The organism is Actinoplanes subtropicus (assembly GCF_000721705.1).
GTDB lineage: Bacteria > Actinomycetota > Actinomycetes > Mycobacteriales > Micromonosporaceae > Actinoplanes > Actinoplanes subtropicus.
The window spans coordinates 1-57,671 of sequence record NZ_JOJL01000002.1 but is presented as its reverse complement, the minus strand read 5'-3'; the positions used below and the strand labels follow the sequence as shown (position 1 = coordinate 57,671).

Here is a 57,671-nt window from a genome sequence, read left to right as displayed (position 1 = left end):
CGCAGTCTTTCGTCACCGCCGTCCGTTCCCGGGCCGCGGAGGACGGAGGACTTGATGAGCCGAATATTCACGGCGGTGGCGCTCGGCGTGCTCGCCACGGCCGGGGCGGTCGTCCCGGCCGCGACCGCGGACGGGGCGGTCACCGGCTGCACGGCAGCACAGAGCGCGATCTACACCCCGCCGGCCACGGTGACCGGGACGCCGGGCACCGTGCTGGCCTGCCGGCCGGTGAGCCTGACGCAGGTGCCGGGCGGCATCGCGATGAGCGCGTGGCAGGTCCAATACGTCTCGACGGATCTGCGCGGCCAGCCGGTCGCCGTGTCCGGGACGGTCGCCGTGCCCACCGCGCCGTGGACCGGCGCCGGCCGCCGGCCGGTGGTCTCGTTCCACTTCGGCACGCTCGGGCTCGGGCCGCAGTGCGCATTCTCGAAGCAGTTGGCCGGCGCGTACCAGGACGAGTACGAGGGCGACCAGGTCGCCGCGATCCTGAAGGCCGGCTGGGCGGTGGTGGCCACCGACGACGTCGGCTACCTGACCGGCCAGACGCACACGTACATGGTCGGCGCGAACGCGGCGCACGCCATGCTGGACGGGGTGCGGGCGGCGTTCCGGCTGCCCGGATCGGGGCTCAGCAGCACCGCGAAGGTGGGGCTCTGGGGCTACTCGCAGGGCGGCGCGGCGACGCTGTGGTCGGCGCAACTGGCCGCCTCGTACGCCCCGGAGCTGTCGATCGCCGGCGCCGCCGCCGGTGGCGTGCCCGGGGACCTGCGCGCGGTGGCCGCCGCCTCGAACGGCGGCGCGTTCGCCGGGTTCACGGTGGACGCCACGATCGGGCTGCACATCGCCTATCCGAGCCTGCCGTTCGACTCGCTGCTGAACGACTCCGGCAAGCAGCTGGTGGCCAACCTGAAGACGCTCTGCCTGACCGGCACGATAGCGGCCGGGGCCGGGGCGAAGACGGAGAACATGACCGTCGGCGGGCTCACCCTCGACCAGCTCATGCAGATCTGGGGCGGCGCCGTGGACGCGCAGAAACTCGGCGTGGGGCTGGGTACCGCGTACCCCATCGGGTTTCCGGTTTTGCAGTATCACGGGCTGCTCGACGAGGTGATCCCGACCTCGGTGGAGGATGCCGTGCACGCCGCCTATTGCCAGGGCGGGGTGACCACCCAGCAGAACCTGTACGCGGCCGACCATCTGCTCGCCGACAACCAGGCGATCGGCGACGTGGTGTCCTGGCTGACCGACCGGTTCGCCGGCAGGTCCACGACGGGCAACTGCTGATGCGGGCCCGGGCCCTCGGCGCGATCCTCGTCGCGGCGATCGCGGTGGTGCTGGGCGGCACTCCCGCGCACGCCGCCGCGCCCGCGGTCGTGGCCGAGCACTGGCTCGACTCGCGCGAGGTGGATCTCACCGTCCACTCCCCCGCCAACGACAAGGACTACCCGGTCCGGCTGCTGGTGCCGGCCGGGTGGTCCCGGACCGCCGCCCGCACCTGGCCGGTCCTCTACCTGCTGCACGGCGGCAACGACAACTACACCTCCTGGACCCGGGAGACCGACATCGAGGCGCTGAGCGCGAACGCCCCGATGCTGATCGTGATGCCGGACGCCGGCCTGGACGCCAACTACGCCGACTGGTACAACACGGGCGGCGGGCCCAACGCGGGGCGGTGGGAGACGTTCCACCTCACCGAGCTGTGGCAGGTGCTGCAGGACGGCTACCGGGCGGGTGCCGACCGGAGCATCGCCGGCATCTCCTCGGGCGGGACCGGGGCGATCACGTACGCGGAACGCCACCCCGGCATGTTCAAGTTCGCGGCGGCGTACAGCGCGCCGCTCAACCTGTTCGACCCGGTGATGCAGCCGGTGCTGATGAACAACACGGCGCAGAACGGGGACGACCCGTTCGCGGTCTGGGGCTCGCCGATCTTCCAGTTCGCCAACTGGGTGCAGCACAACCCGCTCAGCCTCGCCACCAAGCTGCGCGGCACGGGTCTCTACTTCTCCAGCGGCACCACCGGGCTGCCCGGCGACCTCGACCCGAACGGATCGTGGAGCCTGTTGCAGCTCGGCGAGGCCTCGATCGGCGCGACCACTTCCCAGATGTCGTCCCGGCTAGCGCAGGCCGGCATCCCCGCCACCGTCCACCTCTACCTGAACGGCACCCACTCCTGGCCGTACTGGCAGCGCGAGCTGCACGCCTCCTGGCCGGCCCTGGCCGCGTCGCTCGGGGCCGGGTAGCGTCCGCGCGGCGATGGCCGCGCCGGCGAGCACCAAAGCGGCCGCGGCGGCCAGCCCCAGCGGGTAGCCGCCGCCGGCCGTGACCACCGCGCCTATCCCGGCCACGCCGAGCACCCCGGAGCCCTCCCGGGCCACCGCGAAGACGCCGGCCGCGATCCCGGCCCGCTCCGGCGGCGCGGCGGCGACCGCCACCGCGGCGAGCGGCACGGTCAGCGCCGAGCCGAAGCCGATCACGGCGAGCGCGCCCAGCAGCACCGGCGTGCTGGTGCTGAACAGGCCGACCACCCCGATCCCGCCGCCCACCAGCAGCAGGCCCGCGGCGATCGTGCGGGCCGCTCCCCGGCCCCGGACCAGCGGCCCGGCCGCCGGCGCGCCGAGGACCACCGCTACGGCCACCGGCAGGAAGACGAGCCCGGCCGCGACCGGCCGGAACCCTCGGACGTCCTGCAGGAAGACCGCGGTGTGGAAATAGACGCCGGTGACGCCGAGCCCCCAGAGCACCTGCACGGCGACCGCGCCGAGGAAGACCCGGCCGCCGGGCGGCCGGCCGAGGCGGGCCGGCGAGCGCTTGGCCGGATCGAGACAGCGGGCGCCGATCGCGAGCGCGGCCAGGCCGACCGGCACGTTCAGCAGGAAGATCCACGGCCAGCTCAGGTGCTGGCTCACCGCGCCGCCGACCACCGGACCGGCGGCCAGGGCGGCGGCGCCGGCGGCGGTCCACACCGCGGCGAGGCGCATCCGCTCCGCCTCGCCGCGGGTGGCCACCACCGCGAGGGTGGCCGGGACCAGCAGGGCCGCCCCGGCGCCCTGCGCGGCCCGGGCGGCGATCAGCGCGGGCAGGTGCCGGGACAGGCCGGCCGCCAGCGACGCGGCGGTGAACAGGGCCAGCCCGCCGAGCAGCACCCGGCGGTCGCCGAGCCGATCGGCCAGGCGTCCGCCGGGGAGCAGCAGGCCCGCGTACGCGAGCATGTAGCCGTTCGCCACCCACTCCAGCCGCGGGAGGGCCGCGCCGAGATCGCGGGCGATCGACGGCGCCGCCACCGTCACCACGGTGTTGTCCAGCATGGTGAGGAACGCGGTGGCGACGACGACGGCGTACAGGCCGCGCTTCACTCAGCTTTGTGGAACAACGCGAGCCGGTCCTCGTCCCGGCGGGCCGGGTCGTCGATGCCCAGGCCCGGTTTCGGGGCGAGGCACAGCACGCCGACCTTGCCGATGTGCTGGTTGAGCTGCACCGCGCGAGTGGCCTCGCCGACCTCGTCGAGCGGGTAGACGCCGGACAGGGTCGGGGTGATCCGGCCGAGCGCGATCAGCCGGTTGACCTCCCAGGCTTCCTGGTAGTTGGCGCCGTGGCTGCCGACGATCCGCTTGAGCCGCATCCACAGGTAGCGGTTGTCGTAGGTGTGCTCGTACCCGCTGCTGGAACCGCAGGTCACGATCGTGCCGCCGGTGCGGGCGAGGTAGACCGACGCGCCGAAGGTCTCCGCGCCGGTGTACTCGAAGACGATGTGCGGGTCCTCGCCGACCGCCCGCCGGATCTGTTTGCCGATCTCCCGCCAGGTGGCCTGTTCCCGCAGCCCGCCGGAGAGCTGGGCGCGGTTGATCACGTGCCGGCAGCCGAGCCGGCGCAGCAGGCCGGCCTTGGCGTCGGAGCCGACCACGGCCACCGGGATGCCGCCGCCGGCCAGCACCAGCTGCACCGCGAAGCCGCCGAGCCCACCCGCGGCGCCCCAGATCAACACCACGTCGCCCTGCTTCATCACCGCGCCGCGCGGGCTCACCAGCATCCGGTACGCGGTGGACGCGCACAACGTCGTGGAGGCCGCCTCCTCCCAGGTCAGATGCGGCGACTTGGGCAGCAGCTGGGTGGCCTTCACGACCGCGAAGTCGGCCAGTCCGCCGAAGTTGGTCTCGAAGCCCCAGGCCCGCTGGTCGCCGGTCATCGCGTCCTGATGGGTGATCGGGTCCTCGCTGTCCACGTAGGCCGGCGCGACCACCACCCGGTCCCCCACCGACCACCGGCGTACGCCCGAACCGACCCGCACCACCACGCCGGCGGCGTCCGAGCCGATCACGTGGTACGGCTGGTCGTGCCGGGCGCCCCAGGCGTTCTGCCGCCCGAACCGCTCGAGGAAGGCGAAGGTGGGCACCGGCTGGAAGGTGGCCGACCAGACCGTGTTGAAGTTGATGCCGGAGGCCAGCACGGCCACCAGCACCTCGTCCGGCGCCAGCTCGGGCACCGGCACCTCACCCACCCGCAGCGACCGGCGGACGTCCCGGTCCTCCTCGCTGCCGAACAGGTCGACGTCCTCGCGGCGCAGGTGCGCGGCGCGCATCCGGTCCGGCACCGGGCAGGCGAGCAACTCCGCCGCGGGCGCGCCGGCCAGGACAGCTTCGGCGAGATCCGACATGCATGACTCCTTTCACAGCAGCCGACGCAGGTCCGCCGCGATCGCCGCGACCGCGGGCGGGTCCAGCAGGTTGAGGTGGTGTCCGTCGACCGGCACGATCCGCAGGCCGGTGCAGCACCGGTCCCAGCCGCGGGCCAGGTCGTCGTGCTCGTAGCGGGGATCGCGGACGGCCCACGGCGTGGGCCGGGTGCAGCGGTAGAGGGTGACCGGACCGCCGTACGGGCCGGGCCGGTAGTCGTCGAGCGCGCGGGTGTCCCAGTGCGAGTCGATCTGGTGGCGCAGCACGGCCGGTGGCAGCCGGTCGGCCAGTCCCGGCCCGGTCAGCTCGGCGAGCACCAGGCGGGTCTGCTCGTCGGGGTCGTGCTCGCGCAGGCGGGCGGGCTCGATCCCGAGCGGCACGTCGTACGTCTCGCGCAGGTAGGTCAGGAACCCGGCGAACCGCTCGGTGAGCAGTTCCGCCGCGCGCTCGGCCGGCATCGGCACCGGGAGGCCCGCGTCGATCAGCGCCAGGGCCGCGACCTCCTCGCCGGCCGCGGCGAGCTGCCGGGCGACCTCGTAGGCGAGCACGCCGCCGAACGACCAGCCGCCGAGCCGGTAGGGCCCGGCCGGCGCGATCCGCCGGATCAGCGCGGCGTGGCGGCCCGCCCGCTCCTCCACCGGGCCGCCGTCGGCGAGCCGTTCCAGGCCGTACACCGGGAAGCCCTCGTCGAGCAGGTCGACCAGGCCGCGGTAGACGAAGGTGCTGCCGCCCGCCGGGTGCAGCAGGAACAGCGGCGGTCCGGTGCCGGTCGCGCGCAGGGTCAGCGTGGGTCCGGCGGCGTCGACCGCCGCCTGCTCGGCGGCCCGGAGGTGCACCGCGAGCGCGCGCGGCGTCGGATCGTCCCGCAGATCCACGCGTACGCCGAACTCGCGGCGGGCCGCCTCGGCGATGCGCTCGATCTCGCCTTCGGGGGCCGGTTGCTCGATGTCGTCGACGGTTCCGAACAGCCGGATCGCGGCCCGCTCGGCAGCATCCCGGGCGCCCAGGGTCTTCTTGGACACCACCCCGGTGATGTCGTCCAACGTGGCACCGCGGACCAGGACGGAGGCCGGGAGGGCGTGCCCGAGTTCGGCCTCGACCAGGCTCTTGATCCGGATCGCGGCCAGCGAGTCGAGCCCCAGATCGGTGAGCGGCACGTCCCCCGGCACCTCGGCCAGGCCGAGCACGGTGCGGACGTGCCCGGCGAGCCGCTCGGTCAGGGTCCCGGCCACCGTAACCGCTGGCTGCTCCACGCCGGCCACGTCGCCGAAGAACGGCAGGCGACGGGCCTCGGGGAAGGCGGCAAGAGCGGCCGCCCGGTCGAAGTGCAGCACTCCGGCGGTGACCGGCCGCCGGGCGGCGAGGGTGGCCAGGGCCGCGATGCCCTCTTCCGCTCCGATCGGGGTCAAACCCGGCAGCCGTACGCCGGTGGCTCCGCCGACCTCCGCCCAGGTTCCCCAGCCGAGCGCCGAAGCGGGGACGCCGTGCGCCCGCTGCCAGCCGGCGAACGCGTCCAGCCAGGCGTTGGCGGTGGCATAGGCGGCCTGGCCGGGCGAGCCGAGCAGCGCGGCCGCCGAGGAGAAGGTCAGCCACCAGTCCAGCTCCGGGCCCGCGTCGACGACGGCGGTGTGCAGGCGCCAGGTGCCCTCGACCTTCGGCGCCCAGACCCGGGCCAGGTCGGCCGGGCTCACCTGGGCGGCGAGGCCGTCGTGCAGCACACCGGCCGCGTGCACCACGCCGGCCAGGTCGTCGCCGGCCGCCTCGACCAGGCGCGCGGCGGTGTCGCCCCCGGCCAGGTCGCCGAGCACGACGCGGACGTCCACACCGGAGCGGCGCAGCGCGTCGATCTCGGCGGCCGCGCGCGGGGACGGTCCCGACCGGCCGGCCAGCACGAGCCGGCCCGCGCCGGACCCGGCCAGCCAGCGCGCCACCCGCAGCCCGATCCCGCCGTAGCCGCCGGTGATCAGGTAGGCCGCGCCGCGGCGGACGGGCGGCCCGGACCGCCGCTCCGGGGTGGGGCGGGCGGTCAGGCGGGCGACCCAGCGGCGGCCGTCCCGCCAGGCGATCTCGTCGTCCGCAGGGTCGGCGGCGCGTTCGGCCGCGATGCGCCCGGCCTGGATGTCCGGCGGTTCGGCCGGGTCGAGGTCGAGCCAGGTGGCCCGGGTGAGCGGCTGCTCGAAGGCGAGCGTGCGGACGAGGCCACGAACCCAGGCCAGGTCGGGCTGGCCCGGCTCGCCCGGCGTGACCGCCGCCCCGCCGCGCGTGACGATCCACAGCCGACGATCGCCGGCCGCGGCGAAGACCTCGGCCGCGAACCGCCGGGCCGCGGCGGGATCGGGCAGCGCGCCGGCCTCGGGCGCGATCAGGACCAGGTCGGTGGCGTCCGGTTCGACGGCCGACGGCGGGGCGTCCGTCTCCTCCCACGACACGCCGAGCAGAGCGGTCGTCAGCGCCGGGCGGGCCTCGGGCTCGGGAACGGCCGGCGGCTCGATCCAGTGCCGCTCGCCCCGCCACGGGGGCGCGGGCAGGTCGAGAATCCGGGACGGCAGCGTCGGCGGCGGCCGGTGGCCGTGCGCGCAGAGCGTCGCGAGCGCGCGCGGGAAGGCATCCGGGTCGTCGCGGCGCAGGGTGCCGGTCACCAGCGCGTCCGTCACCCCGGCCGCGGCCAGGGTGGCGCGCAGCGGGCGTACCAGCACCGGATGCGGCGAGATCTCGACGAACATCCCGAAGCCGTCGGCGGCGGCCCGGCGTACGGCATCGGCAAAACGCACCGGAGAGCGCAGGTTGGCCGCCCAGTACCCGGCGTCGAGCGTCGCCGGCGCGGCGGCGACGGTCGAGTAGAACGGCACCCGCGGCGCGCGCGGCCGCAGGTCACGCAGCGCGTCCCGGAGGTCCGGCAGCAGCGGGTCGACCGCGGGCGAGTGCCCGGCGCCCTCGGTGGTCACCGTGCGCACGGCCCGGCCGCGCGCGGCCGCCCGGTCGGCGAGCGCCGCCACCGCGGCCGGCCCGCCGGTCACCACGAGCTGCGCGGGCGCGGCCACCACGGCCACCGACAGTTCGGGCAGGTCGGCGGCGAGCTCGCCGAACTCCTCCTCGGCCAGTTCGGCGACGGCCATCGCGCCCGGCCCGACCCGGGACAGCAGGCGGGCCCGCCGGTTGATCAGCCGGATGCCGTCGGCCGGCGACAGCGCCCCGGCCACGACGGCGGCGGCCACCTCGCCCATCGAATGGCCGATCACCGCGGCCGGCCGCACGTCGTGCTCCCGCCAGAGCGCGGCGAGCGCCACCTGCAGGGCGAACGTGACCGGCTGCGCCCGGGCGACCGGCAGCGGGCCGGCGTCGCACAGGCCCGTGCGCAGGTCGAACCCGCACTCGGCGTGGAAGGCGGGCGCCAGGTCGTCGATCGCGGCGGCGAACGCGGGCTCGTGGTCGAGCAGGTGACGGCCCATGGCGGGCCAGTGCGCACCGTAGCCGGCGAAGACCCAGACGCCCGGTTCGGCCGCGCGGTGGCCGGCGCCGGTGGCGAGCAGCGGATGGGACCGGCCGTCGGCCGCGGCGGCCAGGGCCATGGTGAGCGTCTCCGGGTCGCCGCACACCACGGCGGCGCGGGCCGGGCCGCGCTCGCCCCGGCGGTTCAGCGTGTGGCTCAGCGCGGCCGGGTCGAGATCGGCGCCGGTGGCGAGGCGGGCCGCCTGCGCGCGGACCCGTTCCGGGTCGCGGTCGGTGAGCACGCACACCGCCGGACGGACCGAGCCGGCGGTGTGCGTACGGGCGGGTGCCGCCTCCAGGACCAGGTGGGCGTTGGTGCCGCCGAAGCCGAAGGCGGAGACCCCGGCCCGGGCCGGCCGGGTGCGGACCGGCCAGGCCTGGGCCGTGGTGGCCACGCGCAGCCGCCAGTCGTCCAGCGGGATCCGCGGATTGATCCGATCGGCGTGCAGCGTGGCGGGCACGACGCCGTGGTGCAGGGCCAGGACGGCGGTGATGAAGCCGGCCACGCCGGCCGCGGCCTCCAGGTGCCCGAGGCGTGATTTCACCGAGCCGATCAGCAGCGGTTCGGGCCGGTCCTTCCCGTACGCGGCGGCCAGCGCGCCGGCCTCGATCGGGTCGCCGAGCGGGGTGCCGGTGCCGTGCGCCTCCACGTAGTCCACCTCGCGGGGGTCCACCCCGGCGTCCGCGAGCGCCCGCCGCAGCAGCGCCTCCTGCGCGTGCGGGTTGGGCGCGACCAGGCCGTTCGAGCGGCCGTCCGAGTTCACCGCGCCGCCCAGGAGCACGGCCAGGACCCGGTCGTCGTCGCGTACGGCATCGGCCAGGCGCTTGAGCACCACCACGCCGCCGCCCTCACCCCGGACGATGCCGTCGGCCTCGGCCGAGAACGGCCGGCAGCGCCCGCCCGCCGCGAGGCCGCCGGCCCGGCCGAACGCCACCGTGAGCGCCGGGTCCAGCATCAGGTTGACGCCGCCGGCCAGGGCCAGGTCGGTCTCCCCGGCCCGCAGGTCGCGGGCGGCCAGGTGGATGGCGACCAGCGAGGACGAGCAGGCGGTGTCCACCGCGAGGCTCGGGCCGCGCAGGTCGAGCAGGTAGGAGAGCCGGTTCGCGGCGATGCTCAGCGCGGCGCCGGTGGCGGTCCAGCCCTCCACCGCGGCCAGGTCGGCGGTGGTGCGGTGGGCGTACTCGCCGGCCGAGATGCCGACGTAGACGCCAGACCGGGTGCCGCGCAGCGCGGCCGGGTCGAGCGCGGCGTGCGCCAGCGCCTCCCACGCGACCTCGAGCAGGAGCCGCTGCTGCGGGTCCATCAGCCGGGCCTCGCCGGGCGCGATGCCGAAGAACTCGGCGTCGAAGCGGGCCACCTCGTCGAGGAAGCCGCCGTCGGTCGCGGCGTCGCCGGGCGGGGTGCGGTGCCAGCGCCCGGCCGGGACGGTACGCACGGCGTCCCGGCCCTCCCGCAGCAGGCGCCACAGCTCCTCGGGGCCGTCGGCGCCGCCGGGGAAACGGCAGCCGAGCCCGACCACGGCGATCGGGCCGCCGGCCGCCGGCCGCTCCTCGTCGAGGATCTCCTCGTCCGGGTCGGTGAGGGCCTTCTCGATGGCGCTGATCGTCGGGTGCTCCCACAGCAGGGTGGGCGACACCGGCCGGCCGAGCCGGGCCTCGAGGCGGCCGGCGAGCTCGACCGCGTCCACCGAGGACACGCCCAGCTCGACCAGCGGGGTGTTCCGGTCGGGCTCCACCTGGTAGCGGCGGAACACCCAGTCGGCGATCGCGTCGCCGATCGGCAGCTCGTCACGCATCCTGGGCCGCCATGGTCTTTTCCTCGAGGTAGCGGTTCCGGCAGGCGGTCCGGGAGACCTTGCCGCTGGTGGTACGGGGTATCGCGCCCGGCTCCTCGAGGACCAGGTCGTGCAGGGCGAGGTCGTGCCGCCGCCAGACGGCCTGCCGCACCGCGCGGGTGATCTGGTCGGGGTGCCACTCGCCGGCCGAGCGGGACCGCTCCGCCACCACGACCGCCTTCTCCTGGTCGTCGACGGTGATCGTGAACGCCGCCGCCCGGCCGAGTTCCGGGGCGGCCTCGCCGACGGTCTCCTCGACGTCCTGCGGGTAGTGGTTGCGGCCGGCCACGATCAGCAGGTCCTTGAGCCGGCCGGTCACGAACAACTCACCGTCGAGCAGGGTGCCGAGGTCGCCGGTGTGCAGCCAGCCGCCGATCTCCTCGCGCCGCCAGTAGCGGCGGGCCACATTCGCGCCGCGGACCCGGATCTCGCCGACCCGGCCGTCCGGCAGCGGCTCACCCGTCGCCGGGTCCACGATCGCGACCTCCTGGCCGGCCGGCGGGCCGCAGGAGACCAGCACGGACTGCCCGGCCGGGTCGTCGGCGGGCACCGCCTCGCCGGCCGCCAGGCGGTCCCGGTCGACGGCGAGCGCGCGCGGCGGCCGGTCGATGCCGTGGCCGGCCACGTAGACCGTCGCCTCGGCCAGCCCGTACGCCGGGCAGAGCGCCCGCCGGTCGAGGCCGGCGCCGGACAACCGCTCGGCGAACCGGTCCAGGGTGGCGGCCCGGACCGGCTCGGCTCCGTTGAGCCAGAGGAAGACCCCGCTCAGGTCCAGGCCGTCGAGGTCGGCCGGCTCGAGGCGGCGCAGGCAGTAGTCGTACGCGAAGTTCGGCGCCGCGGTGTACGCGTCCGCCCGCCCGGAGAGCAGCCGCAGCCAGCGCGCCGGTTGCATGAGGAAGGCGACGGGGTCGAACAGCACGGCGTCGGTGCCGGCCCGCAGCGGCACGGCGACGCTGGCCAGCAGGCCCATGTCGTGGAAGAGCGGCAGCCAGTTCACCCCGGTGATCCGCGGACGGCCGCCGGTGAGCGTCCCGACGAGCTGGTCCACGTTGGCGGTGAGATTGCGGTGGGTGATCTCGACGCCGGCCGGCAGCCGAGTCGAGCCGGACGAGTACTGCAGGTAGGCGACGTCGTCCGGTTCGGTGGGGCCGGGCCGCCAGCCGGTGTCCGCGTCGGCCGGCCCGGCGGCTGCCTCGTCGGCGATGATGATCTTGGTGGAGCCGCCGACGAAGGCGCGCACCTCGGCGGCGCAGGCCGCCACGGTGACCACGACGGACGGGTCGCAGTCGGCGAAGGAGGCGGCGAGCCGCTCGGCGTGGCCCGGCAGGCCGGGCGCGAACAGCGGCACGGCGATCGCGCCGGCGTACCAGGAGGCGACCAGGGCCAGCACGTACTCGAGGCCGGAGGGCGCGAGGACGGCGACCCGCTCGCCCGGCACGACGAACCGGCGCAGGCGCTGCGCCAGCCGGATTGACCGCTCGTACAGCTCGCCCCAGGTGCACACCCGCGGGTCACCGTCGGCGCCGAGAAAGTCGACGAAGGTGTACGCGGGCGAGCCGGGTCGGAGCCGGGCGTGGTCGGCGATCCGGTCGAGCAGCGGCGTCATGGGTCCCTCCAGGGTGAGCTGAGGGGACCGTAATGACGGGAGCGGGGGTGGTGGATCGCGCGCGGCTGAGCCTGTTCGGCGGCGATGTTGTCAACCGGGTGACAATGTTACCGGCCGGTTTAAATGTGATGACGTTCGTGGATATAATCCGCGACGCGACCGGTCTCCCACCAGCGATCTTCTCCTGCGAAGGAGCGCCATGGGCACGCCTGAGATGATGACGCCGGTGCCGATCGGCCGGATCCTGCGGCTGGCCGCGGCGAACCTTCGTCATGACATCGACGAGTTGGTCGAGGCCACGATGCTCGCCATCGAGCAAACCATTCCCGAGTACGCGAGGCCCGCCGACGAGACGTACCGGCGCACCATCCGGGCGGGCGTCGAGCAGGCCCTGCGCGGCTTCCTCGGCATCCTCGAGAAGCGCGACGACACCCCGTGGCGGGACGTCTACCGGGCGATCGGCGCGGGCGAGATGCGCGAGGGCCGCAGTCTCGACGCGCTGCAGGCGGCCATCCGGGTCGGCGGCCGAATCGGCCTGCGGCACGTCGTGCAGTTCGCCGAGGCCCAGTCGCTGAGCCCCACCGCCACCGGTTCGTTCGCCGACGCGATCTGGGGCCACGTCGACGCCCTCGCCGAGGCCGCCGCCGCGGGGTACGCGGAGGCCGCCGCGGCCGAGGTCGGCGTGCTGGACCGGCGCCGCCGGCGGCTGCTCGACCTGCTGGTGGCCGACCCGCCGGCCGGCGAGGAGGCGGTCACGGCCGCGGCCCTGGCCGCCCGCTGGCCGATGCCCCGGCAGCTGGCCGCGGTGGCGTTCGAGCCGGCCGCCGTGACCGCGACGCCGCCGATGCTCCCGCCCGACGTGCTCTCCGGCCTGGACCGCGCCGAGCCCACGCTGATCGTCCCCGACCCGCAGAGCCCCGCCCAGATCCGCCTGATCGTCAACGGGCTGCGCCGCTACCGCCTCGCCGTCGGCCCGGCCGTGCCCCCGGCCGCGGCGCCCGACTCGCTGCGCTGGGCCCGCCGGGCCCTCGACCTCGCCGCCCGCGGCATCATCGCCGGCAACGGGCTGATCTGGTGCGAGAACCACCTGGCCGAACTCACCATCTTCCAGGACGAGGCGCTGCTCGACTCGGTCGTCGAACGCCGCCTCCGCCCGCTGGCGGCGATCCGGGAGAACCAGCGCGAACCGCTCGCCGACACGCTGCTCGCCTGGCTGCAGCACAACATGAACGCCAACGCGGTGGCGGCCAGCCTCCACCTGCACCCGCAGACCGTCCGCCGCCGCCTGCGCCAGCTGGACCGCCTCTTCGGCGACCAGCTCCGGGACAGCGACGTACGGTTCGAGCTGGAGATCGCGCTACGCGCCGAGCGCGCCCACCGGCCGCCTCGAACCCGCACGCCCTAGGGCGATCGCGCCCGCGGCGGCGAGGACCGCGCCGCAGCACCAGCGGATCACGGCGCGCAGCCCCCCGGATGGGAGCCGGAAAGGGCCCAGCCGGCCGCGGCGGTCGTCCGAGCCGGCGCGAAAATCGCGGCGATGCCCAGCGCCGTGCCGAGCTGCGCGGCGGTGTTGAGGAGACAGGCACAGCAGCAGGACCGCCGCCGTCCGCCACCGGTTTCCGGTACGGGCCTGACCGGTCACCACGAGCTCGCTCGTTCCCCCGGTTCGCGGAGCCGAACCTTGCGACGGCCCGGCGAGTGTGCCAGTGTGACGCTCACGGACGTCGATGTCTGTGGGAGGTCCGATGTATCCGGTCCGGGCGACCATTCTTGGCGGCTTGTCCGCCGCCCTGACGATCTCCGTGACCCTGGCCCTCGCGCCGGCCGCGAGCGCCGCGCCGCCGGGCCCCGCGAGCCCGGACCCCGCGAGCCCAGCCCCCGCGAGCCCAGCCCCCGCGGTGCTGGCCCTGCGCCAGGCCGCGAGCCAGGACATACCGGCCGCACCCGGCTCGGAACCGGACACGCTGGTCGAGCCGGACGTCGCCGCCGACCCCCGGAATCCCGACGTCGCGGTCGTCGTCGGCCACGACGGGCGATACCCCGACGGCGGCGCGGTCGGCATCACCCACGCCTGGACCCGCGACGGCGGCCGCAGCTGGCGGCACGCGCCGGTCCCCTTCATCACCACGGCCGCCGGCGGCGCGTGGGACCGCGCCTCGGACCCGGTGCTCGCCTTCGGACCCGGCGGCGTCCTCTACCTGTCCACGATCGCGCTCAACAGCAGCGCCACCGACTGCCACAGCGTGGTGCTCGTCTCCCGCTCGTTCGACGGCGGCGCCACCTTCGGGCCGCCCTCGACCGCGCAGGCCACCAACGACTGCAACATCTTCAACGACAAGAACTGGCTGACCGTGGACGACAGCCCCCGCTCGCCGTACCGCGGCCGGGTCTACCAGTTCTGGAGCCTCTTCGTCGGCGACACCGCCCAGCAGGTGGTGCGCTGGTCGGACAACCGGGGACGGACCTGGAGCGACATGGCCGTGGTCACCCCCGACGTCACCGACAGCCAGGGGTCACAGGCGCTCGTGCACCCGGACGGCTCGATCACCGACGTCTACCTGGACTTCACCGGCACCGGGCGCAAGCCGGACCGGGAGCGCGAGGGCGCCGAGGCGCGGGCCGCCGCCCCGGCCGCCGAGCCGGGCGTGCCGCTGCGGGCGCAGACCTCGCACGACGGCGGCCGTACCTGGTCGGCCGCGGTCACGCTGACCACCGACGTGGGCGGCGACGTGCCCGGCGTACGCTGCTGCCTCCCCTCCGCCGTGATCGACCCGGTCACCGGCCGGATGCACGCGGTCTGGCAGTCCACCGACCTGTCGCTGCTGCAGGCCTCCTCGTCGGCCGACGGCGTGCACTGGAGCCCGCCGGTCACCGTCAACCGCGAGCGCACCGCCACCACGCAGGTGGTCAACGCGGACGTCGCCGCGTACCTGGGAAAGGTTCTGGTCTCCTACGGCGTCCGCGACAGCGCCGTGGCCGACGGCCGGTACGTGCAGCAGCAGGCGGCCGTCTCCTACGACGCCGGCCGGTCCTTCCGCGGCCAGGTGCGGCTGGGTCCCGTCTCCGACCTGCAGTACGCCGCGCAGGCCGGCGGCGCCTTCCCGGGTGACTACATCGGAACGGCGGCCTCCCGCGGCCGGTTCTACGCCACCTGGGCGGTCTCCTCGGCGCCACCCGGCGGAGGCACCTACCACCAGGTCCTCTACGCCGCCGCGATCCGGCCGTAAGAAGCCGCCCCCCACGCCGCGAGGTGTTGTGCGAGGATAGCCGCCGCCCATTGACCATCTTCTCGCTTGGCGGAGCTTCATGCGTCTATCGCGCCGTACCCTCGCCGTCGTTTCCGTTGCCGCGGTGGCCACCGCGGGCACCGCGTTCGCGCTGTCCGCGGTGAACGCCGCATCGGCCGACACCACCTCGGATGCCGCCCTGGTCGCCACCCTCGACCAGGTGTTCGGCGATCCGCGGCTGGCCGGGTCGACCACCGGCATGCAGGTGCGGGACGGCGCCACCGGCACGGTGATCTACTCGCACAACGCCGACCAGCGGGTGATCCCGGCGTCCAACGAGAAGCTGATGACCTCGGCGGCGGCGCTGGAGGTGCTCGGCACGGGCTACCAGTTCCACACCGTGGCCCGCTACTCGGGCAAGCGCACCGGCTCGACCGTCACCGGCAACCTCTACCTGCACGGGCAGGGCGACCCGACGATGACGTACGCGCAGTTCGACGCGCTGGCCGCCGCGGTCGCCAAGGGGGGCGTCAAGAAGGTGACCGGCGCCCTGGTCGCCGACGACTCGTGGTTCGACCACGTGCCGCTCGGGCTGGACTGGTCGTGGCAGGACGAGACGTACTTCGACAACGCGCCGATCTCGGCGCTGACCGTGGCCGCCGACACCAACAACGACACCGGCTCCCTCGCGATCGTCGACAAGCCGGGCGCGGCGGCCGGCAAGGCCGGGGTGCTGGCCGTGACGCCGGCCAACTCGGTCGTCACGATCGTCAACAACACCGTCACCGGCGCGGCGGGCTCGGCCGACACGGTCACCGCGACCCGGGCGCACGGCAGCAACACGATCACGGTGACCGGCTCCACCCCGCTCAAGCTCGCCACCGCGCACACCAGCCTGGTCGCGGTGCCCGACCCGACCAAGCTGGCGATCGGCGTGTTCCGCGACGCGCTCAAGCGGCACGGCGTCACGGTCACCGGCGCGACCACGACCGGGGCGACGCCGGCGACCGCCACGACGATCACCGACCACGCCTCGATCACGCTCGGCCAGCTGCTGCCCTCGTTCCTCAAGCTCTCCAACAACGGGCACGCCGAGCTGCTGACCAAGGCGATGGGCCGGGCCCGCACGCCCGGGTCGGCGGGCAGCTGGTCCACCGGGCTCGCCGCTTCCACCGCCGCGCTCAAGCAGCTAGGCGTCGACACCAGCAAAATCACCATGGGCGACGGCTCCGGCCTGAGCCGCCGCGACTGGCTGACCCCCGGCCAGATCGCCGCCCTGCTCAACGCCGCGCAGAAGCGTCCGTGGTTCGCCACCTGGTACGCGGCGCTGCCGATCGCCGGCGACCCCAACCCGATGATCGGCGGCACGCTCCGCAACCGGATGACCGGCACCCCCGCGGCCGAGAACCTGCACGGCAAGACCGGCACGCTGAGCGGCGTCAACGCCCTGTCCGGCTACGTCAAGGACAAATCCGGCCGTACGCTCGTCTTCTCCTCGGTCTCCAACTCCGCCACGGCAAGCGTCGCCGACATCCTGGACCGCGCCGCCGTCGCGCTGGCCAGCTCGGGCCCCGGCCAGTCGTCCACCCTGATGCAGCGCAAACTGAGCAGCGTCGAGATCAGGCCCCACGTGGTCACCCGCAACGGCGAAGAGGTCGAGTGCTCCTGGGTCCCGAACGCGTGCTGACGGCCCTTTGATGACGGCAGGCCATGGCGCCTGCCGTCATCCCCGTCGCCGGTCGTTACTTCGTCGGTTGCGCTCCGCGCCAGAACTGCCGGGGCGCGTAGCCCTCTCGCCGCAGCCAGTGCCCGCTGTGTTGAGCTTCCCCCGCTGTGAAGTTGACTCTCCTGTGGCCTGAGGCTCGATGCTTGGCGGGTGAACGGTGATGATCTGCTCAACATCGGTGCGTTCGCTGCCGCGACCGGCCTGACCGTCCCCGCGCTGCGCCACTACGACGAGATCGGGCTGCTCAAACCGGCTCGAGTCGATCCCGGCACCGGCTACCGGCGCTACCGCCGGGGCCAGCTCGACGACGCTCGCCTGATCTGCGGCCTTCGCGCGGTGGGCGTTCCGATCGACGAGGTGCGCGCGATGGTGGGCCGGCCGGCAGGGCAGGTGCGGTCAGCGTTGGAGGCGCACCGCGATCGGCTGATCGCTCAGGTCCGCGAGGTGTCACAGCGGGTCGCCGCCGTCGACGAATTCATCGAGAAGGGAACCCCGATGCCCGCACCGCTGACCGTGCGCCCCGTGCAGATCCGTATCAAGGTCGCCGAGGTGCGGGCGGCGGCCGGGTTCTACACCGCCGCGTTCGACGTCGTGTTCAACGAGTCGATCTCTTCGCTGCAGTTCGGCACGTACCGCAGCGACGGGTTTTTCCTGATCACGTTGGAGGAGTGTGATCAAGCGGGGTCCGAGCACGGCGGCACGCGGTTCGGGTTGCTCGTCGCGGATCTCAACGCCGCCCACGACCGGGCCATCGACGCCGGCGGTGTCGAGGTGCATCCGCCGGCCGATTTCGCTTGGAAACCCCGTACCTCTTGTGTTCGCGATCCCGACGGGAACGTCATCGACCTGAGCCAGGCATGACTCAGCGAGTCCGCGGACAGATCGTCTCGCTGGTCACATCGCGCCGAGCAGCCTCATCGCTTTCCGGTTGTCGGGTCGCGACCAGAACAACTCGAGCAGATCGGGTGGGAACTCGTCGGCGTGACTCCCGGCCTTGCCGCGACGGAAGAAACCCGCATCGACCGTACGCAGTTCGGCGAAGCCGGGAATTGCGGCGTCCCCGTCCGGCCGGAGGTCCGGCGCGACCACGGCCATGACTCGGTCGGCCGCGGTGACCGGATCGGCGATCAGCTCGGCGTAGGGCAGCACCACTCGGTGCGGTGCCGGCCGTCGCACCCAGCTCAGGACGTTGGCACCCCAGCTTCCGCTGCCACGACCGTCGGCGGCCTCGATCCGCCGCCGCAGTTCGGCCGGGAAACGCGCGGGCTGGTCCTCGCTGAGCATCCGAGCCCACGAAACCAGCGCATCGCGACCGTCCCGAACGAGGCAGACAGCCGCGTCGGCCGGGTGCACCTCACCGCCGTACGGCCGATGGGTCTTGATGAAATGCAGGTCGGAGCCCGCACGCATCTCGGCGAGCGTGCCGGGCCGGTCGGTGTAACCGACCAGGTCTCGGCCCACCCGCTCGGCAACGCCGTCGTGGTCATAGACGACCGAGGTCAACAAGCCGTAGCGGCGGCGAAGAACGATACGCAGGAAGGTATTGCCCGAACGAGGAAACGACGCCACCCAAACCAGCACCCGACCACCGTAGTGAGGCGATGATGGGTCCACCGGCCAGCACCACCGGGTGCATCGCGCCAATTCCGGACGGACGCAGCCACCCAGCCCGTGCACCACGCATCGCAGCTCGTGTGGGCTGGTAAGCCCGCCCCGGCCCGGCTCGAACGGGCTGCCTCCCTCTCCAGCGTCACCGCGGCCGCCCTCCCGGGGTGAGGAGGAACGGCTAGGGCGGGGCCTCGATCATCATCAAGCGTCGGGAAGACCGTCCGATAACGCGGTGGATGCGTTACCAGTGGCTGGAGACAATTCCGGTGCGGCCGCCGAGTGCGTCGCGTAGCTCGGCTAGGTGGCCGTGCGATATCGGTGGCCAGTTGAGGAAGGTCACCGCTGGAGCGCCGACGAGCACGCTGAACCGACCGTTCCAGTCGCCTACTGGAGTCGACCGATAGCACGAGCCGCAGGAGAACGACGGTTCGTGCCCTTCGACCATCCACGCCTCCAACCATTCGGCGTAGGACTCTGTGTAGTCCGCCGGCGCCTCGGCGTCGCAACGCGGGCAGCGTGGCGCTTCGTCGTTCTCGACCGGGTGGTAGGCGTCGCGGTCGACGCTGATGTCGACGCCGTTGTCAGCGGTCTGCAGGAAGCCGTCGAACCAACTCGTGGGCTCGACGACCGTTGCGGCCTCCGGGCCGGGCTTCCAAGTACTGGGCTGCCACAGCTGGTCACGACGATCGTTGGGAACGATCACACCGCGCGTGACCAGAAGGCTCTGCACAGCGCTGGCCGTCCGCTCACGCTCGATAGCGGAAATCTCGTCCAGCCGTACCACCGTCATGCTGTGTTCGCTCACCATCGACCCCCGCCGCAGCGACAGATGCGGATGCTGAATTTCGTTCTCCGATGGGAAGATCACCAGATGGACGCGCGACCACCCGTTCGTGCCTCGCAAAGCGGCCTATTCCTATACACGATCGAGGATCCTCGACACGGAGAGGTCCTTGGCGGTATCGAGTGGGTCGGCGTTGACGAGACGGACCCAGACGAGTTCCCACCGCCGGATGCGCTCGAGATCCGAGCTGCCTGACTCGTCGGAACGGGCTGGACGCGTCCGCGAGCAGCACGTCGAGCGTTCTCTGCCGCAGAACTGTGCAGCGCCGCCGGGTATGCCGGAGTGGGCAGTTCATGTTCGGAGCCGGAGCTGACTTGTGTCGGCGATTCCTTCGACGATGGCTTGCGCGACCGGTGACCGGTCGGTGCCGTCGAGCGCGAAGCCATCGGCGACGTGGATGGCCGGTTGCGCGATCATGCGCGGTTGGGTGCCGCGGTGTGGCCAGGTGGCGGTATGCACGATGAACGGATGACACAGATAGACGTCGCCGGCGGCTCCGGTGGCCTCGGCGGTGGTCCGGCAGAAGGTGGACGGTCGAAGCAGATCGGGTACGTCACCGCCGGGCATGCCGGCATCGCCCCGGGTGGCCAGGACCGCCGCGGCATAGCGATGAGAGCCGAGAAGGAGTCTCGTCGGCGCGTCGTCCGGGCCTACGTCGGAGAAGAGGAACAGGGCGAGCAGACCGCGTGCCCTGGAGAACACGTTGGCCCAGTACTCCGTTCCGCCCCACCAGGAGCCCTCGATGTGCCAGCCCACGTCGCCGGGGTACTGCTCGGACGGAAAGCGCACCGGCACAGTGCCGCCGACGCCGGAACGTGCGGTCCAGCGGCCCGCACCGATGAGTTCGTCGTAGGCGGCATGCAGCGCCGGCCACACGGCGGCGGCGCGGAAGGGTTCACCGTCCGGGGTGTCGATACGGATCGACGGCCGGGTCCAAGTGCTGCGGTCATCGGGCCGTACTCCGTGGGTTGCCAACGCATCCCAAATACTCTGTCGGCACGCGGCGGCCGTGTCCGCGTCGAACGCGCCGCGGAGCACGGCATAGCCGTCGCGGATAAAACCGTTCGTGTCCACGCCGTCATGGTGACTGCGGTGGACCGTGTTGACCACTCGTTTGCACGGCATCGGGCCGCGGAAACCAGTCTCGGGTATTCCGCCGTGGCGGATACTTCGGTCATTGGCTGACCTTGATCCGACGCACTACTTTCGGTAAATCCGGTGCCGCTGTCTCCGCGTGTGGTTGCGTGGCGTAGTCGGCGGATGTTTGTGGCCAATCCCGCCGATGTATGGACGCCGCCGACCGGCCCAGGCGGTGGAACGCCTGCCGGCAGATGTCCGGCCGGCTGACCGGTGCGAGAATCCGAGGAAGAGCTGCCGGAACCCTTCGTTTTCCAGCACGGCCATAGCCGGGCAAGAAGTCCAGGGCCGTACAAAGCCGGGTAGCGAGGCTCGGCCGAGGCCGTCACCAGCGCACCGGCAACTCCTCGAGGCCGCCGACGATGAGGCCCTCGCGGCGGCGCAGCTCGTCCGGGCGAGCCGTGAGCGCGAGGCCGGGTAGCCGGTCGAGTAGCACGCCGAGCACGGTTTGCAGCTCGACTCTCGCGAGCGATTGGCCGAGGCAGGAGTGCGGGCCGGCGCCGAAGGCCAGATGCGGATTGGGCCGGCGGTCCAGGACCATCTCGCCGGCGTCGGCGAACGCGCACGGGTCCCGGTTCGCCGCGCCCAGGCTGGTGATCACGGTGCTGCCCGCCGGGATCGCCCGGTCGCCGACCGGGAACTCCTCGGAGACATAGCGCGGGACGCCGAAGCCCGGGTTGGCGTCGAAGCGGAGCGCTTCGTCGACCGCGCTCGGGATCATCGACCGGTCGGCGAGCAGGCGTTCCCAGCGGGAGCGGTCGGCCAGCAGCATTGCCACCATCTTGCCGATCATGTTGGCGGTGGTCTCGTGGCCGGCCACCAGCAGGCCCTGCGCGGTCGCCACCAGCTCGGCCTCGGTCAGGCGGCCGTCCTGGCTGTCCACCACGGCCGCGAGCTCGCTGAGCAGGTCGTCGCCCGGCGTCTCGTGCTTGACTCGTACGTGGGCCACCATGAACTCCTCGAACTCGCCGGCGGCGGCGTCCAGCTCGTCCTGCTGGTACCGGGTGAGGTTGAGCATGGCGTCGGACCAGTGCGCGAACCGGTCGCGGTAGCCGGCCGGGACGCCTAGCAGATCGCAAATGACGAAGACGGGCAGCGGGAAGCCGAGCCCGGATGTCAAGTCGGCCGGCGGGCCGGCGGCCACCATGGCGTCGATCAGCTCGTTCGCGATCCGCTCGATCTCCGGGCGCATGCCGTTGACCCGCTTGGCGGTGAACGACCGGCTCATCATCCGCCGCCATCGCAGGTGCCCCTCGCCGCTGGTGAACGACACGGAGGCGCCGGGGTCGTTGAACACGCCGCCGCTGTCCGAATCGGCGATCCGCCCGGCATCGGGCTTGTCCAGGTGGTGGGTGAAGCGTGGGTCGGCGAGCAGGCCGCGGACGTCGTCGTACCGGGTGAGTAGGAGGGCCTCGTCTCCGCTGGCCAGCCGGATGCGGGAGACGGGGCACTCGCCCTGCAGTTGCGCCCATTCGGGTGGCGGCTCAAGAGCCGCCGGCTGGGCGAACGGGTAGTTCGGGGCGTCGGTCATCGTTCCTCCAAACCTCACAGTTGCGGCCGGTGCCAGCGCAGCCAGGCGGCCTGGCCGCCGTCGACGAGCAGGTCGGTGCCGGTGATGTAGAGCGAGTCGGGGCCGGTCAGGAAGGCGACCGCCTCGGCGATCTCGCCAGGCGTTCCGGTACGGCCGATGCCGCACGCCCGCAGGGTGCGCATCATGTGCCCGCCGACCGGCGATTCGGCCTCGGCCCGGCTCATCGCGGTGGCGATGACGCCCGGACTGACGGTGTTGATCCGGGCTCCGCGCCCGTTGAAGGCCGGCGCCGCCGCCTGCACGCGCACCTGGTTGACGCGCTTGGCGAGGATGTAGGCGGCGATCGGGTCGGTGACCGCGTTGACCGTGTCGAGGGCGAGCAGGTCGCGGGTGGGCGCGGTGGCGAGTTGCCGCTCCTGCTCGGGGGTGAGGATGGCGTGGTGCCCCGCCACGCTGGCGACGCACACCAGGGCAGTGCCGTGCGTGGCGACCGGTTCGAAGGCGTCGATGACGTGTGCCGTGCCGACGAGGTCGACCCGCATGATCTGCTCGACGGTCGAGGTGGCCCGCGGAGACCCCGGCAGTGTGCACGACGGCAGCGAGGCGGCCTTGTGCCGAGGCGGCCTTGGCCAGATCGGTCACGGCGACAGGATCCGAGACGTCGGTGAGGTGCCCGCGGGCGTCGTACCCGCCGGCATGAAGGGCGGCGACGGCGCTGTCGAGGGCATCGCGGACGGCGTCGGCGATGATGACGGCCCGGCCGCTGCCGATCCGGCGCGCGACGGCGAGTCCCATCCCGCCCGCGCCGGTCACCACGATCACGTCCGGGCCGGTCATGACGGCACTCCTTCGCCGACGGCGGACGGGGCGCCATTGGCGATGGCCGTACGCCAGGCGCGGAGGGTCTTGGGCGGCATACCGGCGGCCAGCACGCCGACCAGCCGGCCGGCCCGGCGGTACGCGGCGAGGAAGCGGCGCTCGGCGAGGTCGCCCTCGACGATCGCGACGGTGTCGTGGCCACGCAGGTGGCCGTACGCGTGGATCTTCAGGTCGTACTGGTCGGACCAGAAGTACGGAACCGGCGCGAACGGCCGGGCGGCGCCGAGAAGGTTGCGAGCGGCGGCCATGCCCTGCTCGGCGGCGTTGGTGCGGTGCTCGATCCGCATGGACTCGCCGAACAGCGGGTTGAACCAGCGCGCAACGTCGCCGGCGGCGTACACGCCGGGCGCGGCCGCGCAGTACTGGTCGCAGCGCACTCCGTCGTCGAGCGTCAGGCCGCTGCCGTCGAGCCACTCGGTGTTGGGCCGGGAACCGATGGCGACCAGCACCTCGTCGGCCTCGACCAGCTCGCCGCCGGCCAGCCGGACGCCGCCGTCGGCCACCGCCGAGACCGCGACGCCGGTGCGTACGTCCACGCCGTGCGCCCGGTGCAGGTCCGAGATCATCTGGCCCACATCGACGCCGGCCGCGTGGGCGAGCGGCACCGGCGCCGGCTCGAGCAGGACGACGACGCAGCCCAGCCCGCGGGCCACGGCGGCGGCCTCGGCGCCCAGGAACCCGGCGCCGACGACCGCCAGGCGTTTGCCGGGACGAAGCCGGTCGCGCAGGGCGAGCGCCTGACCGACCGTACGAAGCACGTGCGCGCCCGGGCCGGAAAGCCGCCGGGGCCGCACTCCGGTCGCGATGATCAGCCCGTCGTAGTCCAGCGCCTCGCCGTCGGCCAGCCGCACCCGCTGGGCGCCCGGGTCCAGCCCGGCGGCCGTCGCGCCGAGCCGGAGATCCAGGCGCAGTGCGGCCAGCTGATCGGGCGTACGCAGCGCCAGCCGGACCGGGTCCCATTGGGCGGCCAGGATCTGTTTGGACAGGGGCGGCCGATCGTACGGCGCATGGGTCTCCTCGCCGACCAGCGTGAGTGTGCCGTCGAAGCCCTCGCGGCGCAGGGTTTCGACAGCGGCGAGGCCGGCGGCCGAGGCGCCTACGACGACGATCCGGTTCACTCGCCGACCAGCCGGATCGCCGCGGCGGGGCAGACGGCCGCCGCCTCGCGCACCGCGTCCTGGTGCTCGGGGCCGGGGGCCGGCTCCAGCACGATCGCGACGCCGTCCTCGTCCCGCTGGTCGAACACGTCCGGGGCAACCATGGCGCACTGGCCCGCCGCGACGCACTTGGGTTCGTCGAATTCGATCCGCATGTCAGCTCCTTACCAGGTGACCGGCAGCGACTTGAGGCCGTAGGCGACGCCTTCCATCGCGAACGGCACCTCCTCGAACGGCACGGCCAGCGCGAGGGTGGGTATCCGGCGGTAGAGGGTGCCGTAGACGACCTGGAGTTCGACGCGGGCGAGGGACTGGCCGAGGCACTGGTGCGCGCCGTAGCCGAAGGCGTGGTGCTGGCGGGCGGGCCGGGTCAGGTCGAGCCGGTCCGGCTCGGGGAACTCGCTCTCGTCGTAGTTCGCCCCGGCGAGCTCGAAGATCACCCCGTCGCCGGCCCGGATGGTCTTGCCGTGCAGCTCGATGTCCTCGTCGGCGATGCGCCGGATGCCGCTGTGCACGATGGTCAGGTAGCGCAGCAGTTCCTCGACCGCGTTCGCCACGAAGCGGGGGTCGTCACCGCGCTCGCGCAGCAGGGCGAGCTGGCCGGGGTTCCGCAGCAGCGCGAGGGTGCCCAGCGAGATCATGCTGGCGCTGGTCTCGTGCCCGGCGATCAGGATGGCGCTGGACATGCTCAGCGCCTCGGCAGAGGTCATCTCACCGGCCTTGACCTTGCCGGCCATCTCGGACATGACGTCGTCGCCGGGCGCGGCCATCTTCTCGGCGAACAGGCCGGCCAGGTAGCCGCCGAGCTGCCGGCCTGCCGCCGCGGCCTGCTCCGGCGTGGAGTCGTGGCTGATCAGCACGTGGCTGGTGGTCTGGAACAATTCGCGATCCTCGTACGGCGCGCCGAGGATCTCGGTGATCACCATGGTCGGCACCGGCAGCCCGATCGCCCGCATCAGATCGGCGGGGCGGGGGCCGGCGAGCATGTCGTCGATCAGCCCGTCGAGGACCTGCTGGATGCGCGGCCGCAACGCCTCCACCCGCTTGACCATGAAAGGCGCGTTGACCGTACGCCGCAGCCTGGTGTGCTCCGGCGGATCGGTGTTGGTGATCAGTTGCGGGTGATGCGGCGCGCCGGCCGCCCGGGCGCGGGTCATGTGCGGATAGCCAGGGCGTTTCTCGTCGATGCTCAGCCGCGGGTCGTTGAGCAAGGCGCGCTGGTCGGCGTGCCGGGTGATGAACCACGGGGTGCTGCCGTCCCAGATCCGCACCTGCCCGATCGATTCCGCGCGAGTCCTCGTGCGTACCGCGGGCGCAGGGGCGAACGGGCAGCTCGCCTCGCGTTTCATGGGGTAGTCGGGAACGGTCTCAGACACGGTTCTCCTTGTATTCCGGCAGAGCGGACATCGATGGGAACCATGCAAACAGGGCCGCCTGACGCGACCCGGACGCGAACCTGACCGGACCCTGACGTGACCTGTGTCACGATGCGAGCGAATAACCGAAGCCGCGCCGGGTCTGGATCCGCGCCGGACCGATCTCGCCGAGCTTCTGCCGCAACCGGGACATCAGCCGCTCGACGGCGTTGACCTCGCGAGCCTCGTCCCAGACCTCCCAGGCGAGTTGTTCCTTGGACAGCACCCGCCCGGCGTTGCGCAGCAGATGCCGCAGCAGCCGGTATTCCGCCGCGGTCAACGCCAGCGGCTGGTCACCGCGCCACGCCTGGCAGGATTCCTCGTCGAGCGCCAGGTCCGCGTACCGCAGCACGCGGCCATCGCCGCGCAGCAATACCCGCACGCGGGCCACCAGCTCAGCGAGCCGGCACGGCTTGGTGACGTAATCCTCGACCTCGGTACCCAGCTCGGGGATGAGCGCCTCCAGTGAGTCGCAGGAGGTCACGCAGAGGATGGGCGGGCGGCGGTCCAGGCTGGGCCGATTGCGGGCCAGGTATTCCAGGTCGGGAATGTCGACGTCGACGATGATCAGGTCGACCGGCGAACCGCGCAGCACGGTCATTGCGTCGGCGCCGGTGTGCACCGGCTCGACCAGGTAACCCGCCGAGCCGAGCCGCTCGACCAGGAGGTCGCGCAGTCCGGCATCCGGCACAGCGGCCAGCAACCGGCGAGAATATCCGCCCACCCGGCCAGTGTAGACAGTCAATCCTCTCGATCTGTTGAGATCGGACCACCGTCCGGGAACGCGGTCGGCCTCGAGATGGCGAACCCGGCACCCAGCAGGGCGTCGGTAAGTACTAGACAATCGGTACGGTGACTGTGGTCAGGATCAGGCCGCGGGCGATCAGGTAGCGGCCGCGTAGCTCGGTGAGTGGTGGTTCGCCGTCCAGGCGGGTGCCGTCCACCAGCAGGTGGCCGGTGAAGGTCCGGGTGGCCGGGTTGATGGCCAGCCGCACCTCGTCGAAGCCCAGCCAGCGGGCGCACAGCGGATACCAGGCCTTGTAGATGGACTCCTTGGCGCTGAACAGCAGCCGGCCCCAGTGCACCGCGGGATCGGCCAGCCCGGCGAGTTCGCCGGGGACCGTCACCGTCGCCTCGACGCCGTCGGGGAGGGGCTCGTGTGGTTCGGCGTCGATGCCGAGGGCGGCCATGTCGGCGCGGCGGGCGACGGCCGCGGCCCGGTAGCCGGCGCAGTGGGTGATGCTGCCGATCACGCCGGGCGGCCACAGCGGGTCCCGGGACTCGCCGCGCCGGATCGGGGCCGGGGGCACGCCCAGTTGCTCGAGTGCCTCGCGGGCGCAGCGCCGGCCGGTGACGAACTCGCGGCGGCGGCCCGGCACCGCGGTGGCGACCAGGTCCTCCTCGCCCGGGAACACCGGCTCGCCGGGAAGGTCGGCGAACGCCTCGACGCCGACGGCGGCCGGCGGGAGCAAACTCTCGATCACCGCGACAATGCTGCCATCGATCGGGAAGTAGGCTCCCGATCGGGGGGTGAGGTGACTTGGACGTCCGACGCGACTGGCAACCGCCCCGGCCGGCCGGGCGGCGCCGCGCCGATCACACCGCGATCGTGGATTGCGACCTGTTCGTCGACGGGGTCGCGGTGGACAGCCCGGGGCCGGCCGCCGATCTGGCCGGGCTCTACGCGCAGGCCCGGGAGCGGGAGGGCGCCTTCATGTGGCTCGACCTGCACGAGCCGACCCAGGCCGCGCTCAGCCGGGTGGCCGAGGTGTTCGGCCTGCACCCGCTGCCGATCGAGGACGTGCTGCACCGCGAGCAGCGGGTGAAGATCGAGCGGTACGACGAGGTCGTGTTCCTGGTCGTCCGCGCCGCCCAGTACGTCGAGCACGAGCAGCTGACCACCACCAGCGAGATCGTCAGCACCGGCTTCGTCCGCATCTTCGCCGGCCCGCGTTTCGTGCTCACCATGAGCCAGGGCACCGTCATGGAGCTCGGCTCGCTGCGGAGCGACCTGGGCTCCGACCCGATGACGCTGACCCAGGGGCCGTGGGCCGTGGTGCACGCGATCCTGGACCGCATCGTCGACGGCTATGTCGACATCGCGGCCGAGATGCAGACCGACGTCGACGAGGCGGAGGCCGCCGTCTTCGCGGCCGGGACGCCGGTCACGGTCGAGCAGATCTACCAGCTCAAGCGTCAGCTGATGAAGTTCAAGGCGGCCGTGCTCCCGCTGCAGCGGCCGCTGGCGATCCTGTCCGGCCGGCAGTTCCTGCCCCGGGAGATCCGCCGCTACTTCGGCGACGTCGCCGACCAGCACGCGACCGCCGTGGAGCAGGTCATGCTCCTCGACGACGTGCTCAACGCCCTCCTGCAGGCCCGCCTCACCCAGGTGTCGGTCGACCAGAACGACGACATGCGCAAGATCGCCTCCTGGGCGGCCATCGCCGCGCTGGTGACCTCGATCGCCGGCATCTACGGGATGAACTTCGTCGACATGCCGGAGCTGCACTGGCGGTACGGCTACCCGGCCGTCCTGCTGTTCATGCTGGTCAGCGCCGGCGTCCTCTACTGGGTGCTGCGCCGCGTGAAGTGGCTGTAGTGACGCACCTCCCGTGTGTCGGTGGACACGAATTCGACATACGGCCGTCACCCGCCGTTTTCCTCGCGTAACTTTGAACGCTGCCCCGGGCGGCTGACCCTCACGCGCCTGGCCGACGTTGACCGTGAGGTTAGGGATGGTGCTCGCCCGGTGACCGTGACGACCGATCTGCAAATGATCGACTTTTCCGCGATTGCCGACGCGCCGCCCGCTCCGGCGCTCTTCCGTTCGACAGCGGCGCCGGACCGCCGCACGCTGGCCGACGTCCTCGACGCGACCGTGCGGGCCCATCCGGCCGCCCGCGCCCTCGACACCGGCGCCACCCAGTTGACCTATCGCGAGCTGGCCGACGAGGTCGAGGCGCTGCGCGCGCTGCTGGCCGAGCAGGGGATCGGCCGCGGCGACCGGGTCGGCGTCCGGGTCTCCTCCGGTACGGCTGACCTGTACCTGGCGATCCTCGGCGTGCTGGCGGCCGGCGCGGCGTATGTCCCGGTGGACGCCGACGACCCCGAGGAGCGCGCCGAGCTGGTCTTCGGCGAGGCGGACGTCTGCGCCGTCATCGGCGACGGGCTGAGCGTGACGCTCCGGCGTACGCCCGCGGGAAACCCCGGACGGCCCGGACCGGACGACGACGCCTGGATCATCTTCACCTCCGGGTCCACCGGTACGCCGAAAGGCGTGGCCGTGTCGCACGGCGCCGCGGCCGCCTTCGTCGACGCCGAGGCGCAGCTGTTCCTGGCCGAGGAGAACCCGCTCGGCCCGCGCGACCGCGTCCTGGCCGGGCTGTCGGTGGCCTTCGACGCCTCCTGCGAGGAGATGTGGCTCGCCTGGCGGCACGGCGCCTGCCTGGTGCCGGCCGAGCGGGCGCTGGTACGCAGCGGCGTCGACCTGGGTCCGTGGCTGGTCGAGCGGCGGATCACGGTCGTGTCGACGGTGCCGACGCTGGCCGCGCTGTGGCCGGTGGAGGCGCTCGACGACGTCCGCCTGCTGATCTTCGGCGGCGAGGCGTGCCCGCCCGAGCTGGCCGAGCGGCTGGCCGTCGAGGGTCGCGAGGTGTGGAACACGTACGGTCCCACCGAGGCGACCGTGGTCGCCTGCGCGGCCCGGATGACCGGCGAGGGGCCGGTGCGGATCGGGCTGCCGCTGGCCGGCTGGGAGCTGGCCGTGGTCGACCCGGCCGGCGTTCCGGTGGCGATGGGCGAGAGCGGCGAGCTGGTCATCGGCGGGGTCGGCCTGGCCCGTTACCTGGATGCCGCGAAGGACGCCGAGAAGTTCGCGCCGCTGGAGTCGCTGGGCTGGCAGCGGGCGTACCGCAGCGGCGACATCGTGCGCGCCGAGCCCGAGGGGCTGCTGTTCCTGGGGCGCGGCGACGAGCAGGTGAAGCTCGGCGGGCGCCGGATCGAGCTGGGCGAGGTGGATGCCGCGCTGCAGGCGCTGCCCGGGGTCGCCGGGGCGGCCGCCGCGGTGAAGCGGACCGCCGCGGGCAACCAGCTGCTGGTGGGCTATGTCGTACCCACCGAAGATTTTGATCTTGCGGCGGCCAAGCTGCGCGTTCGCGAGCAGCTGCCGGCCGCGCTCGTCCCGCTGCTGGCCGAGGTCGAGACGCTGCCGACCCGGACCTCCGGGAAGGTGGACCGGGCCGCGCTGCCGTGGCCGCTCACTTCCGGCGGCGGCGATGCCGCCGAGCTGACGGCGACCGAGGAGTGGCTCGCCGGCGGCTGGGAGCAAATTCTGGGCGTACGCCCGGAGGCCGCCGACGCCGATTTCTTCAGCAACGGCGGCAGCAGCCTGGGCGCCGCCCAGCTGGTGGCCTGGATCCGCCGGACGCACCCGCAGGTGTCGGTGGCCGGCGTCTACCAGAACCCCCGGCTCTCGCAGATGGCGGCGGTGCTCGACGCGCTGGACACGACGGCGACCGTCCGCCGCGAGGTGCGGCCCACTCCCCGGCGGGCCGGGCTGTTCCAGGCGCTGCTGATGCTGCCGATGCTGGCGCTGGTCGGGCTGCGCTGGGTCACCGTGCTGGCCGCGCTGGGTAACCTGCTGCTGCCCTGGGCGCCGCGGGTCTCCTGGTGGTGGATCGCGGCCGGCGGGGTGCTGCTGTTCAGCCCGCCCGGCAGGATCGCGGTGGCGGCCGGCGGGGCGCGGCTGCTGCTGCGCGGCGTGGGCCCGGGCAACTATCCCCGGGGCGGCGGCGTCCACCTGCGGTTGTGGGCGGCCGAGCGGCTCGCCGAGCTGACCGGCGCGTCCGGCGTGACCGGCGCGGCCTGGATGATCACGTACGCGAAGGCGCTCGGCGCGACCATCGCCCAGGACGTCGACCTGCACTCTGCGCCGCCGGTCACCGGCCTGCTGAAGCTGGGCCGCGGCGCCGCGGTCGAGCCCGAGGTGGACCTGTCCGGCTATTGGATCGACGGCGACGTCGTCCGGATCGGCAAGGTGCGGATCGGCGCGGGCAGCCGGGTCGGCGCCCGGAGCACGCTGATGCCGGGCGCCCGGATCGGCAAGGGCGCCGACATCGCGCCCGGCTCGACCGTCACCGGCGCGGTGCCGGCGCACCAGCGGTGGGCCGGTTCCCCGGCCGTGCGCGCCGCCAAGGGCGGCGCCGATTTCCCGGCCGAGCGGCCGATGCACCGCTCCCGGCTGTGGGTGGCCGGGTACAGCCTGACCGCCCAGTTGCTGGGGGTCCTGCCGGTGGCCGCGCTGGTCCCGGCGTTCGAGCTGCTGACCCGGCCGACGCTGGGCGCCTCCCTGCTGATGGTGCCCGCCGCGGCGGTCGCCTACTTCCTGACGTACGCGCTGATTGTCTTGGTTTTGGTTCGTCTGCTCGGTCTCGGCGTGCGCGAGGGCTTCCACCCGGTTCGCGGGCGGGTCGCGTGGCAGGTGTGGACGACCGAGCGCCTGATGGGGATGGCCCGGTTCGCGCTCTTCCCGATGTACGCCAGCCTGTTCACGCCGGTCTGGCTGCGGCTGCTCGGCGCCAAGGTGGGCCGCAACGTCGAGGCGTCGACGGTGCTCGCGCTGCCGGTCATGACCACGGTCGACGACGGGGCGTTCCTGGCCGACGACACGATGGTCGCCACCTACGAGCTGAGCCACGGCTGGCTGCGGGTGGCCCCGGCGCGGATCGGCAAGCAGGCGTTCCTCGGCAACTCGGGGATGGCGGCGCCCGGCCGCTCGGTGCCCAAGCGGGGGCTGGTCGGGGTGCTCTCGTCGGCGCCGCGCAAGGCGAAGAAGGGCTCGTCGTGGCTGGGCGCGCCGCCGATGCCGCTGCGCCGGACGGTCGGGGCGGCCGACGCGAGCCGCACGTACGACCCGCCGCTGCGCCTCAAGCTCGCCCGGGCCGCGATCGAGCTGTGCCGGATCGTCCCGGTGATGCTGGCCGGCGCGCTGGCGGTCCTCGTCCTCGGCGCGCTCGCGTGGGTCTGGCAGGCCGTCGGGGGCTGGGCCGCCGCGCTCGCCGCCGGGCCGGTGCTGCTGGTCGCGGCGATCGTCGCCGCGCTGCTCGCGACGGCCGCGAAGTGGCTGCTGGTGGGCCGCTTCCGGGTGACCGAGCACGCGCTGTGGACGTCGTTCGTGTGGCGCAACGAGCTGGCCGACACGTTCGTCGAGGTGCTCGCCGCGCCGTTGCTGTTCCGCTTCGCCAGCGGCACTCCCCTGCTGAACATGTGGCTGCGGACGCTGGGCGCGCGGATCGGCCGGGGCGCCTGGCTGGAGACCTTCTGGCTGCCGGAGTACGACCTGGTGCGGCTCGGCCCGGGCGCCACGGTCAACCGCGGTTGTGTTGTACAGACCCACCTGTTCCATGATCGGATCATGAGCATGGACGAGGTGACTCTGGACGCGGGCGCGACACTCGGCCCGCACGGGATCGTGCTGCCCGGCGCGAGCATCGGCGCGCGCACCACCGTAGGCCCCGGCTCGCTGGTGACCCGCGGCGACGCCGTGCCGTCGGACAGCCGGTGGCGCGGTAACCCCATCGCCAACTGGGCATGACCCCGGCCGGCGCCACGCCCGGCGCCGAGTTCTCGAGCGACTCCTATCTACCCGCCAGCGGCAACGGCGGGTACCGGGTGCTGCACTACGACCTGAACCTCGACTACCGGGTGCTGACCAACCGGCTGGCCGGCAAGGCGGTCATCACCGCCCGGGCCGGCCAGGCGTTGTCCCGCTTCAGCCTCGACCTCGGCGGTTTCCGGGTCCAGGAGGTCCGGGTCGACGGCCAGCCGGCCCGGTTCACCCGCCAGCCGGGCAAGCTGCGGATCAAACCGGAGCGGGCGATCGCGTACGGCAGCACTTTCAAGATCGAAATTAAGTACGCCGGGGTGCCGGCGCCGATCTCGGGGCGCTGGGGCGACATCGGCTGGGACGAGCTGACCGACGGGGCGCTGGTGGCCAGCCAGCCGAACGGGGCGTCGTCCTGGTTCCCGTGCAACGACCGGCCGGACGACAAGGCGACGTTCCTGGTCACGCTGACCACCGCGACGCCGTACACGGTGGTGGTCACCGGCGACCTGGTCTCCCGGCGCCGCGGGGCGGCCACCCGTACCTGGGTGTACGAGCGGAACGAGCCGACCTCGCCGTACCTGATGAGCGTGCAGATCGGCCGGTACGACGTGGTGGACCTGGCCGCCGGCGGGGTACGCCAGCGCGCCGCCGTGCCGCCCCGGCTGCGCGGGCTGCTGGCCCACGACTTCGGGCGGCAGGGCGAGATCATGACGACCCTGGAGGGGCTGTTCGGGCCGTACCCGTTCCGGGAGTACGTCGTGGTGGTCGCCGACGACAACCTGGACGACCCGATCGAGGCGCAGGGCATGGCCGTGTTCGGGCGCAACCACCTCGACGGCCGGCGCACCCACGAGCGGCTGGCCGCCCACGAGCTGGCCCACCAGTGGTTCGGCAACAGCCTCACGGTCGCCGACTGGCGGCACATCTGGCTCAACGAGGGCTTCGCCACGTACGCCGAATGGCTCTGGTCGGCGGCCTCCGGCGGCCCGTCGGCGGACGCCCACGCCGCCGAATGGCGCGCGCGGCTGGCGGCGCGCCCGGCCACCATCGTGATCAGCAACCCGGGGGTGGAACGCATGTTCGACCCGGCGGTCTACAAGCGGGGCGCGCTGACCCTGCACGCCCTGCGCACGAAGATCGGCGACCGCTCGTTCTTCGCGCTGGTGCGCTCGTGGGTCGCCGAGCATCAGCACGGGACGGTGACCACCGACCAGTTCCGGGCGCATGCCCGGCGCTTTGCCCGGGTGCCGGTCGACGACCTGCTCACCGCGTGGCTGGACCGCCCGGCGCTGCCCACGCTGCCCATCTTCGGCCTCTGAGTTGCGTCTTCGGTCCGGCCGGACCAGGATCGTAGGCGGTTGATGACCCAGCCGAGTCTCTACGAGGAGATGGCTGGTGCCCAAAATTCTTGACGAGCCCGTGCGGGCTGACGTGATCTCCTTGGTCGGCGAGCTGGACATGGTGACGGCCCCCGCATTGCGCTCACGGTTGATGGGTGCCGCGGCGACGAGCACGGCGCCCGTGATCGCGCTGGACCTGTCGCGGGTGAGTTTCCTCGATGCCCAGTGCGCCGGCATCATCGCGTCCGCCTGGGCCCGGGCCCGCGTCCGCGGCCAGGTGCTGCGGGTCGACGGGCTGCACGGCACGCCGAAGCGGGTCTTCGAGCTGCTCGGCCTGGCATCGTTGGCGGAGGGATCCGGGTGACCGGGGCAGGCGTCGTTGATGGCGGATCTGGGTAACTGACGCGGGCGAACGCCGCCGGCGGGACGATCCGTCCGCTCGGCCGGGCGTCGTTGATGGAGGGTCCGGGTGACCGAGGCGGACGAACGCGGCCGGCGGGCCGATCTGTGGGAGGCCGGCGCGGACGAGCGGGAACGGCTCGCCGACGAGCGGGAGCGGCTGGCCGACGAGCGCGAGGCGCTGGCGAACGAGCGGGAGCGGCTGGCCGATCGCGAGGAGCGCGCGCAGGACGAGCGGGAGGCCGCTCGAGCGGCGTCCGCCCTGGAGGCGGGTGCGGCGGAGGACGCGGCGGAGGCGGCCGCCACCGAGGCGGCGGTGCGCCGCGCCGAGGCCGCGGTGCGGCGGGCGGAGAACGAGCTCGAACGGGCCCGCGCGTCCGCCACCCGGTTGCGGGCCCGCGCCGCCCTGCGCGTCGCCCGTGGCGAGCGGGCCGCGAGCGCCCGGCAGGCCGCACGGATCGTGGACGCCGAGGAGTCCGCGTGGCTGGCGGACCGGCGCGATTTCGTCGCGGCCGAGCGCGACCACCAGGCGGACGAACGCGACGACCTCGCCGACCGCCGGGAGGAGAGCGCCGCCCGGCGCGAACGGCTGGCCGACGAGCGGGAGCGCGAGTTGCTCGACCGGGAGCAGCAGCTCAACCGGCTGCGCCCCGCGGCGCGGCGCCGGGCCGGCCGGGACCGGGCGGACGCGGAGGCGCATGCCGAGGGCGAGCGCCAGCGGGAGCGGGCCGCGGCCGGCCGGCGGGCCGCGGCCGAGGACCGGGCCCGCGCCGCCGCGGCGTGGGGTCCCCGGGCGTACGGGCCGATGCTGCTGGCCGCCTTCGCCCCGCTGGCCCGGCAGTTGTTCGCCGACGACAACCTGCCGGACGTCCTCGCTCAGGTGCTGAAGTTCACCGTCGGCGCGGTGGCCGGGTGCGACCGCGCGAGCGTCACGCTGCACCAGCACGGCCAGGTCGTCGGCACGGTGACCACCGACGCGGTCGCCGCCGAACTCGACGAGATCCAGTTCGCGACCGGCATCGGACCGGCGCCGGAGGCGATGGAGGGCGAGCAGCCGGTCTACGTGGCCGACCTGACCGCCGTGCCGCGCTGGCCGGTGCTGGCGGCGACCGCGGCCGAGGTGGGCGTGTCCAGCGCGCTGTGTTACGGCCTGTGCGTGCACCGGCCCGCCCAGTGGTCGGCGCTCGGCACGTTGACCCTCTACGGCGCGACCCCGGACGCGTTCAGCGACGACGACCACGAATTCGGCTCGATCCTGGCCGCGTACGTGGGCATCGCGGTGGCCATGGCGCGGCGCCGGAGCGAGGTCGAGCGCCGGGAGGCCGCCCTGCACCGGGCGCTGAGCACGCGCGACGTCATCGGTCAGGCCAAGGGTGTGCTGATGGAGCGCCAGCGGCTCTCCGCCGGCGACGCCTTCGACCTGCTGCGCCGGGTGTCGCAGCGGCTGAACCGCAAACTCGCCGACGTCGCCCGGCAACTGGCCGAGACCGGCGAGCTACCCACCTGAGAACGAAAACGACGGTCGATTCACCATTCTCAAGGTCCATTGAATGCGATCATTCGCCGACGTCTGCGACACTATGACCCTCGGATGCAGATTGGGGTCGTGAGTTGACGTGGAAACGATCGATTGCGGCCATCAATCCGCTTGGTTCGTGAAATGGCGTCCCCTGATCACGCCCCCGCGGAAGGCAACACCTGGCCCGACGTGACGATCGGAATCATCGCCGCGCTCCCCATCGAGGGAGCGGCCATGCGCACACTGATGACCAAGCCCCAGCCGGTCCGCGTGCGGGATGATCCGAACGAATACCGATTGGGTCATCTGGACAGCGCGGAAAACGGCCGCCCGCACCGCGTCGTGCTGGTCACCCTCGCCGAGGACAACACCCGGAACGCGGCCGCGACCTGCACCGACATGTTGCGCAGTTTTCCGCACATCCGATGCGTGATCATCGTGGGTATCGCGGGTGGCGTGCCGGCACCCCGGAATCCGCAGCGGCACCTCCGGCTCGGGGATCTCGTGGTCGCCCTCGACGGCATCGTCGACTATGGGCATGTCCGGGAGGTCCCGGGCGGCCCGGTGCAGCGCCGGGCGATCGGCGGCATCTCCATGGATCTCAAGCGCATCGCCCACCGCATTCAGGAGGACCAGATCCTCGGCACCACGCTGGACTGGACGCGGCTGCTGACCCCACCGGAGGACTATCCGATGGCGGTGTTCGCCCGTCCGCCCGACAGCAAGGACCGATTGCACCGCCACGGCCGGCTCGTCCCCCATCCGGACAGGCGACTCTCCGGCCATCCCGACGGCCTGCCGAAGGTGCATTTCGGTGCCGTGGGATCGGCCGACGTGCTGCTCAAGAGTGAGGCGACACGGGACCGACTGGCCGGCCAATACGAGGTGCTCGCCTTCGAGATGGAAACCGCGGGCGTGGCGGCCGGGGTGGCGAACCGCGGGGTCAACTGGTTCGTCGTCCGGGGAATTGTCGACTACTGCGACGAGTACAAGAACAACGACTGGCACCAGTACGGCTCCCTGGTCGCCGCCGGGGGTGTCCGGGGGATCCTCGCGCAGTGCCCGCCGTTCCGGGTGTGGCGGCTGGAACCGCACGGCGCCCGCAGTCTCTTGCCCGACCACGACATGGACCGCCTCCGCGAATTGCTGGAGCAGCCCTTCGACATCGACGGCCCGGGCATGTGGCAGCTGGCGGCCGGCGGGCGGATCCCGCTACCCGACGAGTCGGCGACCCTGAACGAGATGGCCGTCCGGCTCGCCGCCTTCAACGCCGGCCCGGACCACATTCCGCCCCTGGCGGCGTTCGTCGAGCAGGTGGCCGCCCGGTCGCCGCGGCGGGTGGCCGAACAGCTCCGGGAGTGGGCCGACCGGATGGCCCAGCGCATCGGGATCATCGGCCCGGTGCACGCCTACCGGCGCGCCGTCGAGGAGGGCCTGGAGCGCGAGGACGAGGCGACCGCCCGGCCGCCGCTCCGGCCGGGCCTGCTGATCCAGATCGAGCGCGAGGGCATCGGCGACGACAGTCTCGAGGTCCGCTACTGGATCCAGCGCCGGGCACGCCGCTGGGACCCGGAACCGAGCGACCCGCGGCCGACCACCTTCCGCGAGCTGGAGCGGGTGCTGGAGGCGGCGATCCGGCACGCCGAGTCGACCTGGCGCGACGTCGGGACCGAGCCGGTGGAGATCGAGTTGCTGCTCCCCGCCGACCTGCTGCACCTGGCCGTCGAGTGGTGGCACACCGAGTTGGACGGGCCGGCGTCCTTCCCGCTCTGCCTCGACTACCGGGTCGTGGTCCGCAGTCTCGACCGGATGCGGCAATCCCACCGCCACCGCGTGTGGAACCAGCGCTGGCACTCGCTCTGGCGGGAACCGTCGCGGCACCGCGTGCACTGGGGCCGGCCGGATCCGGATGCCGCCGGTCTCGGCCCCTGGGCGGCCCGGCTGCGGGAGGACCACGATCTCACCACCGTCGTCCTGGGCAGCTCGCCGGAGGACGAGTCGGGCAGCCAGGAACTCCGGTCGGCGCTGGACGCGGGCATCCCGGTGATCCTGTGGGACCACCGCCGCGGCACCGCCGGCCCGGAGATGGAGGCCATGCTGCGAAGGCTCACCGGGGAGCCGCCGGAGACGCTCGTCCACCGCGTCCACCAGGAACGGCGGCGGGTGTGCCTGCTCGCCCCGGAGGAACAGGCCGATGACCCCGGCCGGCACCTCGCGGTGCTCTGGGACGACCCGGACCGGAACGTCTACGACTCGGGGGCGCAGCCATGACAACCGGAAAGCAGACACCCGCGTGGTGGTTCTACCGCGGCGACGGTATCCCGGCCACGGAGGAGAACCGCCTGCGCCTGCCCGACCCGCCGACCTGGCGGGCGTTCGACGGGGAGCCGATCCAGCCGCCACCGCCGGAGCTGGACGAGGACATGACCCGCAAGCTCGGCCGCTTCGACACGTTGCCGGCGCGCCGCGCCGAGCCGGACGAGGGCGACATGGTCAACGCGGCGCTCTGGGTGCGCCGTCCGCTGCTGGTCACCGGGAGCCCGGGCACCGGAAAGTCGGCCATCGCCTTCCGGATCGCCCGGGAGCTGCGGCTGGGCCGGGTCCTGGAATGGTCGATCACCAGCCGGACCACCCTGCGTTCGGGCCTCTACGAATACGATGCGATCGGCCGGGCCCAGGACAACCGGGCCCAGGACAGCCGGGCCGGCTCCGCCGCCCCGGCGAGCATCGGCGACTTCGTCCGGCTGGGACCGCTGGGCACCGCGCTCCTGGCGTACGAACGTCCGCGGGTGCTCCTGATCGACGAGCTGGACAAGAGCGACATCGACCTGCCGAACGACCTGCTGCACATCATGGAGAACGGCCACTACCTCGTGCCGGAGCTGGTCCGGGTGAGCAGCCGGGAACCGCAGGCCGAGGTGTACACGGACGACCCGGACCGGCGGGCCGTGGTCCGGGACGGCCGGGTGCACTGCCGGGCCTTCCCGATCGTGGTGATCACCAGCAACGGCGAGCGGGACTTCCCACCGGCGTTCCTGCGCCGCTGCCTGCTGTTGAACCTGCCGCTGCCGGGCGCCGACGACCTCGCCGCCATGATCCGGGCGCAGTTGCCGTTCCTCGAGGACGGCCAGCACCAGCTGATCACCGACTTCCTGGCCCGCCCGGCCGACGACTCGCTCGCCCGCGATCAGTTGCTCAACGCGGTGTTCCTGACCGCCTCGGGGATCTACGCCCAGGACCGCGAGGCCTGGCAGCGGCTGGTCACCAGCATCTGGCATTCGCTGGCCCTGGAGAGATAGGCCATGAGCGGCGCCGACCTGGAGCACTCCGGCCAGCCGCCGGAGAGCTCGCAGCCGGACGCCGTTCAGATCCTCGACGCGGTCTGGCTCGCGGCGGTGACGCGGGAGGACGGCGAACCGGCCGCGACCACCGAACCCCGCGGCGGGACGGCGGCCACCGGACCGGAACGGGCGGGCGACCGGGCGACCGTGCCGGCGGCGCCCACCGGCGGCGCCCCGCCACCGTCGGTCCCGGTGGACGACCGGGGCGGCGTGGCCGGCGGCCTGGTCCGCCACGCCACGGAGATGCCCGGCCTCGCCGAGAACGCGCTGTTCGGCTCGTTGCCGTCGGGTCGCCGGCTCGCCCGCGCGCTGCATCCGTTCAAACGGCGGATCCGGTCGAGCACCGAGACGGAGCTGGACGAGGACGCCACCGCGGAATGGGCCGCGGACACTGGCGTGTGGCTGCCCCGGTACCGCTCGGCCCAGGAGCGATGGCTGGGCGTCACCCTTCTCGTCGACGGCGGCGCGTCGATGGCGGTGTGGCGCCCGGCCCTGACCGCGTTCCGGCTCCTGCTGGAGCGGCACAGCGCGTTCCGGACGGTACGCGCCTTCCAGCTGTGCGCCGACGACGCGGGGCTGCCCCGCGTCCACGCTCCCCACGGCGGTGTCCGCAGCCCGGCCGAGCTGCTCGACCCGTCGGGGCGGCAGATCTTCCTGGTGATCACGGATGGCCTCGGCGCGGTCTGGCGGCACCCGTCGATCGACGGGCTGCTCCGGACCTGGGGAAGCTCCGGCCCGCTCGCCCTGGTCAACCCGCTCCCGCAGCGGCACTGGCGGAGCGGCAACCTCATCCCGCGGCGCTGTCAACTGCGCCGGCCCCGGCCGGGTGCGGCCACCGGCGAGCTCCTCGTCCGCTACTCGGGGATGACCAGCGTCTTCGACCCGCCGGTCCGGCCCGGGTCGCTCGCGGTGCCGCTGATCGAGCTCAGCCCGCGATGGCTGAGCTGGTGGGCGCAGCTGGTGACCGGCCCGCCGGTCTGGACCGCCGCCACCGTGCACACGGTCGACCCGGGCACCCCGCCGGAGTGGGGCGATCCGGGGGACGAGCCCGCGCCCGAGGCCGCGGTGCAGGGCTTCCGGCGTACGGCGTCGTCGCAGGCCTTCCGGCTCGCCACCCTGTTGGCCGCCGCCCCGCTCGAACTGCCGCTGCTGCATCGGCTCCAGCGGCTGCTGCTGCCCGAATCGGAGACCCATCACCTCGCCGAGGTCCTGATCAGCCCCCTCGTCCGGCCGGCGAACGACGGCGGCACCGCCTTCGAGTTCGCCAAGGGCGTACGGGAGGAGTTGCTCTCCTGTGCCAGCCGGGACGACTCGGCCCGGGTGCTCCGGACCATCGCCGCCCATCGGCCGGTACCGGCCGGCACGCGGCTGACCCAGGTGATCGAGGCACCGCACAGCGCGCCCGAGCCGCGGGTCACCTCGGACACCATCGCGATGGATCGCATCGAACTCGTCGTCCTCGACGCCCTGTCCGGACCGTACGTCATCCACGCACGGCGGCTGCGCGAGGCGATCGACGCTTACGACAGGCGAACCGGTCAGCCTGCCGAAGTCCCAGCAACCGAGGACCGTGCCATCCCCAGCACGGACGTCGTGGAAGGCGGTGATCCCGTGCCCGCACAGCCGGATCCGGAGCGCTGGGAAAGCGCGATCGACGAACCTTCGTTCCCCATTCACGACGACTTCGGCCTGTCCAGCGCCCTGCTGCCGGACGAACGGCCACTGACCCTCCAGGAGATCGTCGGCGGGCAGAGCCCGGAACAGGCCCCGGAGGTCTGGGGCAACGTCCCGCCGCGCAATCCCGTGTTCACCGGGCGGCGGGCGCTGCTGGAACAGCTCGAGACCCGGCTGCGAACGCAGAACGTCGCGGCCGTGCTCCCCCAGGCCCTGCACGGCGAGGGCGGCGTGGGAAAGTCGCAGATCGCTATCGAGTACGCCTATCGCCACCGCGGCGAATACGACGTGATCTGGTGGGTCCCCTCGGAACGGCCGGCGCAAATTCTCGCCTCGCTGATCGAACTCGGCAACCGTCTCGGTCTGGAGGTCGGTAACGAGGTCATCTCCGCGGTGCCGAAGGTCCGGGATGCGCTACGCGCCGGAACGCCCTGGGGCAACTGGCTTCTGGTTTTCGACAACGCCGAGAATCCGGAGACCGTCCGCGACTACTTCCCGGAGGAGGGCACCGGCAAGGTCCTGATCACCTCGCGGAACCAGAGGTGGAACGAGATCGCGGAGTCGCTGGAGGTGGACGTCTTCTCCCGGGCGGAGAGCGTACGCCTGCTCAAGCGCCGGAATCGGGACCTCCCGGAGGCCGACGCCGACCGCCTCGCCACCGCGCTCGGCGACCTGCCGCTGGCGATCGAACACGCCTCGGCCTGGCTGCACGAGACCGGCATGGCGGTCGGCGAGTATCTCGAATTGATCCGGGAGAAGCAGGAGCAGCTGTCCGAACTCGATCTGGCCCCCGGGTACGAGGTGCCGGTCGCGGCGGCGGCCAACGTCGCCCTGGACCGGCTGGCCGGCGAGAGCCCGGCCGCGCTGCAACTGCTCCAGGTCTGCTCGTTCTTCGCCCCCGAGCCGATCAGCCGCGACCTCTTCGAGGGGGTCCGGGGCGCCATGGGCGCGCCCGAACTCGACGAGGCGTTGAAGAACCCGAGCCGGCTCAACCAGGCGATCCGCGAGATCCAGAACTACGTGCTGGCCCGGGTCGACCATCGCGGCAACACCCTTCAGCTGCATCGGCTCGTACAGAAGGTGCTGCAGGACAGCATCGACAACGACCGACGGTCCCTGATGGAGCACGGCGCGCACATTCTGCTCACCGGCGTCAAGCTCGGCGCCCCGGAGGACTCCCAGCAGTGGCTGCGATACCAGGCGCTGGCGTCCCACCTGATCGCCTCCCGCGCCTGGGCCTGCGAGGACGACTGGGCCCGGGACGTGGTGATCAACCTGGTCAAGTTCTACTACTACTGGGGCGACTACCGAACCGGGCACGACCTGGCCCAGCAGGTCGTCGACGACTGGCGGGTCCGGCTCGGCACCGACCATCCGCAGACGCTCACGGCGGCCAAGCTCCTCGGCTACTACTGGTCCCTGCTGGGCAGGTTCGACGAGGCCGCGGCCATTCAGCAGCAGACCCTCCAGCTCTACCTCCGGACGCTCGGACCGGAGGACGAGGGAACCATCGACGCGATGAGCATGGTCGCCTACGCCCGGCGGGTCGCCGGACAGTTCGTCGACGCCCGCGAGCTCGATCTCGGAGCATTCCGCACCGCCCGCAACCGCCTCGGCGAGAACGATCCGAACACGCTGGTGGCGGCGCACAACCTCGGCGTCAGCCTACGACTGACCGGTGAGTTCCGGGTCGCCCGCCAACTCGACGCGGACACCTACCGGCGACGTCTCGCCGTACTCGGCCACGACCACCCGGAGACGCTCCGGACGCTGAACAACCTGACCATCGACGAACGCGAGTGCGGCGAGTACATCCGCTCGCGCCGGATGGTGGAGGACAACTACAACCGGTACGTACGGCTGTTCGGCCAGGCGCATCAGGAGACGATCCAGATCGCCCGGAACCTGGCCGTGGCCCGGCGCCGTGCCGGTGACCACGAAGGCGCCTACAAGTTGGCCGAGGACACGATGAACCGCTTCCGCGACCGGTTCGGCGCGACCCACCCGCACACCATCGCGGCGGCGCTGAACTTCGCGGTCGACCTGCGGGAGTCGGACGACCTGCCGCGGGCGCGGGAACTCGCGGAACAGACCTCGAACGACTACCGGGAAACGCTGGGCGAGGACCATCCCTACACCCTGTACGCCCGGACGAATCTGGGCATCGTGCTGCGTCTGCTGGGCCAGGCGGAGCGTTCCGAGGAGCACAACCGGGCCGCCTGGGAGGGGCTGCACGACAAGCTCGGCGAGAAACACATTCTCACCCTGACCTGCGGCATCAACCTGGCGAGCGACCTGTCCGCACAGGGCCGGCACCGGGAGGCATACGACCTGGACAGCCGGCTGCTCGACCTCTGCCGGGAGCTGATCGGCCGGGACCATCCGTCCACACTGGCGTGCTCGCTGAACTACGCCTTCGACCTCACCGCGGTCGGCCGGACGGACGAGGGCGCGGCGTTGTTCGCCGAGACGGTCGCCGCCTACGGCCGGGTGCTCGGCAACGAACACCCGGCGATCCGCGCCGCGAACGCGCGCCAGCGCGCCAACTGCGACGTCGACCCGATGCCCTTCTGACGGGTGTCTAACGCAGGGCCGGCGCGAGCCAGCGGGCCAGTTCGGCCGGTGGGTGCGACGGCCGCGCGGCGTGGAGGGCACGCACCAGGTCGGGGCGCCGGCTGAGCACCTCGGCGGCCGGTCGGTCGCCCTCGGCGTCGAGGCTCATGGCCAGGCCGGCCCAGGCCCGGGCCTCGTCGTCGGACACGTGCGCCGGTGTGGGCGGGCCGGGCCGGCTCAGCACCGCGGCGAACGCCTCCCGTGCCGCCGCCGGGTCGTTCGCCAGCAAGGCGTTCTCGCCCACGGTTATCGGGTCCGCGTCGCCGGCCCGGGGGGCGCCGTCGGCGACCGCACGGCGGCGGGCGGCGTTCGGGATGCGTTGCCGCCAGCGCAGCCCGGGGTGCGGGCTCAGCACGGCCGGTTCCAGCTCGCCGGGAGCCGCCGGGTCGCGGTCCGCGAGGGACGCGGCGAGGGCGGCGACCTCCGCCGCGCGCGGACGGAAATGCCGCAGGCGCCAGCCGATCCGATGGCTGTCCGCGGTGATCCGGGCGAGCCGGTCGATCGCCGCCGCCACGGTCGCCGTGGGCGTCGCCTGCCACTCGTCGACCTGATCCCGGAGTCCCTCGAGCAGTTCGCGCCCGGCCGGGGTGAGCCCGGTGGCGGCCAGCCCGATCTGGACGGACTCGGCGGTCTGCCGCAGGGCGTACGCGTACTCGAACGCGGCGATCTTCCGGTCCCGGCCGTGCACCTTCTCGAGCCGGGTCCGCCAGAATCGCGCTATGCCGAAGAAGGCGTAGATGCCCTGGAGCAGCCCGGCGAGCGGCCTGGGGTCATCCCGCCACGGCGCATAGTAGAGCGTGCCGTCGTCGGGCTCGGTGAGGCCGATCAGGTGGAGCAGCGCCCCGAGCTTTATATGTTGAAATTCATGAATAAGTGAGACGGCCATGACGGCCGCGTCCGGCGGCTCGGAGACCATCACGCCGCCGAAGGCCTCGCCGTTGGACGCGCTCCGGGTGTCCCAGCCCGGCAGGGGATCGAGCGGGACGATGGCCGTGATGCCACCGGCCATGACCTCAGCGTCCGCCGGGTAGTCGCGGCACAGCAGAGCCCAGGCGTCGGCGAGGAGGCGCCGCCATCGGGCGAACGATTCCGGGTCCAGCCGGGCCGGCGGAATCGGAGCACCGAGATCGCGCAGGGGGTCGAGATCGTCCAGCCAGACCGAGAGCCGGGGCTCGTCGCCCACCTCGACGCGGCGCAGCCCCCACCATTGCGGCTCCCCGCCGCGGTGGACCGAATCGGACCCGTCGGCCGGAACGAGTAGGTGCTGGTCGCCGTCGTGGAAGCGGAGGCGGCCGGCCTCGGCGCTCGCCTGGACCATCGCGCCGGCGGCCGATCCCGGGAAGTGGACCAGGCCGTAGGTGTGCAGCATGAGGTGCCCGTCCCGCAGCGGGAGCCGGGTCGACCAGGTCAGGCCGGCGCGGGCCGCGGCCGCCAGGGCGAGCGCGTGCACGACGCCCAGGTCCAGGAAGAGTGGTGCGGTGCTGCTAGCGCCGCCGCGCAGCCGGCGCAGGGCATAGGCGCATCCGCTGCCGACGCCCGGGTTCATCAGCAGGCCGCGCACCGCGTCCGGCGCCGTCCGCTGGGCCGTCGCGAGAACCTCCAGGACGCCGTCGACGGGCGCCAGCGGCCCCAGCACGCCCGGCTGCTTCCCGATCTCGTCGATCAGGGTGCTCACCAGAAGCAGGCGCCTGCTCTCCTCGGTGATCCAGAAGTCGTGGGCCAGCCCCGGTGAAGCGTCGCCCCGAGACAGGAGGGCGAAGGATTCGGGGGAAAGTCGGTGCCGGACAACCGCGGTCATCGAGCGGGATCCTCCTGGGCGCACATCGGGAACGGACGGTCAGTCGGCGCGACCGGGCGGCCCCGTTCCGATGTTCGGGCGCGGCTTTTCGACCTGCCTCAGGAGGGCACGGCGGAACGGCGCCAGGGCGCCGCGGAGCGCCGGCTGACACAGTTGATCCAACGTCATGCCACGTAAATCGGCGAGATCTGTCTCTAACGCCGCGGTCTCGTCCAAGGCATCCCTACCGGTAGAATATTCACATATCAGGACAGGCTAGTCGTCGGCCCTGATCGTATGCGGTCAGGGTTGCCGTGACGTCCAAACCGCCCGTGAGGTCGCCTGAACGGCCCCCGAGCCGTCCAGATGCGATCGGGGCCACAGGTTATACCTTGGCCAACCGCACCGGTAATCGGCCACCGGGCGTTGGTCTTCGCGATGCCACCATTCGGGTGCTGCCCGGTGACTAACCGGCGCACAGGACGATCACAGGAGGCGCATGGAAGAACCTTAGAAAAAGTGGGCAACTTTGCTGCCATGCCTGCTCACGCCGCCCGAGGTCGCCGCGCCGCCACCTACACGCTCGCCGGACTCGTAGTCGCCGCCGTGCTGCTGCTGACCGCCGGCCCACAGGCGGCACGTGCCCTGGGCCGGTCCCGCTCGTCGACCACCACCTCCAGCACCACCACCACCACCACCCCCACCGCCGCACCGTCGCCGGTTTCGGCCTCCGTGACGACGACGCCGACGCCGTCGGCCTCCCCCACACACTCCGGGCCGTACCGGGTGGTCGGGCTGGGCGACTCGGTTCCGGCCGCCAGCGCCTGCGACTGCACCTCGTACGTCTCCCTGGCCGGCCGGGCCGAGGCCGCTCGCCTCGGCACCACCGCCGAGGTCTCGAACCTGGCCGAGGGCGGCCTGACCACCGCCGGCCTGCTCGACCAGCTCAATCAGGCTTCCGTAGGCCGGAAGATCGCCGCCGCCGACCTGGTGATCATCACGATCGGGGCGAACGACTTCGACACCGGCTCGGTCGCCGACGGCTCGTGCAGCGCTCCCGATCTGAGCTGCTTCCAGTCCACTCTCCGGCAGCAGGCCCCGCAGCTCGACGAGGTGCTGAAGAAGGTCAACACGCTGCTCGACGGGCGGACCGCGACCGTCGAGATCACCGGCTACTGGAATGTCTTCCTCGACGGCGACGTGGCCGCCGCCCGCGGCGACGGCTACGTGGCGAACAGCGTCGCGCTCACCAAGGCGGAGAACGCCCAGATCGCCGCGGCCGCCAAGGACCGGGCCGCCACGTATGTCGACATCTTCACCCCGTTCAAGGGCAGCTCCGGCACCAGGAACGACACGTCCCTGCTGGCCGCCGACGGCGATCACCCGAGCGCCGCGGGCCACCGCAAGATCGCCAAAGCCCTGGAGTCGGCCCTGACCTAAACTGGGGCGCCGGTGAGTCGACGGGGGCGGCGGGGTTGGATCTGACGGAGGCGCGGCAGCTCGCCGCCGGCCTGATGGCGCGGCACGGGCTGGCCGGGTGGCGCCTGGTGTTCGACAACGCCAAGACCCGGGCCGGGGTGTGCCGCTACGACCGCAAGGAGATCGGGCTCTCCCGCCCGCTGGTCGCCATCTACGAGATCGAGCAGGTCACCGACACGGTGCTGCACGAGATCGCGCACGCCCTGGCCGGCCCGCGGCACGGCCACGACCGGGTCTGGCGGGCCGCCGCGCGGCGGATCGGCTGCTCGGGCGAGCGCTGCCTGCCGGTGGACGCGCCGAGCGTCGACGGGCCCTGGGTCGGTGTCTGCCCGGCCGGGCACCGGACGACGGCGCACCGCCGCCCGATCCGGGTCAAGTCCTGCCGCGGCTGCTCCGCCGGCTTCGACCCGGCCGCGATCTACACCTGGTCGCACCGGGACGGGCCGGCCTCGATGGACCCCCGCTACGAGGCCGAGCTGGCCCGCATCCGGTCCGGCCGGTCCGCGCCGCCGCCCGCGCCGGTGCCGCTCCAGGTCGGCGAACGGGTCCGGCTGACCGGCACGGGCCGCTACGCGGGCCTGACCGGCACCGTGGTCAAGCGGGGGCGAACCCGCTACCAGGTCTCCACCCGGGCCGGGCTGCTGAGCGTGCCGTTCCCGCACTGTTCGGCGGTTTAAATCGACGCACGTCTATGGCAGTCTGGGGTCATGTCGTTGCCGAGGAAGATCGGGTCCCTGGGCGCGGTGCTGGGCGGCACGGTCGCCCTGGCCGCCGTCGTCATCACGACCCCGGCTCTCGCCACCAGCGGGTGCACCGCCAACGCCCACATCGACTCGCAGTGGGCCACCGGGCAGATCGTCTCCGTCACGGTCGCCAACGCCGCCGCGGCGCCCACCACGAAGTGGACGGTGACCTGGACCCTGGGCACTGGCCGGCAGGTGGTCTCCGCGTGGAACGCCACCGTGAGCACCTCGGGCGGCACGGCCACCGCGGTCAACGCGCCGTACAACGGGGCCCTCGCGCCGGGCGCGTCCACCACCTTCGGGATGCAGCTGGCCGGCACCGGACCGGCCCCGATGCTCACCTGCGACAACGACGCTCCGCCACCGCCGCCCGGCCCGGATGTCGCCGTCGGGGCGACCGACGACCAGCGCACGATCACCCTGATGGCCGGGCAGACGCTCGGCGTGTCCCTCGGCGCCGAATACCTCACGCCGACCGCCGGGGCCGCCCTGACGAGGCTCTCCGCGAGCGGCGGATATCCCACCGGGCAACCCCTCACCGCCCTCTACCGGGCGGTGTCGCCCGGGCAGGCCGACGTCACCACGCACTCGGACTACGCGTGCCTGCACACCACGCCGCCGTGCGCCATCCCGATCCGGCTCTGGACGCTGCACGTCACCGTCCTCGCGCCCACCGGGCAGACCGTCACCGTTTCCACCGCCGGCAACGAATCGACCGTACGCCTGCACGTGGGCGACACGCTCGTGGTCAGCCTGCCCCTCGACTACGTGCCGCCGGCCCTCTCCACCAGCGGCGTGCTGGTGCCGCGCGACACCACCGGCGGCTACCCCACCGGCCAGCCGCTCGTGGCCCGCTACCTCGCCTCGGCGGCGGGCACCGTCCAGGTGTCCACGCACACCGACACCGCCTGCAATCACGCGCCCACGCCGTGCCCGTCCCCGCCGGTCCCCTGGACGATCACCGCCACGGTCACGGCCTGACGCGTCGGTAGAGGTCGGTGCGCCGGTCGGCCAGATACGGGTTCGCCGCGCGGGCCCGGGCGACCACGTCGGTGTCGACCGTGGCCAGCAAGAGGTGATCGCCGTCGGCGGCGCTCGCCAGCACGTCCCCGGACGGGGCGACGATGCTGCTGCGACCGACGTACTCGAGGGTCCGCTCCCGCCCGGCGTGGTTGATGTACGCGACGAAGACCTGGTTCTCCCAGGCCCGCGCGCGGATCACCTGCTCGGCCACGAACGCGAAGGGCGTCATCTGCGCGGTCGGGACGGCGATCAGGTCGGCACCGCGCTCGGCGGCCGCCCGTACGGTCTCGGGAAATTCGACGTCGTAGCAGATCAGCACGGCGATCCGGACGCCGTGCAGCTCGGCCATGACGACCAGGTCGTCGCCGGGGACAAAATATCGCCGGTCGAGGTCGCCGAACAGGTGCGTCTTGCGATACCGGAGAAGCACCTCGCCGCGCTCGTCGACCAGGATCGCGGTGTTGTGGAGCCGCTCACCGGCCGGTTCCGGGAGGCCCGCGAGGATCGCGATGCCCGCTTCCCGGGCGATCTGCCGCACCGTGCCGGCCAGGTCCAGCCGGGCGAGCTCGCGCACCTGATCGCCAATGTCGTAGCCGGTCAGGTACAGCTCGGGGGTGATCAGCAGCCCGGCTCCGGTCGCGGCCGCCTCCGCCGCGGCCACGCGCAGCTGGGCGCGGTTCGCCTCGACGTCGCCCGGAACGCCGGCGGCCTGCAGTCCCGCGACGGTCAGTTCCACACTCTCGCCCCTCGTCCGGTCATGCCGGTAAGCATGACAGCGGGATGGCCCCGCCCATGCTTTCGCCGTCCAGGACCTGCTCAGCATCGCTGGTAGCGCGGCCTTCTTCGTCCCAGGGACCGTCGCCGGATCACCGATTGGCCAGTCCGCGGCAGCGTCGGTTCAGGCGGACGCCGCGAGCCGGATCGCCTCGACCGGGCCGTCGAGCCGGAGCGGCCCAGCCGCGTACGGAATCAGCAGGGTGTCGCCCCGGCGGACGGGCACGTCGTCGTGCTCGCCGCGCAGCCGGCCCTCCCCCGCCACCGCGACCAGCACGGCGAACCCCTGCGCCAGCCGGTCTCCCCCGCGATGACGCGCGGCCCGGAAGAACTCGTCGGCCGCCGCCGGAAGCAGCCGGCCCTCGCCGCCGCGCAGGCCGGCCAGCCGGGACGGGCTCCACGCGCCGCGGTCCACGCACGACAGCGCCAGGTCGTAGCCCAGCCCGAGATGCCCGTCGGCCAGCCCGAACTCCTCGTACTCCAGCAGCACGGAGAAGTCGGTCGGCTCCTGGATCTCGACCAGCAGGATGCCGTCGCCGATCGCGTGCGGCAGGCCGGCCGGGCAGAGGATCGCGTCACCGGCCGCCACCGGGATCCGGTTCGTCGCCGCCAGCATGCCCTTCGTGTCCTGCTCGGCCACCCACTTGGCCAGCTCTTCCGGGGAAACATCACGATCAAAACCGAGGTGGACGTACGCGCCGGGCCGGGCCGAGACGATCACCCAGGCTTCGGTCTTCCCGTACGGCGAGGCCAGGTGCTCGGTCGCGAAGCGCCGGCCGGGATGGACGTGCAGCGGCAGCCGCTGGCCCGCGTCGAGCAGCTTGACCAGCACGCCGGTGTCGGTCCGGTCGGGGCCGAGCCACCGGCGCGGATCCACCGCGATCGCCTCGGCCAGCACCCGGCCGTCCGGCAGGGTGGACAGCCCGGACGGCGCCAGGCCGAACCGGCTGGTGGTCGACGCCACCCAGTCCTCGGGCCGGTCCGGCAGCGCCGGCACGTTGCGGAACTCGGCGATCCGGCCGGCGCCGCGGTAGAACGTCTCCGGCTGGTTGGCGGGCAGTGCCTCGACGGTCATCTGGGTCCTTTGCGAGCTACTTCGGCCAGGAAGCCGCCGACGAAGGTGTCGCCTAACCCCACGGTAGTCGGGTTCTCGACGTCCAGCGCGAAGCCGGGCACGCAGTCGACGACCGCACGCGAGCGCATCGCCGCCGCGAAGGCGACCGACTCGGGCCGCCGCGGCCGCCGGCGAAGGCGCTCGACATCCTCGTCGGTGAAGTCGTCGCCGTGGGCATAGCGGGTCGCGGCCATGACGGTGCCGGTGTCGAGGGCTTCGGCGTATTCGCCCCGGCCGTGAGCCAGGGCCCAGTACTTGGTGTGCAGCACGAGCGTCGGCGCCGGGATGAGCGCGCGCACCTCGGTCAGCGCCTCCGCGACGTCGGCCGGGTCGAGCAGGTCGACCGTCCGGTTCAGGTACGACTGGAGTTCGTCCTCGTTCAGCCCGTACACGTCGATCCGGTCGAGCAGCGCCTCGCGGACCCGGCGGCTGAACGCGGGCTCGTGGTAGGCCGCGTCCTCGAAGTAGGTCACCGCCCCCGGCCGCAGGCGCCGCATGTGGTCGCGCAGCAGGGCGAGCCGCGCGTCGAGCTCGGCCCGGTCCCGCATGGCGTTGAGCCCCGAGATCAGGAAGATGTCCGCCGCCGCCAGCCGGTCGCCGAGATCGGCGGTGAGCAGCATGTCGCCGTTCGCCGGGTCGTTGACGTAGATCAGGCGGTTCGGCGCCGGGGCGGTCATGGCGATGTCGCCGGCGTCGAGGCGCAGCCCGCGGTCGTACTGGACGATCAGGTGCGGATAGAAGGTGTCCGCCGCGCCGCTGGTGACGTACTCGGTGCCGGCCGGCAGCAGGCGGCGGAAGGTGTCGTTGACCGTGACCAGGTGCAGCGTCGAGGGCACGCCGAGGCGGCTCATCAGGATCCCGGCCCGCACCGAGGTGCCGCCCAGCGTCTCCCGGCGCGGGAACCGGTCGGCGAAGGCGGTGAGCGCCGGGGCGGAGGCGACGTAGTGCTCGCCGCCCGCGCCCCGGGACATATAGCGCAAAATGGACACGACCAGGTCCCGCTCGTCGACCACCGCCGCGGCCGGCGACGTGAGCTCGGCGGCCCGCACGCCGTACGCAATGATCAGTTTTTCCAGGACATCGGCGGTGAGCTTCAGCTCGTAGTCGACGCAGCCGCCGAGGCCTAGCAATACTCGAGACGCGACAGCGCCACCAAACCGAGGCATGTCAGTAGAGCGAGCCCTTGCCGGCGGCGCCGAACAGCTCGATCTTCTGGGCGGCGACGATCTGCATGGCGTGAATGCATGCGGGTTGGATCGCGTTGGGCTCGCGCACCTTGGGGTCGTCGCCGAGGACCTCGCGCATCCTGTTGTGGTAGGCGACCTTGATGTCGGTGGAGATATTGATCTTGTTGATGCCGATCCGGGCGGCCTCGCGGATCTCCTCGTCCGGGTTGCCCGAGCCGCCGTGCAGCACCAGCGGGATCCGCACCCGGCTCTTGATCTCCTTGAGCAGGTCGAGCTTGAGCTCCGGCTTGAGGTGCGCCGGGTAGAAGCCGTGGAAGGTGCCGATCGCGATGGCGAGGCTGTCCACCCCGGTCCGCTCGACGAAGGTGACCGCGTCGTCCGGGTCGGTGTAGATGATCTCGGCGGCGCCGGCCTCGGCGTAGCTGTCGTTCCCGCCGATCGTGCCGAGCTCGCCCTCCACCGACACGCCGACGACGTGCGCCGAGTCGGTGACCTTCCTGGTGAGCGCGAGGTTCTCCTCGAACGGCTTCAGCGAGCCGTCGATCATCACGGACGTGAAGCCGTACTGGATGGCGGTCAGGACCTCGTCGTAGGTCGCGCCGTGGTCCCAGTGGATCGCGATCGGCGCGGACGAGCGGTGCGCCCGCGCGACGATGCCGGTGATCATGTCGGGGCCGATGTGCTTCACCTCGTCGGGATGGATGGCGACGATCAGCGGTGCGTCCGTCTCCTCGCTGATCTCCACGATCCCCTGGAACATCGCCCAGTCGCTGATGTTGAAGGCGGGCACGGCGAAGCTGTGTTCGTTGGCGACGTCCAGGATCGCCTTGCCGGTCGTCAGCATTACGGTTCTTTCTCCTTAAAACGGGGGCTTAGGCTTTGACGGCGCCGGCGGTGAGGCCGCCGATGAACCGCTTCTGGAAGAGGAGGAAGAGCACCAGAACCGGGATCGACCCGAGGATGCTCATCGCCATCATCTGGTTCCACTCGTACGAGTGCTGGCCCATCAGCAGCTGGATGCCGATCGGCACCGTGCGCATGTCGTCGGTACGGGTCAGCGTGAGCGCGAACAGGTACTCGTTCCACGAGATCATGAACGTGTAGACGCCGACCGCGATCAGGCCGGGCACCGAGATCGGCACCAGGATCCGCCACAGCGCGGTCCAGCTGGTGCCGCCGTCCACCTTGACGGACTCGTCCAGCTCGCGCGGCAGCGTGTTCAGGTACGCGGTGAGCATGATGATCGCGTACGGCAGGGTGAACACCATGTGCGTGAGGATCAGGCCGGGATAGGTGTTGTACAGCCCGAGCGCGACGACGAGCCCGAAGTACGGGATGACCAGCGTGATCGGCGGCACGGCCTGGACGCTGACGATCACGGCGTTGATGGTCTTCTGGAACGGGAAGGTGAAGCGGCTGAACGCGAAGGCGGCCAGCAGCGCCACCAGCAGCGTCAGCGCCGTCACCGACAGCGCCACCAGGTAGCTGTTCGCGAAGAACCGCAGCTGGCCGCCGTTGCCGAAGATCTCCCGGTACGCGCCGAGGGTGAAGCCCTTGGTGATCAGCCGCGGCGGGTTCTGGAAGACCTCCCCGTTGTTCTTGAACGAGGTGGACAGCATCCACAGCACCGGCAAGCCGGCGAACAGCCCGCCGAGCACCAGCCCGGTGATGACGCCGGCCTTGGCCAGGGTGCGCTTGGTCCGGACGGTCGGCATCTCAGCGCTCCCTCTGCTGGCGTACGTAGAAGAAGGCCAGCACCATCGTGAGCAGCAGCACGATCACGGCGGCCGCGGCGGCGGTGGAGAACTCGTACTCGCTGAAGGCCTGCTTGTAGGTGTAGGTGCTGAGCATCTCGGTGGCGTGCAGCGGCCCGCCGCCGGTCGTCATCCAGATCAGCGCGAACTGCTGGGACGTCCAGATCAGGTCGAGCACCGCCATGCTGATGATCACCGGGCGCAGCTGCGGCAGCGTCACGTGGCGGAACCGCTGGAACCAGTTCGTCCCGTCGACGGCGGCCGCCTCGTACAGGTCGCCGGGAATGCCCTGCAGCCCGGCCAGCAGACTGATCATGAAGAACGGGTAGCCGGACCAGATGTTGATGAAGGTGACCACCCAGAGCGCCTTGCCCGGGTCGCCGAGCCAGTTCACCCCCTGCTGGACGACCCCCAGCGTGTGCAGCACGTAGTTGACCACGCCGGACGGGTCGAGCAGCAGCCGCCAGATGACGGCGATCACCGCGACCGTGAACAGCCAGGGCAGGATGTAGACGATCCGGAAGACCGCCTTCGCGACGCCGCCCAGCAGCGGGGTGTTGAGCATCATCGCGAAGGCCAGTCCGAGCACCAGATGGGCCACCGTGCTGACCGTGATGAAGACGGCCGTGTTCTGGATGGCGGTCAGGAAATCCGGGTCGGTGAGCACCTTGGTGTAGTTGGCGAAGCCGGCGAACACCGAGTTGTCCTGGACGATCACGTTGTCCCGGAACGAGTAGCTGATCACCATGACGATCGGGATGACCATCAGGACCACGATCAGGATCACCGTCGGGGACAGATAGCCGTACGGGATCAGGCGCCGGGCCATCGTCTTCTTCTTCGGTGGCGCCGCCTGTTCGACGGGCGGCGCCACCGGGGAAGCCGTCAGGGAGGACATGACTATCCGATCACCGAGGACCAGGACTGCTGCGCCTTGGCGAGCGCGTCGTCGACGCTGGACTTGCCGGTGAGCACGAGCTGGAGCTGCTCGTCGAAGCTGCGCATGAGGTCCTCGGACTTGGGCAGGCCGACGAACTCGTTGGCCGGGTAGCCCTGCTGGTAGATGTCGAAGGCGGTCTTGAACAGCGGGTCGCTGTCGCCGAAGTCGGGCTGGGCGGTCTTGTTGCCCGGGAAGCCGTTGGCGATCGTGCTGAGCTTGGCGTTGGTGTCCTTGCTCATCAGGTAGGACACGAACTTGAACGCCTCGGCCTTGTGCTTGGTCGAGTTCGAAATGCCAATTCCCCAGCTTGCGTACGGGATGCCGCGCTTGCCGGTGTAGCCGTCCTCGGCCGGCAGGGCGGCCACCTCGAACTTGAGGCTCGGCGCGTTCTTCTTGATCAGGTTGATGTGCGCCAGCGAGTCGATCATCATGCCGACCTGGCCGTTGGTGAACTTCTCGACCTTGTCCTGCTCCTTCATGGTGAGCGAGCCGGGTGCGATGACGCCCGCGTCGTTGAGGCTCTTCACGTACTCGACCGTGCTCTTGACCGCGGGGGTCTGCAGGGCCGGCTTGCCGTCCTGCAGCATGCTGCCGCCGGAGGCCCAGAGCCAGGACATGACGTCGTTCTGGATGCCGTTGGGGACGGCGGTGTCGAGCGGGAGCGCCCAGCCCTTCACGTCGCCGCCGAGGGCGCTGATCTTCTTGGCCGCGTCGAGGAACTCGCTGCGGGTGGTGGGCGTCTTCGCGACGCCGGCCTTGGCGAGCAGGTCCTTGTTGACGAACAGCGGATAGACGAAGTTGACCACCGGGATCATGTACGTCTTGCCGTTGACCTGGATCTGGCTGGCCAGCTGGCTGGCGTCGTAGTTGGAGTCGGTCATCAGCTTCGACATGTCGGTGATGGCGCCCTGCTTGGCGAAGTCGTTGACCCAGGCGCCGTCCAGGCCGACCACGTCGGGCAGCGTCTTCGAGGCGGCGCCGGTGATCAGCTGCTGCTTGGTCGAAGCGTACGGCGCGCTCAGCAGTTTGATCTTGATGTTCGGATTCTGCGCCGTGAAATCGCTGACGATCTTGTCGAGGTCCCCGGCCGGGAGCTCGGCACCCCACCACTGGGCGAACTCGAGCGTCACGTTTCCGCCGGAGGCCGCGTCGCCCGAGTCGCTCGAGCCGCACGCCGCCGCGAAGGCGACCGTCGCGACCGCCGTCACCGCCCCTATCACTCGCTTCAGCCGGGTTGCACCAACCGCCATGGCAGGCTCCTTCTATATCGAGATCTTCCTGTTCTCTGCAACGTTGGCGTCACGTTAGCAGCGTGTTACGTACAGAGACAAGAGAAGAACAGCAGAAAACAGCGAAGTACGGCATACTCTTGCGGAACGGGGCTGCAGCCAATCGAGGCCTTGCGTGTTTGTGGCATACTGCCGCACTGACGAGGGGGAATCCGTGAGCGTTGACAAGGACGACCGGCAGCGCCACCTACCGGCCGGACGCAAGGCTCAGCTGGCGGCCTATGTGGCCGAGACCGGCCAGGTCACGGTGAGCGAGCTGGCCGAACGCTTCGGTGTCTCGATCGACACGGTGCGGCGCGACCTCGATCAGCTGGCCGCCGACGGCAGCCTGGTCCGCACGTACGGCGGCGCCGTCAGCCTCTCCACCGTCTCCCGCACCACCGACCGCGCCGTCGACCAGCGGCTCACCGTGCAGGAGCAGGAGAAGGAGAAGATCGCCGCGCTGGCCGCCGCCCTGGTCGAGGACGGCTCCACCATCATGATCAATGGCGGGACCACCACGCTCGCCCTGGCCCGCAACCTCGGCCAGCACCGCGACCTCACGGTGGCGACGAACAACCTGCTGCTGCCCGGCGCGCTGCCGCCCTCGGCCGTCCGCGACATCTACGTCTTCGGCGGCGCGGTGCGCGCCCTCACCCTGGCCACCATCGGCCCGGTGAGCTTCCGCGCCACCACCGGCGCCGACCTGGACATCAGCTGCGACCTGGCGCTGATCGGCGTCGGCGCCGTCTCGGCCGACGCCGGCTACACGACGAGCAACCTCGCCGAGGCCGCGATGATGCAGGAAATGATCTCCCGGGCCGCCCGGGTGGCGATCCTGGCCGACTCCTCGAAGTTCGGCCGCCGCCTGTTCGCCCAGGTGTCCGAGCTGGGCGCCGCCGACTACCTGATCACCGACACCGCGCCGCCGCCCGACCTGCGCGACGCCCTCGCGGCGAGCGGCGTGGAGCTGCTCACGCCCACGGCAGGCGGGAGCGTTCCTGCCAGTAACGATCGGCCGGCATCGCCAGGTCCGGGTCGAAGCGGGCGCTGATCGTCTCCGCCCGCGGGTTCATCGTCTCCGCCCGCGGGTTCATCGTCTCCGCCCGCGGGTTCATCGTCTCCGCCCTCAGGTTCGAGGCGAGCTGATCGGCGGTCGCCGCCCCGGAGAGCACGATGGTCGCCCAGGGCTGCCGAAGCGCCGCCGCGAGGGCCACCGCGTCGCCGGGCCCCTCCACGGCGAGCCGGCCGTTGGCCAGCGCCTCCTTCACGATCACCAGGCAACCGGCCTCGTGCGCCTCGGCGAGCGCCGGCCCCGCGCTGGGCTCGAGGAGGTTCCAGGTGGCCTGCACGCTGCGGAACAGCGGCCGCCCGCCGACCCGGATCGCGAGCGCGGCCCGGATCGTCTCGGCCTGCCGGGGCCCGCTCGTCGAGAACCCGACCACCACGCCCTGAGCGGCGAGTCTCTCGTGGAGCTCGGTGTCGTGCAGCGCGCTGCTGTCCGGCGTCAGCGAGTGGATCTGGTAGAGGTCGAGGCGGTCGCCGAGCAGCGCCCGGGTCTCGCCGAGCTGCCGCTCGAAGGTCGCGACGCCGTGGTCCTTGACCTCGTTGACCTCGGCGTCCATCCGCCAATCGGCGGTGTAGGTGTACCCCCACTTGCTGCCGACCACGACGTCGTTCTTTCCCTCCAGCCACTGCGCGAGGAACTCCTCGGCGCGGCCGTAGGACCGGGCGACATCGAAATACCGGACCCCGTTCGCGTACGCCGTATCGAGCAGCTCGTGCGCCCGCGACCGCATCGCCTCGACGGTCCGCTCGGCCGGGAGGTCTTCCGCGCGGCCCAGGTTGATGTAGGCCGGGCGACCGACGGCGGCCAGCCCGAGCCCGATCCGGGACGCCCCGGCCAGCCGGTCGACCACGTCCGCAACCTCCGCCGTCATGGGCACACTTTAGCCGATCGGGCAGCTCCGGCCGGCCTTTCTCAGTCCTCGCGCGGCACGCCCGCCGTTGTGGAGATAGCGGCCGTCCTCGATGAAGGCGAGAGATGCTCACCTCTCCAATGACATTTGCTACTGACTCCCCCGGCACCGGCTCCCTACCCTTTTGCTTACCCCGACAAAGACGTCAGATCGTAAGGCAGGAAGCCATGAAGGTGCTGCCGCGTATCCCCTTTCCGCCGCTCGCCCCAGCAATCGGCCGGTTGAAGCGCGCGCTCGGAAAACTCCGACTTCCGAAGATTCCAAAATGGTCCGGCGTACCTTTGGATCTTCCGACAATCGGCCTGCTGCTGGGCATCTGGGGAGCCATCGCCGCGCTGCCCGTTGCGATCGTCGGAATTCTGGGCCTGCCGACCTCCGAAAAGGTTATCTGGACCGTCATTTTCGCCGTGGACGCCGCCGTCGCCACCGGATTGATGCGCCTTTTGCTGAAGGATCGTCCGACGGCCGCACCGCGGCGATCTCGGCGCGGCCCGATAATCGGCTTGGCCCTCGCGATTCCGATCAGCGTGGTCCTGGGATCGATCGCCGGCCATATGTTTGAGGACCGGGTACGAGAAAGTGCCGTGCGTGCGTGCGCCGTCGTCGGCTTCGGCAACGACGAGTACCAGCAAGCGTTCTACGAGGCATACCAGAGAAACGGTGGAGCCGCCGCCCTCGGCTGTCCGCTGGGCCCGGTCCTGCCGCTGGAAGGCGCGTACCACCAGAACCTCGACGGCCCGAAGGGTCGCAGCGTCATCATGGCGACCGAACCCGACGCGGCGTATGTCCTCACCGGTGCCCCCTACGCCGCCTACCTGGCGATCGGGAACGGGGACGGCGTTCAGAGTTCGGTGCTGGCCGGTTTTCCGTACAGCGACGTCGTCCGCCTTTTCGACGGTGGAAAGGTCGAACTGGGTGCCACGGCCGTTTCAAGATCATGATGTGATTCCGAGGATGGCGAAGGGTCTGGTCATGTTCCGGCCGGCCCATCGGGTGGCTTCGGTGATGTCGCGGCG

General features: G+C 72.2%; 41 protein-coding genes and 1 pseudogene. 19 read left to right on the top strand and 23 right to left on the bottom strand.

Annotated elements, in window-relative coordinates; all coding sequences use genetic code 11:
- The first annotated feature begins 54 nt into the window (after positions 1-54).
- Together IH26_RS0102330 and IH26_RS62580 are read left to right on the top strand one after the other, a co-directional pair.
- A complete protein-coding gene (locus IH26_RS0102330; protein WP_030434414.1) occupies positions 55-1,284 on the top strand; it encodes a lipase family protein in 1,230 nt (409 codons plus the stop codon).
- A complete protein-coding gene (locus IH26_RS62580; RefSeq protein ID WP_030434413.1) occupies positions 1,284-2,243 on the top strand; it encodes an alpha/beta hydrolase in 960 nt (319 codons plus the stop codon). The genes IH26_RS0102330 and IH26_RS62580 overlap by 1 nt, the downstream gene beginning before the upstream one ends.
- Before the next feature lie 117 nt (positions 2,244-2,360).
- Here IH26_RS62580 and IH26_RS57475 read toward each other — a convergent pair.
- The 4 genes and pseudogenes from IH26_RS57475 to IH26_RS0102305 form a co-directional block, all read right to left on the bottom strand.
- Positions 2,361-3,356, bottom strand: a pseudogene (locus tag IH26_RS57475) (MFS transporter); the annotation flags it as partial.
- Entirely contained in the window at positions 3,353-4,654 is a 1,302-nt protein-coding gene (gene ccrA, locus IH26_RS0102315) for a crotonyl-CoA carboxylase/reductase (protein ID WP_034213375.1), read from the bottom strand. The gene ccrA and the pseudogene IH26_RS57475, both read right to left, overlap by 4 nt.
- Positions 4,655-4,666: 12 nt before the next feature.
- Complete coding sequence (locus tag IH26_RS55355) at positions 4,667-9,958, bottom strand: type I polyketide synthase (RefSeq protein WP_051807293.1); 5,292 nt, start codon at positions 9,956-9,958, stop codon at positions 4,667-4,669.
- A complete protein-coding gene (locus IH26_RS0102305) occupies positions 9,951-11,603 on the bottom strand; it encodes a fatty acyl-AMP ligase (RefSeq protein ID WP_051807291.1) in 1,653 nt (550 codons plus the stop codon). The genes IH26_RS55355 and IH26_RS0102305 overlap by 8 nt, the downstream gene beginning before the upstream one ends.
- Before the next feature lie 199 nt (positions 11,604-11,802).
- On the opposite strand from IH26_RS0102305, the gene IH26_RS0102300 reads away from it, so the two are divergent.
- From IH26_RS0102300 to IH26_RS55350, 4 genes are all read left to right on the top strand, one after another.
- Positions 11,803-13,008 (top strand): PucR-like N-terminal domain-containing protein, encoded by a 1,206-nt coding sequence (locus tag IH26_RS0102300; protein ID WP_051807289.1) that lies wholly within the window; start codon positions 11,803-11,805, stop codon positions 13,006-13,008.
- 340 nt (positions 13,009-13,348) lie between these two features.
- Positions 13,349-14,830 carry a sialidase family protein gene (locus IH26_RS0102295; RefSeq protein ID WP_030434407.1) on the top strand — a complete coding sequence of 494 codons (1,482 nt, stop codon included), beginning with the start codon at positions 13,349-13,351 and terminating at the stop codon, positions 14,828-14,830.
- 79 nt (positions 14,831-14,909) lie between these two features.
- Positions 14,910-16,517, top strand: a complete 1,608-nt coding sequence (gene dacB / locus IH26_RS0102290; RefSeq protein WP_030434406.1) for a D-alanyl-D-alanine carboxypeptidase/D-alanyl-D-alanine endopeptidase — start codon at positions 14,910-14,912, stop codon at positions 16,515-16,517.
- 189 nt (positions 16,518-16,706) lie between these two features.
- Positions 16,707-17,417, top strand: a complete 711-nt coding sequence (locus IH26_RS55350; RefSeq protein WP_051807286.1) for a MerR family transcriptional regulator — start codon at positions 16,707-16,709, stop codon at positions 17,415-17,417.
- 33 nt (positions 17,418-17,450) lie between these two features.
- Here IH26_RS55350 and IH26_RS0102280 read toward each other — a convergent pair whose 3' ends face one another.
- From IH26_RS0102280 to IH26_RS0102235, 10 genes are all read right to left on the bottom strand, one after another.
- On the bottom strand, positions 17,451-18,137 hold the full coding sequence (locus IH26_RS0102280; RefSeq protein WP_030434404.1) for a sulfotransferase family protein: 687 nt from the start codon (positions 18,135-18,137) through the stop codon (positions 17,451-17,453).
- Positions 18,138-18,405: 268 nt separating this feature from the next.
- Positions 18,406-19,032 (bottom strand): hypothetical protein, encoded by a 627-nt coding sequence (locus IH26_RS0102275; protein WP_030434403.1) that lies wholly within the window; start codon positions 19,030-19,032, stop codon positions 18,406-18,408.
- A gap of 267 nt (positions 19,033-19,299) precedes the next feature.
- On the bottom strand, positions 19,300-20,082 hold the full coding sequence (locus tag IH26_RS0102270; protein ID WP_030434402.1) for a phytanoyl-CoA dioxygenase family protein: 783 nt from the start codon (positions 20,080-20,082) through the stop codon (positions 19,300-19,302).
- A gap of 388 nt (positions 20,083-20,470) precedes the next feature.
- Positions 20,471-21,676 carry a cytochrome P450 gene (locus IH26_RS0102265; protein ID WP_030434401.1) on the bottom strand — a complete coding sequence of 402 codons (1,206 nt, stop codon included), beginning with the start codon at positions 21,674-21,676 and terminating at the stop codon, positions 20,471-20,473.
- Between the two features lie 14 nt (positions 21,677-21,690).
- Positions 21,691-22,218: an SDR family oxidoreductase gene (locus IH26_RS61945; protein ID WP_211268550.1), complete on the bottom strand. Its 528-nt coding sequence runs from the start codon at positions 22,216-22,218 to the stop codon at positions 21,691-21,693.
- Between the two features lie 291 nt (positions 22,219-22,509).
- Positions 22,510-23,673 carry an NAD(P)/FAD-dependent oxidoreductase gene (locus IH26_RS0102255; RefSeq protein ID WP_030434400.1) on the bottom strand — a complete coding sequence of 388 codons (1,164 nt, stop codon included), beginning with the start codon at positions 23,671-23,673 and terminating at the stop codon, positions 22,510-22,512.
- Positions 23,670-23,867 (bottom strand): ferredoxin, encoded by a 198-nt coding sequence (locus IH26_RS0102250; RefSeq protein WP_030434399.1) that lies wholly within the window; start codon positions 23,865-23,867, stop codon positions 23,670-23,672. The genes IH26_RS0102255 and IH26_RS0102250 overlap by 4 nt, the downstream gene beginning before the upstream one ends.
- 9 nt (positions 23,868-23,876) lie before the next feature.
- Entirely contained in the window at positions 23,877-25,088 is a 1,212-nt protein-coding gene (locus IH26_RS0102245; RefSeq protein WP_030434398.1) for a cytochrome P450, read from the bottom strand.
- 106 nt (positions 25,089-25,194) lie between these two features.
- Positions 25,195-25,851, bottom strand: coding sequence for a response regulator transcription factor (locus IH26_RS0102240; RefSeq protein WP_034213373.1), 657 nt, complete (start codon positions 25,849-25,851; stop codon positions 25,195-25,197).
- Positions 25,852-25,963: 112 nt separating this feature from the next.
- Positions 25,964-26,611: a 4'-phosphopantetheinyl transferase family protein gene (locus tag IH26_RS0102235; protein ID WP_030434396.1), complete on the bottom strand. Its 648-nt coding sequence runs from the start codon at positions 26,609-26,611 to the stop codon at positions 25,964-25,966.
- 56 nt (positions 26,612-26,667) lie between these two features.
- Between IH26_RS0102235 and IH26_RS0102230 the strand changes: the two genes are divergently transcribed.
- From IH26_RS0102230 to fxsT, 8 genes are all read left to right on the top strand, one after another.
- The gene (locus tag IH26_RS0102230) at positions 26,668-27,726 is read left to right on the top strand and encodes a magnesium and cobalt transport protein CorA (RefSeq protein ID WP_030434395.1); all 1,059 of its coding nucleotides are present in this window, start codon (positions 26,668-26,670) and stop codon (positions 27,724-27,726) included.
- 174 nt (positions 27,727-27,900) lie between these two features.
- Positions 27,901-31,719 (top strand): Pls/PosA family non-ribosomal peptide synthetase, encoded by a 3,819-nt coding sequence (locus IH26_RS0102225; protein ID WP_211268579.1) that lies wholly within the window; start codon positions 27,901-27,903, stop codon positions 31,717-31,719.
- Positions 31,716-33,050 (top strand): M1 family metallopeptidase, encoded by a 1,335-nt coding sequence (locus IH26_RS0102220; protein ID WP_030434393.1) that lies wholly within the window; start codon positions 31,716-31,718, stop codon positions 33,048-33,050. The genes IH26_RS0102225 and IH26_RS0102220 overlap by 4 nt, the downstream gene beginning before the upstream one ends.
- 76 nt (positions 33,051-33,126) lie before the next feature.
- Positions 33,127-33,435 (top strand): STAS domain-containing protein, encoded by a 309-nt coding sequence (locus tag IH26_RS0102215; RefSeq protein ID WP_051807274.1) that lies wholly within the window; start codon positions 33,127-33,129, stop codon positions 33,433-33,435.
- 105 nt (positions 33,436-33,540) lie between these two features.
- On the top strand, positions 33,541-34,977 hold the full coding sequence (locus IH26_RS57465; protein ID WP_051807272.1) for a GAF and ANTAR domain-containing protein: 1,437 nt from the start codon (positions 33,541-33,543) through the stop codon (positions 34,975-34,977).
- A 153-nt stretch (positions 34,978-35,130) separates the two neighbouring features.
- Positions 35,131-37,260 carry a VMAP-C domain-containing protein gene (locus IH26_RS0102205; protein WP_030434390.1) on the top strand — a complete coding sequence of 710 codons (2,130 nt, stop codon included), beginning with the start codon at positions 35,131-35,133 and terminating at the stop codon, positions 37,258-37,260.
- On the top strand, positions 37,257-38,288 hold the full coding sequence (locus IH26_RS0102200) for an AAA family ATPase (RefSeq protein ID WP_030434389.1): 1,032 nt from the start codon (positions 37,257-37,259) through the stop codon (positions 38,286-38,288). Before IH26_RS0102205 ends, IH26_RS0102200 begins: the two co-directional genes overlap by 4 nt.
- Before the next feature lie 3 nt (positions 38,289-38,291).
- Positions 38,292-42,578, top strand: coding sequence for an FxSxx-COOH system tetratricopeptide repeat protein (gene fxsT, locus IH26_RS0102195; RefSeq protein WP_051807270.1), 4,287 nt, complete (start codon positions 38,292-38,294; stop codon positions 42,576-42,578).
- 7 nt (positions 42,579-42,585) lie between these two features.
- Here the strand turns inward: fxsT and IH26_RS0102190 are convergent, their stop codons facing one another.
- Positions 42,586-44,415 (bottom strand): HEXXH motif domain-containing protein, encoded by a 1,830-nt coding sequence (locus IH26_RS0102190; RefSeq protein WP_030434387.1) that lies wholly within the window; start codon positions 44,413-44,415, stop codon positions 42,586-42,588.
- 516 nt (positions 44,416-44,931) lie between these two features.
- Between IH26_RS0102190 and IH26_RS57460 the strand changes: the two genes are divergently transcribed.
- Genes IH26_RS57460 through IH26_RS0102170 form a run of 3 tightly spaced genes read left to right on the top strand, consistent with a single transcriptional unit; the run spans position 44,932 to position 47,597 of the window.
- Positions 44,932-45,834 carry an SGNH/GDSL hydrolase family protein gene (locus IH26_RS57460; protein WP_169789704.1) on the top strand — a complete coding sequence of 301 codons (903 nt, stop codon included), beginning with the start codon at positions 44,932-44,934 and terminating at the stop codon, positions 45,832-45,834.
- A gap of 35 nt (positions 45,835-45,869) precedes the next feature.
- Positions 45,870-46,550 carry a SprT-like domain-containing protein gene (locus IH26_RS0102175; protein WP_030434384.1) on the top strand — a complete coding sequence of 227 codons (681 nt, stop codon included), beginning with the start codon at positions 45,870-45,872 and terminating at the stop codon, positions 46,548-46,550.
- A 30-nt stretch (positions 46,551-46,580) separates the two neighbouring features.
- Positions 46,581-47,597, top strand: coding sequence for a cellulose binding domain-containing protein (locus IH26_RS0102170; protein WP_084598557.1), 1,017 nt, complete (start codon positions 46,581-46,583; stop codon positions 47,595-47,597).
- Here IH26_RS0102170 and IH26_RS0102165 read toward each other — a convergent pair.
- The 7 genes from IH26_RS0102165 to IH26_RS0102135 all read right to left on the bottom strand — a co-directional run bounded on the left by IH26_RS0102165 (position 47,587) and on the right by IH26_RS0102135 (position 54,658).
- Positions 47,587-48,375: a carbon-nitrogen hydrolase family protein gene (locus IH26_RS0102165; RefSeq protein WP_211268549.1), complete on the bottom strand. Its 789-nt coding sequence runs from the start codon at positions 48,373-48,375 to the stop codon at positions 47,587-47,589. The genes IH26_RS0102170 and IH26_RS0102165 overlap by 11 nt on opposite strands.
- Before the next feature lie 162 nt (positions 48,376-48,537).
- Positions 48,538-49,488 (bottom strand): class I mannose-6-phosphate isomerase, encoded by a 951-nt coding sequence (locus IH26_RS59395; RefSeq protein ID WP_030434381.1) that lies wholly within the window; start codon positions 49,486-49,488, stop codon positions 48,538-48,540.
- Complete coding sequence (locus tag IH26_RS0102155; RefSeq protein ID WP_211268548.1) at positions 49,485-50,657, bottom strand: ADP-dependent glucokinase/phosphofructokinase; 1,173 nt, start codon at positions 50,655-50,657, stop codon at positions 49,485-49,487. Before IH26_RS0102155 ends, IH26_RS59395 begins: the two co-directional genes overlap by 4 nt.
- 37 nt (positions 50,658-50,694) lie before the next feature.
- Positions 50,695-51,558: a ketose-bisphosphate aldolase gene (locus IH26_RS0102150; protein ID WP_030434379.1), complete on the bottom strand. Its 864-nt coding sequence runs from the start codon at positions 51,556-51,558 to the stop codon at positions 50,695-50,697.
- 28 nt (positions 51,559-51,586) lie between these two features.
- Positions 51,587-52,429, bottom strand: coding sequence for a carbohydrate ABC transporter permease (locus tag IH26_RS0102145; RefSeq protein WP_030434378.1), 843 nt, complete (start codon positions 52,427-52,429; stop codon positions 51,587-51,589).
- A 1-nt stretch (position 52,430) separates the two neighbouring features.
- Positions 52,431-53,366 (bottom strand): carbohydrate ABC transporter permease, encoded by a 936-nt coding sequence (locus tag IH26_RS0102140; RefSeq protein ID WP_051807268.1) that lies wholly within the window; start codon positions 53,364-53,366, stop codon positions 52,431-52,433.
- Positions 53,367-53,368: 2 nt separating this feature from the next.
- On the bottom strand, positions 53,369-54,658 hold the full coding sequence (locus IH26_RS0102135) for an ABC transporter substrate-binding protein (RefSeq protein WP_030434376.1): 1,290 nt from the start codon (positions 54,656-54,658) through the stop codon (positions 53,369-53,371).
- A 193-nt stretch (positions 54,659-54,851) separates the two neighbouring features.
- On the opposite strand from IH26_RS0102135, the gene IH26_RS0102130 reads away from it, so the two are divergent.
- Positions 54,852-55,730 (top strand): DeoR/GlpR family DNA-binding transcription regulator, encoded by an 879-nt coding sequence (locus IH26_RS0102130; protein ID WP_051807266.1) that lies wholly within the window; start codon positions 54,852-54,854, stop codon positions 55,728-55,730.
- Here IH26_RS0102130 and IH26_RS0102125 read toward each other — a convergent pair.
- A complete protein-coding gene (locus IH26_RS0102125) occupies positions 55,651-56,616 on the bottom strand; it encodes an aldo/keto reductase (protein ID WP_051807264.1) in 966 nt (321 codons plus the stop codon). The two genes, IH26_RS0102130 and IH26_RS0102125, sit on opposite strands and share 80 nt — an antisense overlap.
- Positions 56,617-56,822: 206 nt before the next feature.
- On the opposite strand from IH26_RS0102125, the gene IH26_RS0102120 reads away from it, so the two are divergent.
- Positions 56,823-57,596, top strand: a complete 774-nt coding sequence (locus tag IH26_RS0102120) for a hypothetical protein (RefSeq protein ID WP_157436992.1) — start codon at positions 56,823-56,825, stop codon at positions 57,594-57,596.
- Positions 57,597-57,671: the final 75 nt, after the last annotated feature.

Excerpts from the sequence above, each read along its gene's own strand:
- IH26_RS0102330 (WP_030434414.1), top strand. The coding sequence starts at position 55 with ATGAGCCGAATATTCACGGCGGTGGCGCTCGGCGTGCTCGCCACGGCC.
- IH26_RS62580 (WP_030434413.1), top strand. The coding sequence starts at position 1,284 with ATGCGGGCCCGGGCCCTCGGCGCGATCCTCGTCGCGGCGATCGCGGTG.
- ccrA (WP_034213375.1), bottom strand. The coding sequence starts at position 4,654 with ATGTCGGATCTCGCCGAAGCTGTCCTGGCCGGCGCGCCCGCGGCGGAG.
- IH26_RS55355 (WP_051807293.1), bottom strand. The coding sequence starts at position 9,958 with ATGCGTGACGAGCTGCCGATCGGCGACGCGATCGCCGACTGGGTGTTC.
- IH26_RS0102305 (WP_051807291.1), bottom strand. The coding sequence starts at position 11,603 with ATGACGCCGCTGCTCGACCGGATCGCCGACCACGCCCGGCTCCGACCC.
- IH26_RS0102300 (WP_051807289.1), top strand. The coding sequence starts at position 11,803 with ATGGGCACGCCTGAGATGATGACGCCGGTGCCGATCGGCCGGATCCTG.
- IH26_RS0102295 (WP_030434407.1), top strand. The coding sequence starts at position 13,349 with ATGTATCCGGTCCGGGCGACCATTCTTGGCGGCTTGTCCGCCGCCCTG.
- dacB (WP_030434406.1), top strand. The coding sequence starts at position 14,910 with ATGCGTCTATCGCGCCGTACCCTCGCCGTCGTTTCCGTTGCCGCGGTG.
- IH26_RS0102265 (WP_030434401.1), bottom strand. The coding sequence starts at position 21,676 with ATGACCGACGCCCCGAACTACCCGTTCGCCCAGCCGGCGGCTCTTGAG.
- IH26_RS61945 (WP_211268550.1), bottom strand. The coding sequence starts at position 22,218 with ATGCGGGTCGACCTCGTCGGCACGGCACACGTCATCGACGCCTTCGAA.
- IH26_RS0102250 (WP_030434399.1), bottom strand. The coding sequence starts at position 23,867 with ATGCGGATCGAATTCGACGAACCCAAGTGCGTCGCGGCGGGCCAGTGC.
- IH26_RS0102225 (WP_211268579.1), top strand. The coding sequence starts at position 27,901 with ATGATCGACTTTTCCGCGATTGCCGACGCGCCGCCCGCTCCGGCGCTC.
- IH26_RS0102220 (WP_030434393.1), top strand. The coding sequence starts at position 31,716 with ATGACCCCGGCCGGCGCCACGCCCGGCGCCGAGTTCTCGAGCGACTCC.
- IH26_RS0102205 (WP_030434390.1), top strand. The coding sequence starts at position 35,131 with ATGGCGTCCCCTGATCACGCCCCCGCGGAAGGCAACACCTGGCCCGAC.
- IH26_RS0102200 (WP_030434389.1), top strand. The coding sequence starts at position 37,257 with ATGACAACCGGAAAGCAGACACCCGCGTGGTGGTTCTACCGCGGCGAC.
- fxsT (WP_051807270.1), top strand. The coding sequence starts at position 38,292 with ATGAGCGGCGCCGACCTGGAGCACTCCGGCCAGCCGCCGGAGAGCTCG.
- IH26_RS0102190 (WP_030434387.1), bottom strand. The coding sequence starts at position 44,415 with ATGACCGCGGTTGTCCGGCACCGACTTTCCCCCGAATCCTTCGCCCTC.
- IH26_RS57460 (WP_169789704.1), top strand. The coding sequence starts at position 44,932 with ATGCCTGCTCACGCCGCCCGAGGTCGCCGCGCCGCCACCTACACGCTC.
- IH26_RS0102170 (WP_084598557.1), top strand. The coding sequence starts at position 46,581 with ATGTCGTTGCCGAGGAAGATCGGGTCCCTGGGCGCGGTGCTGGGCGGC.
- IH26_RS59395 (WP_030434381.1), bottom strand. The coding sequence starts at position 49,488 with ATGACCGTCGAGGCACTGCCCGCCAACCAGCCGGAGACGTTCTACCGC.
- IH26_RS0102150 (WP_030434379.1), bottom strand. The coding sequence starts at position 51,558 with ATGCTGACGACCGGCAAGGCGATCCTGGACGTCGCCAACGAACACAGC.
- IH26_RS0102145 (WP_030434378.1), bottom strand. The coding sequence starts at position 52,429 with ATGCCGACCGTCCGGACCAAGCGCACCCTGGCCAAGGCCGGCGTCATC.
- IH26_RS0102140 (WP_051807268.1), bottom strand. The coding sequence starts at position 53,366 with ATGTCCTCCCTGACGGCTTCCCCGGTGGCGCCGCCCGTCGAACAGGCG.
- IH26_RS0102135 (WP_030434376.1), bottom strand. The coding sequence starts at position 54,658 with ATGGCGGTTGGTGCAACCCGGCTGAAGCGAGTGATAGGGGCGGTGACG.
- IH26_RS0102125 (WP_051807264.1), bottom strand. The coding sequence starts at position 56,616 with ATGACGGCGGAGGTTGCGGACGTGGTCGACCGGCTGGCCGGGGCGTCC.
- IH26_RS0102120 (WP_157436992.1), top strand. The coding sequence starts at position 56,823 with ATGAAGGTGCTGCCGCGTATCCCCTTTCCGCCGCTCGCCCCAGCAATC.